Source organism: Cupriavidus pauculus (assembly GCF_002858765.1).
In the GTDB taxonomy this organism is placed as follows: Bacteria; Pseudomonadota; Gammaproteobacteria; order Burkholderiales; family Burkholderiaceae; genus Cupriavidus; species Cupriavidus pauculus_B.
The window spans coordinates 118,762-175,151 of record NZ_PJRP01000017.1 but is presented as its reverse complement, the minus strand read 5'-3'; the positions used below and the strand labels follow the sequence as shown (position 1 = coordinate 175,151).

Here is a 56,390-nt window from a genome sequence, read left to right as displayed (position 1 = left end):
TCAGAATTTTCATGACAATCTCCAGATAGGGCTAAGCTCAGATTCCCAGGCACAACGCGTGCTGCTGCAGAGGCTGGGACTTGGTCTGCCCGACGCGTTGCCTCAGTGGTGATCCAGGGTTCTTGTGAAACAACGTGCCGTGCACCAGTAAAACGCTGGCGACGCGTGGTTTATTCCCTCTCGACTTGGGAAGCCCGGAACGCTTGCACAAAGGCGTGCAGGTGCGCAGGCTCCGCATCGGTGATGGCCCAGAAGTCCATACCGTCCTGGCGCCAACGCGCAATCGCGTAGCCGTCGGTGGCGTGGCTTTCCGGCGCCGATGCACCGTTTGTCGCCGGCAGGATATAGAGATCGATTGGATGTTTCTGGTAGCGGTAGATCAGTACGCCAACGATGCGGCGGTCGATATAGTCCACCCGCCCCCCAGCCAACGGATAGCCCTTCGCTTCGAGATCAGTGACCGGCGGCGCATAGTTGAGCCGCCCATTGAACCAAGGCTTGACTGTGTGCTGGTCGGTGGAAACGACATCGATCGAGTGCTGCGACAGCAGCGCGCGGACGTGGCTCGATACGATGGCCTGCTCCAGTGCATCGCCTTGCGGCGGCCGCACCAGGGTGAATGCGCCGAAGACCATGGCCGAGAACACGATCCCCGCGAGACCGCCGCCTGCCCACGCGAGCGCGCCGCCCGAGGACAACGCGAGCCATGTATAGCGAGCCATGCGAGGCTGCGGCTCACGCGGCAGTCCGGTCCGCACGCGCGCCAGCAAATGCGGCGGCGCTCGGTGATAGAGCGACCCGTCGCGCAGCATGTCATGCAACGACTTTTCCATTGCTCCGTCATTCATGATTCGCTCCCATCGAAAGATCCTGCACCGGCGCATAGCGAGGCGCATTGTCGGCGGCACTGTCGCGCATCCTGGCCTGCTCGGCGCGTACCGCTGCACAGAGCAGATGACGTGCGCGCGCCAGACGCGACATTACGGTACCGATCGGAATGTCGACAACGATGCCAATATCGCGATAGCTCATATCCTCAAGCTCGCGTAGGACAAGCACTTCGCGATAGAAGGATGGCAGCCGCTCGAGCGCACGGTGAACCAGATGCACATCGTCATTGCGCATGGCGAGCACTTCCGGGTTGCAGCCAACATCGTCGATCCATCCCGGCAGTCGCTCATCGCCATGCAGCGTGTCGTCGTAGGATGTGCTATCGGCGGCCTCGCGCCGTCTGCGCCATTCGGTGAACCACGTGTTCCTGACAATAGCCAGGAGCCACGCGCGCGCGCTATCGCCGTGGAAACTGTCAAAGAAACGAAATGCCCGCAGGTAGGCGTCCTGCACGATGTCGTCCGCATCGCTTGCGCTGCCGCTCAGCCAGCGCGCCAGATTGTAGGCAGCATCGATATGCGGCAACGCCACCTCCTCGAAGCGGCTGGACTTATCGGTTGCGATCACGGTGCTCTCCTGTTCCTGGCCTGTGTAGAACCGGCTGACACCGAGATTTATTCCCGGGATTGCGAATCTCATCCGAGTTCGCGATCCCGGGAATAGAACGCGACACCAAACGGTATACGCCACTCACCTCGATGTTCACCACACCAACAAGAGGCGCATACCGCGTATAGGCGCTGCCTACGCGTCCATCAGGAAGTCGGGAATGACCTGAGTGAGGCGCAGGACGCCGGCAGGATCAAAGTAGAAGTGCATGGTCGCAAACGCCATGCTGTCCTGCGCAAACCGGTAGCTCCAGACCTCACGGTGCATGAGCGGAAAGTGACTCGTCTCGTCAGGCGTCCCAAAGCGAGTCAGGACATCGCGCGTGGTCCATTCGCCAATCCTGGCCCGACCGAACTCCTCCGCGCTCAGCATCTGCCGGACGCTGACGACCAGCCCGCTGTGATCGATGTCGGCGGCCCACCTGGTCTGCCCAGGCGCCGGATAGAACCAGCGCCGGGAGCCATCGGGAAGTAGGTAGATCTCACGCGGCGCGCCGAGCGTGGCCCGAAGCTCGGCCGCGTTCTCGCCTGGCACCACGGATCGCCAATTCGGGCTCGCGCAGCCGGTCAATGCCACTGCAGCCAGTATGAAAAGCGGGCTGGCAAGGTACAGGCGCGGTAGGCGCTTTTCCGATCTCGGGAAGCTGGAAATCATGATGGGGACTCCGTCAGGGGTTCATGCAGCAAGCCGCCAGCCGCTGGCAGGAGGCCACGAGGGCAGCACCGGAACGCGGAGTGCGTCCGCCATTGCGTGCTCGCACCTGTACAACCGCAGCCCGAGGGAAGTTATTCGCGCAAACTCAGCTTGCATCGCAGGCTGGTGCGGGATGACCAACCATTGATGCTCTCGAAGGACGATTGGGACGCTATCTCTTGGGACTCGTGAAAAAGGACCCGCAAACTCGTACGAAATCGAGAGTCCGAAGTTGGACACTATTCCGCCGTTCACCTTGGGGAATCGATGTTCCGCTTGGGATCGGAAGTCGCCTTCGGCGCCTGCAAACCACCGCCCAGTTGGACCGAGGGCCGAGGCCGGCTGGGGATTGAACCGGTCAACGCAACTTTAGGCTAACGGTTAAAGCTGGCACGGACATTGCTCCCTGATCCGCCACTGCATATTGATTACAGACTCATTGGCGTCTGATCTTTCGGGGAGCGTTTGATGAAGAAAAAGATTGCGCGTTTGGCAGCCTTGGCGCTGTCGGTTGGCGTACTGGCATTTGGCACTGGCTGCGCACTGGCGCAGACATATCCATCCAAGACGATCAGGCTGGTGGTACCTTTTCCGCCGGCCGGTGCCACTGATGTGCTGGGCAGGGCAATTGCGCAGAAGCTGTCCGAAGGACTTGGGCAGCCGGTGGTGGTCGAGAACCGGCCTGGTGCAGGCAGCACCATTGGATCGGACATCGTTGCGAAGGCGGCGCCGGATGGCTACACGCTATTGTTGGCGTCAGGCTCGCTTGCCATCGCATCCAACCTATACACCAAACTCGGCTTCGATACTTTGAAGAGCTTCACGCCGATCTCGCTTGTGGGCCATGTGCCCCATATGCTGGTCGTGAGCCCTTCGATTCCAGCGAATTCGGTTAAGGAACTGGTCGCTCTGGCCAAGTCCAAGCCCGGACAGCTCAGCGCCGCTTCACAGGGAAACGGCACTCTGTCTCACCTGGAACTGGAAATGTTCAAGTTGTCCACTGGCGCCGACATGCTGCATGTCCCTTATAAGGGCAGCAATAACGTCATGCCCGATCTCCTTGCCGGCAATGTCTCGGTGTTCTTTGATAGCGTGCCGTCTTCCATGCCGCTGGTGAAGAGCGGCAAGCTCAAAGCGCTTGGTGTCGTGGGGGCCAAGCGCCTGCCCATGAGCCCGGACATTCCGACACTGGCCGAAGCCGGACTTCCCGGGTTCGACATGAAGAACTGGTTCGCGTTACTGGCCCCCGCAGGCACACCGGCCGAGATTGTCGGGTTGCTCAACACACAGGTGCAAAAGGCCGTTGCCTCCCCGGATCTTGCCGCGCGGCTGGCCGACCAGGGTGTCATCCTGGAAGCCAGCACGCCGAAGCAATTGGCCACGTTGATGCAATCGGACGTCGCAAAGTGGGGCAAGATCATCAGAAGTGCAAACGTGCGCCTGAATTGAGCGCAGCGGCGAGGCTCTCAGTCGGCAGGTCGAGTTTTCCTATGTCTATCGGTGCGCGGCCCATGTACGGACATCAACTCGACAATCCAATCGATAAACACGCGTAACGGCTTGCCGATGTAACGGTTGGGCGGGTAGGCCAAGTGGAGCGGGATCGCATCCATTTGCCAGTCCTCGAATAGGGGTGTCAGTGCTCCGCCGGCGATATGCGGCTTGGCCATGTACTCGGGTAACCACAGCACGCCCATGCCGGCCAAGCCGGCAGTGAGGTACGCGTTTCCGTCATCGATCGCGAGTATATGACGACCGCCCAGGTTCACCACTTCGCTTCCCCTACGCATGGCGTAGGACAGGTTGCTGTCCCAGCCATATCTGACGATGTGGTGCCCGGGTTCGCGCAACTGATCAGGATGCATGGGAATGCCTGCGCGGCTCAGGTAGGCTGGCGCTGCATAGACACCCAGCTTCAGGTCACCCACATGGCGGGCTACGAGCCAGCCGTCCTGCATCTCGCCGCCACGCACGACGCAATCGACATTTTCGTCAATCAGGTTGACCTTGCGGTCGCTGGCTCCCATCTCGATTTGAATGTCCGGAAAGCGTTCATGGAACGCGGGCAGCGCCGGGACCAGTATGACGTTGGCCAGGGGACTCGGCACATCCACGCGCAAGCGGCCCCGGGGGGCCGTGGACCTGCTTGGGAGACTGCCCTCGATGTCGTCAAGGTCCGTCAGCAGCCGCACCAGCCGTTCATAGTATGCGGCGCCATCGGTCGTGACATTCACCCGGCGAGTCGTGCGATTCAGGAGCTTGGTCTGCAAACGTGCTTCCAGCTGCTGGATCAACTGCGTTACGGTAGCCCTGCTCATTCCCAGGATGTCGGCCGCTTTCGTGAAGCTTCCTGTTTCTGCTACCCGTATGAACGCTTGCATTCCATCGAGTCTGTCCACTGGTACGTTCCTGAAATTGTTCGGAATCTGCAAATAGTGATGCACGGGACGGCAGCTTTATCCGGCAACCGTCGACAGCTACAGTGAGGGCTCCAACCCACCCACGGAGCCTCGAATGAGCCCCCGCAACGCAGTGTTTCCCGCCGGTCGTCAGGACCTGTATGCCACCCACAAGTACTCCGCCGCCATCCAGTCAGACCAGCTTCTGTTCGTGTCAGGCCAGGTGGGCAGTCGCAGCGACGGCTCGCCGGAGCCGGAGTTCGAGGCCCAGGTGCGCTTGGCTTTCGCTAATCTCGAAGCGACCCTCAAGGCTGGCGGCTGCGGATTCGAGGATATTGTAGATGTCACCACTTTTCATACCGATCCGAAAGTTCAGTTCGATACCGTGCTGGCTGTCAAGGATGAAGTCTTCCCCGATGCGCCTTACCCCAATTGGACCGCGGTCGGCGTCAACTGGCTTGCGGGCTTCGACTTTGAAATCAAGGTCATCGCCCGCATCCCGCATTGAACTAAGCACATTGCCGAAACGCTAACTTGCTACTGTCCGCTCCTGGCCGGGAAGAACCCGATCGCCCGGGACGGACCGGCGAATTCTCGGCGGCGAGCTGTCGCCGATCTGCCGAAAGCGGCCCCATAGCGGGCCGTGCCGGCTAGAGCCGCTTGATGGACCGGGTCAATACCTCGGCGGGAAACGCTGACAGATGGCCCCCCCCCGAGCTTTTCATCGGGACCGAGCAAGGTGCCAAGCACAGTTGTCCCATCTCAAAGTTAATGGGAAGCCCAACCTAGACAGACCACGGAGTTGCTGAGCACCGTCGCAAACTACCTGGGTCGAAATCTCACAGTTAGCGAGTAAAAAACGCGCCCCGTCTCACAGTATGTGGGTACAAAGGGATGGCTCGCGGACGGCAGGCCGGCGATCAGCGCCAGCCGCGGAAGTGGTTCGGGCTTATCGTCGAAGCCAAACGCCAGGTTCCCATTGGGCAAGCTCCGGAGCGGGGCGGCGTGGTGAATCGAAGGGCCCTTCCCGGCAGCCACAAGCGGTCGCTCAACCTCGCTATCCAATTCGAATAGCGGAGATCTCGTCCGTCGTCTCTCAACGACCGATTTCAGGCGAGCGAATTGTCGGTGGCGCTGCCTCAACCCGGCCAGTTTGAGTCGTTTGCGAGTGGCCGCTTTCAGTGTCCCCGTCGAAGGTGGCTACCCAGCTCACGCCTGCTAAACTGACTTGCATCCGTTCGAGTACTCAAACCATGAATCCTCTCGAAGTAAACCGTCCACTGTTGGCTTCCGAGATGTCGCTCGCTCGCTGGATGCTGGAACACGGCGAAACTGACGCGCGAAAGTTTCTCGAACAACTCGCGGTGGCGGAAGTCACTCCGTGGCGCTGCCCCTGCGGTTGTGCAAGCATCAATTTTCAGATCAAGGGCAACCAGCCTGCACCGCCGGGGGTGCATGTTCTCGGGGACTTCCTCTTTGGCCCGGACGATGCGCCAGCAGGAATCTTCATTTATGAGAGCGCTGGTTTGCTAAGTGGCATCGAAGTCTACGGACTCGCCGGTGATGCGCCCTCAGAACTGCCCCGAGAGGATACGCTTCGGTCTTTCACCGCGAGCGGTGGTGACGCGTAGTCGACCGCTCGCACGTGGGGAAGTTGACCCGTGTGGCGTACAAGCTGGGATGGCCGCTTTACGTCGGCGGATTTCGAATCGGCTACTTCCGCTTAGGGTCGGGAGTACGCACTGCTGACTGGCCGCTTCTGGGCGACTGAAGTCCACTGGCCGCTTTCCGGCGATGGGATTGATGAGCGGACTGACGCAGTCCGACCCATAGCGGTCTGTCGGCTCGCCCAAAAGCAGACATCCGACGTGATATCTTAACTCCTCATTGTTCGAGTTTTCGCATCATGGCTAGATCCGATCTTATTGAGGTAGCAAACGCGTTCCGGGATTGGGATAAGCCATGGACGTTCTATTCGGTTGTATTGAATCAGTTATCCCATAATTCCGAGGACCTAAACACTCTCTCGCAGATTTGGGTCGAGGCATGCCAAGCCGACCACTGGCAGCAGGCGGACATATCGAAGGGCTGCAATGCATCGTGCGAATGGAGATGAAGCGCTTCGAGAAACATCCGCGCTGGTTTTAGCGAAGCGCTGGGTTGTGGCGCTGTGATGACACCCCTCTTCGGCATGCGTCACCGACCAAGTAGTCAATGCTAGGGTAGCGTAATGAACAGTACTTCTCGTGACGGTCAGTCCTCTCCGGTGTATGTGCGTGCCTGGCTCAGGTTGCTTATGTGCGGATTATGCCTGCTTGTGATCACGCTGATGATTTGGGCCGTGCAGGGGCAAGTCAGCCAGCAAAATGGCAATGTGCCGGTTGCGGTAATCAGTTGCGGCACGATCATCGCTGTCTTTGCGTGGCTGCTCGCGCGACTATATTCGCTCTGCTCCATTGTGGTGAGTGACGATGGGGTGCGGCAATCATTCGTCCTGTCCAACGGTAAGCTTTGTGAGCATTCTTATCTTGGCTGGGATCAAATACACCGCGTGTCGTTCCGGGGCAGTTCGTACCATTTTCTTGGCATGGACGGCGCAAAACTCGAACTCAATACAACGTTGTTCGGGGACGCCGAGGCAACGATCGATGCGGTGCGCGAGCGTCTTCCTGGGAGGCTCCTTTCGCAACTCGAATGAGACAGGTCTAACTTACCGGCTGCTGGTTGCATGCGAATCAGAATCCAGATTCGGGGGCGTGGATTCAATGCGATGATGCAGTCGGTCGACCCATGATCAAATTCTTTTAGACGGGGTACGAAAAAGTCGTGACTTGGATAAAAGGCCGGACTTGCAATCGGAATTCATAGGGCGGCGCATCTGCATGGTCGTAACGCCCGTCGAACGGTTTTGCTGCAGAAAATTCGATATATTGCTCATTTGGTCGTCTCGAACGATGCGAGCCCCCGTACAGTCCAACAAGCTGAGCCGCACTCGAGGCTCTGTTATCCCTTCGCTCTTGAGCAATAGCTCCACGTCGCAGTTAAGTGGCCATATTGTTATGGCTCAGGAATAGTGTCTCTCTCGAAACGAGATACTGATACGAAATACCATTCTCTTCCTCGATTGGAACGATATCAAGAGCGTCAAGAAAATCTAGTGGTTCCCACAAAAAATTTGGCATAGATCTTCATGCTGTGTCGTTGTTCGTTCGGGAGCGCACAAGTGTGCGTGTGCACCTGAGGGCACTGGAACGCTCATTTTCAACGCTTTAGCTCGTCGCGTCGAACGGCTGCTCTTGGCCGATGGGGTGAGGACGCCAACGGCCGCTTATCGGCACTCCAATTCGCAAAACCCGGATTTGACTGACCGACCGGTTCGGAGAAGTTTATCTGACCGGAGTGGGTCGTTCTGCGACCGCCGATAACAAGCGAGCCTTCGCACGCGGCTCTCATCAAGCGTTGGAACTGTACCGCCTCTCATCAAAAAAGTACTTCACCCTCGCGCCAGCCGCTCCGCATCGCGCTGCGGCGCCCAATTGGGCAACGACAAGTGTTTGGCAAAATAGTCCACCAGAACGGTGATCTTTGCCGGTCGGGCTCGCGCCGAGGGTGTCACAAAATACAAGCCACCTCGCGTGAGATGCCAGCCCTTCAGGATCGGCTCCAGCCTCCCATCGGCCAGATACTCGCCGGCCATGAAATCCGGCAGTTCGGCGATGGCCTGCCCCGCCAGCAGCATGGGCAGCAGCGCCTCCGAGTTGGTCACGCGCAGCGGACCGACCGGCGTCACCGGGTGCTCCTCTCCCGCGTCATTGACGAATCGCCATACATCGCTGCGCGCCCGGTAGGCATAGGAAAGGCACGGTCTGCCGACAAGATCGCGCGGGTGGTCCGGGCGTCCGCAGCGCTCGAGGTAGGCGGGTGACGCTACAACGATCTGGGAGACCGGGCAAAGTTGCCTGGCGATCAGCGACGAGTCCGGCAACGCGGCAATCCGCAACGCCGCGTCGAACCCCTGGGCGACGATGTCCACGGTGGCATCGGACAGGTGCAGGTCAATCGAAACCTCGGGATAGGCCTGGAAGAACCCCGGTAGCAGTGGCGCAACCCAGCGAAGTCCGAAGGACATCGGCACTGCAAGCCGCACGAGACCCCGAGGCTTGACCGACATCTCCCTGGCCACATTCTCGGCCTCTTCCGCCTGGCGATAGATCTCGCCCGCTTTCTCGGCAATCGTCGCGCCGAATTCCGTCAACGCCAGTTGTCGCGAGGTACGGTTGAAAAGCCGCGCGCCAAGCCGCTCCTCCAGCCTGGCAACGCCACGCGACACCGTCGGCACGGACACACCCATGGCGCGCGCCGCCGCGGCAAATGACCCTTCCTCCGCCACCTTGGCAAACATGGCCAACCCTTCGAAATCCGGAAACTTGATCATTTCATTTTTGCAACGATGGTTTTCGATCAATTCTATTTCGAAAAGAAGCGACCGTCGATATGCTTCCTCCATCGCCTCTCGCGACTCGCAATCAACCGAAACCAGGCAAGGAGAATCACCATGACCCGCAGACTCGACAACAAGATCGCCCTCGTTACCGGTGGCACGAGCGGCATCGGACTGGCCACGGCCAAACGCTTCGCCGCGGAAGGCGCCCATGTATATGTCACTGGCCGCCGTCAGGCCGAGCTCGACGCCGCTGTCGCAACCATTGGCAACGCCACCGGTGTGCGCGTGGACTCGTCGAAGCCCGAAGAGCTGGATCAGCTCTACAAGCAGATCCGCGCCGAAAAGGGCCGGCTCGATGTGCTGTTCGCCAATGCAGGCGGCGGCACGATGCTGCCGCTTGGCGATATCACCGAGGCGCACTACCACGACACCTTCGACCGCAACGTCAAGGGCACGCTATTCACCGTGCAGAAAGCGCTGCCGCTGCTTGCAAAGGGTGCCTCGGTGATTCTCGCCGGTTCCACCACGACTATTGAAGGGACCGCGGCCTTCAGCGTCTATTCCGCCTCGAAGGCCGCCATCCGGGCTTTCGCGCGTAGCTGGATTCTTGACCTGAAGGACCGCGGCATTCGTGTCAACACCCTCAGCCCGGGCGCGACTCGTACTCCCGGCCTCGTGGAACTGGCCGGACCGGACGCCACGCAACAGCAGGGCCTGCTGGACTATCTCGCTTCACGCATCCCGATGGGACGCGTTGGAGAGCCCGACGAAATTGCCGGTGCCGCCCTCTTCCTGGCCTCGGATGATTCGAGCTTCGTGAACGGCGCCGAACTGTTCGCGGACGGTGGCCAAGCGCAAATCTGACGGAAGGCGGCAAGCGACCGATGCCACTGCCGCCGGTCGCTCGCCGTTCGGGACGGATCTCGGACACATCCGTCGGATGTATGGAAATACGGTACGTAGCCTTTCCGTTTCGCTCACATTTACGTTGCCATTAGCCACTCTCGTCAGCGAGTTGGCTTTGTGGGCTGGCAGCGCTCCTGATCCAAAATTTGATTGGGCGGTTGGGAATATTCCAACGGGCTGACGCGTCTACCTCCCCATCCGCCAGGTGGTGCAGACGGATAGCGCGCCGGGCGCTAAGCGCTTCCTGGTGATTGCCCCGTCCGTAGAGGGCAAAGCCGCCGCCCCCGTTCAGGTACAGCGTAAGTGAGACCATACGGCCGCACCTTAGGGGCGGCCGTATCTGAGAAGCAGGCCACTCCGGATTCGCCGTGAACGAGATGCTCCAACAAGTCGAGCCAATGATTCCTGCATTGCGCCGATACGCCCGAGCGCTGATGAAGGAGCGCGGCGCCGCTGCCGACCTCGTACAAGACTGCCTCGAACGAGTGATCACCCACTGGGACGACCGACGCTTATCGGCAGACACCAGGAGCTGGGTATTCGCAATACTCCACAACCTGGTCATGAGTGCCTTTCGAAAAAACACCAGCGCCGGCAACAGGCAGGTCGCCATCGAAGACGTCGCGGAGTCTCTCTCGACGTGCGCAACGCAAGAGGATGGTCTGATCTATCAGGATCTGATCGATGCCGTGGACACCATTTCTCCCGAGCAGCGCAGCGTGCTCCTGCTTATCTCGTTGGAGGACATGTCGTACGCCGAGGTGGCGAAGACTCTCGACATTCCAATTGGCACGGTGATGTCTCGGCTGTCCCGCGCACGGGACCGGTTGATTCGGCTGGTCAGAGGCACCCGTCAGGATGCCGGGCCAATTGCGGCGTTGCGGCATTGCGGAGGGTGAAATGAACGAGAGTCGTCCGATCCAGGAGGAAGAGCGTCTCGCGTATGTGGACAACACGCTCGATGGCGAGCGATGCAAGGACATCGACGCATATCTCGTCGCCCATCCTCCGGTGGCAGCGCGGGTGGACATGTATCTCGCACACCGGAAGACATTGCGAGATGCGTACGCACCCGTGTTGAGGGAACCCATCCCGCTTTCGCAGACAAGTCCGTGCTGGGCATGGCCCGTTCCTTTAGGCGTCATCAGAGGCAAATCCCTGGAATAAATCGACAGGAATCAGCGTCTACGTGTTAGGCACGTCAAGTCCGATGTGCTGCGATCCCAATCCATAACTGGAGTCAATCATGAAGACGAATAACACCTTGCGCAACGTTTTCGCCACCCTTGGCCTCCTCGCCGCCAGCCTTTCAATCTGTCAGGCTCATACAGCGAACAGCAATCAGGTATCGACCCGGGAACAGGTGCGGCGCGAACTGTCTGCGCTCGAGACGCTGGGCTACGATCCGCATCGTGAAGGCAACTACCCCGCAGACCTGCAAGCTGCCGAAGCGCGCCTCGCAGAGCAGCAGGCGAAGAACGTTGCGACTACACAGTGACTGGGGCAGTCACAAATAAGCACCCCTTCTTTTTAAGGCTCGCCGGGAGCAAGGCTGAACGCCTTTCCCGGCGTCATCTCCTAGCTGCATTGATTTACTGCCGGGGCCACTGCCATAACGGATCGGACAGATTTTCTGCAAAAAAGTCAGATACCGCACGAATCTTGGCCGGCTTGCTCCGCGCAGATGGCGTGACAAAATAGAGTCCGCCCCGCGTCATGTTCCAGTCTGGGAGAATCCGTTCAAGGCGCCCGTTCGCCAGGTACTCCCCTGCGATGAATTCGGGCAACTCTGCGATGGCGATGCCCTCCAGCAAAATGGGAATCATCGCATCGGAGTTTGTGACGCGAAGGGGCCCGGAAGGCACCACTTCCTCTTGATATCCACTGTCGTGCGTGAACTGCCAGATTTGGGGGCGTGCCCGAAACGCATAACTGAGGCACTTTCGGCCTGCCAACTCACGGGGATGGGCTGGGCGTCCATGCGCCTCAAGATAGGCTGGAGACGCCACGAGATATTGTGTCACCGAGCAAATTTTGCGGGCAACCAGGGAAGAATCAGGCAGCGAAGCAATCCGCAACGCAGCGTCAAACCCCTCGGCCACAATATCCACCGTTGCGTCGGAAAGATGTAGATCCAGCGACAGCTCTGGATACCTGTCCATCAGCTTGGGAAGCAATGGAGCCACCCATCGAAGACCGAAGGACATCGGGATGGCAATCCGAACCCGTCCGCGGGGATTCTCGGAAAGTTCCAGGGCTTCATGCTCTGCCTCTTCAGCCTGCCGATAGATTTCCGCGGCTTTGCTGGCGATCTGATGTCCGAACTCGGTAAGCGATAGCTGCCGTGAGGTCCTATTCAGCAGCCTGCCCCCAAGTCGGCCCTCCAGTCTGCTTATCGCTCGGGACACCGTTGGTACAGAGACGTCCATGACTCTTGCCGCTGCGGCAAACGAGCCCTCCTCTGCCACTTTGGCAAACATCGCCAATCCTTCGAAATCAGGTAGCTTCCTCATTGCCCTTGCGCACCGTGGATATCATCACGCCCTACCACCAGGCAGAACCCGCGCAGGGCGCTACTCAACGCTCGATGCTGTTGCTTTACCTGCGAGGCGGAAGGTATCCGCCTGTGCTGTCCAGAATATCGCTCCCTTCGTTCGCCATCGCTTCCGCGAGCTTCATGGTCGCAACCATGATAGAAGATTGCAGCATCGCCATCTGGGTTTCCATAGCAGCCATCATTGCTGCCTTCTCGCGCTCATTTCGCTGCTCCGACTGCACGGACTGCAGATGTTCCCGCAGTTCGGCGAGCTGCTTTTGCATCTGCTCGATCTGATCCTTGATTGATTTGGCAGACTCCGATAGGTGCGACTTCTTTTCGCTGCTGGTTCCGGCCTCATGTCCCTTGGTGTCAGACGGCGAGGCGGTGCCTTCTATGCCATGTTCTTGTCCATCGGCATTAGCTTCTGCGCTCTGCGGAGTCACCTGCTCAGACTGCGGAGGAATGGAGGTGTAGCTCGGCGTTGAATGGTTCTGCGTGATGCTGCTGATCTGGCTCATGGCTTGAGGAATCATTCATCGTTGTTTGCGCCGAAAGAGTAACGTCAACATTTCTTTTTAGAAACGCAAGAATCAGAAAGTCAACGTTTCAGAAATGAAACGAAGGCGGTGTGCGTTCTTGTAGCGGTCGCAAAGAGCGAAGGAATCGCACACAACAACGATGAGTTTTCATCGCCCGAAATCGATTCGGCCGACCTCCCCTTTCATCAAGGCCGGTCGCTCATGCGCTCAGTCGTCATGGATGACGAGACGCCATCGTGCCTGGTCGGCCCGTAGAGTCTTCTCTCAGGAACGCCGGCAGCCTTTTTCATCTGCCGCTCCGCGCGGGGCGGCCGGGTCGGCTCAGGCGTAGGCGCCATCCAGATACGGATCGGCCGAACGGGCCGGCGGGGCCGAGACGCCCGTGCGGTCCAGACCCGCCACCGTGCGGGCGCCATCGGTGTACGGGCTGCGTGGCTCCTGCACCGAGCGGGCACCGTCGAGGAACGGGTCAGCCGAACGGGCGCCTTCGGTGTACGGGTCGCGGGCTTCCGTGGCCGTGCGGGCACCATCGGTGTACGCGTCGCGGGCGCTCAGGACAGAGGCTTGTGCGCCGGCAGCGGCGGCAACCAGGGCAACGGCGAGAACCAGGCGGGCGGTAAGAGTCTTGGACATGATCGGTTTCCTTTGGATACGTGAGCGGTTTGCAGTCTTGTGATGCCGTGTCAGCGTTCGCGCCGTCGTTTCCGGTCTTGCGTCGCGCTGCCATGGAACGTATTTAAGTCGGCCCACGTATCGCGCCCGTAGCGACTTGCCGCCGGTTCTGTCTGGACGCGTATCACCGGCCTGCCCGGATACACAGGCGTACAAAAACGCGGTGGGACAGGAGGTAAAAGCCGGGAAGTGGTGGCGTAGAGGCAAAAAAAAGCGCCTCGCAAGGCGCTTTCAGGGACTTCCAGGTGGTTCAGGTCGCCGTTTTGGCAACATCCAACGCGGCAGGGCGCGCGATGGCCGTACAGAAGGGACGGCGAGCAGGCAGGCGCCCGGCCGGTTGAACCGGCTGGCGACGCGCTCAGGCGAGCGCGTGGTCGGTCGAGGGTTGCCGGTCGCCCGTGCTACCCACTTCTGTGATCAGTTCGCGCAGGCGCTCGGCCGCGATGGGCTTGTACAGCACGCGCAAGCCGCAGGCGTGCAGAGCACGCAGGCTTCGCCCTTACGCGAATTGGCCTGCGGTCTTGAAGTACATCACCTCGTCCTTCATACCGACTGCCTGCTCGCGCAGAGCCTGTGCTGCTGCGGAGGACTCCTCGACCAGCGCTGCATTTTGCTGAGTGGCTTGGTCAATCTGGGCAATGGCAAGACTCACCTGTTCAAGGTTCTTGCTCTGCTCGTCAGATGCCGCAGAAATCTCGCCGATAATGTCCGAGACGCGCTCGATTGCCGTACTAATCCGTTCCATCGCGGCACTCACACCCTCGGCCTGCTGAGCGCCAACTTGCACCTTCACAGTTGACGTCTCGATCAGCTCCTTGATTTCCTTAGCGGCGCCAGACGCCCTTTGCGCCAGCGATCGTACCTCGCCAGCGACAACCGCGAAGCCTCGTCCTTGCTCACCAGCACGTGCCGCCTCAACTGCAGCATTGAGCGCCAGGATGTTCGTCTGAAATGCGATTCCTTCAATCATGCCGGTGATCTCTGCGATCTTCTTCGACTCGGCGTTCACCTCACCAACCGTCTGCACCATCGCGGCCACATCGGAGCGCCCGGACTCCGTCATCTCTCTGGCACTTCCCGCGAGGGAAGTCGCCTGACGCGCATGGTCGGCATTCTGATTCACCGTTTCCGTCAGCTCGACCATACTGGCCGCAGTCTGCTCAATCGAAGCAGCCTGCTCCTCGGTGCGAGAAGACAGATCCAAATTGCCGGATGCAATTTGCCCGGCGGCGCTGGCGACCGCCACACTGGCCGATCGGATATTTCCGACCGTGCCTCCGAGCTTGTCATTCATGTCTTTCAGCGCTTGCAACAGCTCACCAGTCTCGTCACTGGATGTCACCACTATCTCGCTGGACAAGTCACCATCGGCCACGCGACGCGACACGCTGACAGCCTGTGCCAGCGGACGGCTGATGCTGCGAGTCAGGAAGTACGCACAGATGATCCCAAGAATCAGAATGAGTCCTTCGAGCAGGAGCAGTAGAGCGCGGCTTTTAGCCGCAACGCCATCAATGTCCTTGGCGGTATCGTCAATGGTGCGTCGCTGCACTTCAACCAGCTCGCGCATGGTGCCCTGATAGGCGTTCGCTGCCGGGGTGAACACCTTGTCCAGAATACGTGTGGCTTCATCGACATTACCGGCCGCCTTAGCCTTGTTAATCTCATCGCGAGAACTCAAGTAGGCCTTCCGCGACTCGCCGATCTTGCCGAACAGCGCCCTTTCTTCTTCCGTGGAAATCAGGGCCTCCACTCTTTTCTGAAGTTCGCCTGAACTCTTGGACGACGCCGCTGCTTCTTCGGCGAAATAAGGGCCCAGCGCAGGATCACTACTCTTCGCGATTGCGCTAGTGCGTCGGATGCCCGATGCCAGATTGGCATACCAGTCGCCAATCAGTCTCTCTTTGAGAAGCGGCACCTTCATCATCTCGCGCGTCGCGGCTGCGACGTTGTCCAGCCGCCAGATGGCGATTGCGGTAATTGCAATGGAAAATGCCAGAATCAGGGAGAAGCCAAGAGCCAGCCGCTTGCCAATCTTCATGTTGCCGATGAACGCCATTCGTATCCCCATTTTCCCTACGGCCTCGGCAATAGGTTTTGCTTGGTTTTTGTCTGCCCCTGCCGCGTAGTTGACGAGCAAGATTAGGCACTGTCGCTTGCAGAACGGCTGTTCCCATGACATCCTCAACCCAACTTTAGTGGGGTATAGGTCGCGACCGGAAACCGGGCCTTCCAAGGCCGGCCTGTTCCATCAGCCGACCATCCTTCAGATCTCAACGACCAGATGACGGTGGCCAAAACTGAAAGCTTCGGTCCCCGACGCCTCTCGGAACAGCGAATCCATGCCTTAAAGCTGGCGACGCCGACAGCCCGATCGCAACGCTGGTCGAACGCCAAAGCCGGTTCGTGGCCAAGCGCATCAACTCCTCGAGTTTGGCTCCTCCTGGCGCTCGCGGGTGAAAACGGTACTTCGAATCACCGCGCGCAACGCGATTCTCATGCGACGCGCCCGTGCGAAATTCGCACGCGCGAATCGATGGGCTCTCGTACGGACGTAGACATCAATTGCGGTGGCGACAAGGGGCGCTACGATCAATAGCAAGCCGGAGCCCTTGGCCAGGAGACTGGCGTGCCGCAGCCACTGCGCTTCGGGTGTGTTCCAGCCGAGATAGCGAGATCCCATGAACAGGCTGCGCGCCACGGCGCGCGGCTTCCCGGCCAGCACCTCAAGAAGGCCCGCGAATGGCGACATGGCGAGGTTTATGAAGCTGGCAAATCTTCCGCTGCGTTCCGGCTGCGCAGTGCTCTGGCGCATCTCTTCCATGCAAGCCATCTCGATGGTTCTGATAGTGTTCTCCACGTCTTCCTCTGATGGTTGACACCAAGCAGTGCCTGGCGCCTTCAGCCTCCCGCGAATACTCGTCGCGCCACCTGCCCCCAGGAGATTGCATGCGTCGCTGGCACTGCGCGGCGCCGTCGTGCCGTCCCACCCCAAAGCAACTTCCGCAAGCAGGACGGACGCCAGATCGTCTTTCCACAAACACGCCCGATGCTCACAATGCGAGGAGGGTGCGTCTTCATTAATAGTGGTGAGTGGCATACAGCGTTCAAAGTGATAGGACCAGGACTGGAATCGTGCGTGGACCGATGCCAGTGTGCGACGACAATGATTGATAAGGCGTTCACGCGCCTCCGTGAGGGCACGAGAACGTGACGTAGCCCGCCGGCTAAGGGTGCGGCAAAGCCATCTGTCCGCAATCCAGGCCGCGCCCATCGAGAACACGGTAGCAATCGCGGTCCGCGTCAGCGTATCGGGCATCCATGCTGCCACGCCCATGCCAGCAATGATCGCCGCCAGAGTTGTGGTGACGCTACAAAGCACGATGTCCGAATAGCCTCGCCAGGTGAGAAGCCGGCCCTTCTGCCACGTCTCGATGCCAGCACGCGGTGGCGCAGGGAGTGCTGGTGCCCTCGGAACTTTTGTCCCCGAGGGCATCATGGATGCCATCCATCGGTCAGCATTCGCGATCCCATGGTCGTCGAGCATGTTGTTCCAGGCCGTCTCGAATGTGCTGGGATCAGGACTGGCGAGCCAGTCATCGACCAGGAAGACAAGCAATGCTTCCGCTCTGCCAATGCGCGTAGCCAAGATGCCTAGCGCGAGGCACCTGGCCTCTTGCAGCGACAAATCGGTCGACGGGAAGGAAATGGGCGGCATGGCTTCGATGTATTGCTTCCGGGATGCATTCAATCTAGCAACGCCCATCTGGCGCGCCAATGCCAGCCACATCCTAATACCGGCCAAATTCGGCGCGGTTAAGGCCAAACGTCGCCCCGAGACGTCAAGGTTGTCTGCCGACGCGATGGGATTGGTGGCCGGTGTGGCAAGTCCGGCGCAAGCAATCTCACTGTCTTGGGTAGATTGCCAAAACATCCTTTCGTGAGAACGTTATGTCCTGGACGCCGGACCAGATGGCCCAGCAAGTTGCAATGGCGCTGCGTGATGGCGAATTCGTGGATGTCGGCGGAGGCGTTGCGGACGATGTGCTCAGACACGTGTCGGCCGGCACCGAACGCCGGGTCCATCTCGGTGAAGCCCGATCCGGCATGACACAGTATCCGACCGACGACTACATGGACGCGGGCTTCATCGTGACCGGGCAGGATGCCTCACAGGCGCAGCGGACCATCATGTTCCATTCGTCGGAATCGTTCGCAGCGATGTCGATCACGACGGCGGATGTCGCCATCCGCGAGGCAGCAGACGTGACCCAGGTACCGACTGTCGTTTCCACCGCGCTGCAATCCGTCCGCGCACAGCGCGTGGTGTTTCTGATAAAGGGCCACAGGGTCGGGAGTGAGATGTGGCAAGGGCCTGGTCCAGGCGTACACGTCAGAATCGTCACGCAAAAGGCAGGCTACGACGTGGCGCCAGATGGCCTGCAGAAGACCTCCGCGTGACCTGCGACCGGGATGGACGAGCGTCTTATGAAGAAGGGCTCCATGCCTGCCCGGCATGGAGCCCTATTCACTTCAACAGTGCGGTGAGATCGACAGCGTCGATTCAGCCATGCAGCCTGCGCCCGGATACGTATGAACCGAATACGCCAGCGTGTACATCCCGACTGAAGTGCTCCAACCAGTCGGACTCATCGCCGATGAGGTATTCGCGTTGCAGGTTGTTGGACAGTCGACGGATGCTCAGCCAACCTTGCAGCGCAAAGATTTCATCCGTCTTGGGGTCGGTGGTGTCCACTTCCGACAGAATGAAGTCATTAGTGGGAAGACCGTGTCGCTCCAGCATAGAGAGGAAGCGAGAGTGTTCGTCGGTATCGATCAGTTCCATGATGGCTATCCTTCGGTATTGTCATGACCCGCGGCGGGCTTGCTAAAAATCTAGCATCCGGAGCCACGGCGTAGAAGGAGAATGGCAGGACAGTTTGCGCCAAGGAGAACGCATTCTCGGCCCAACGGCATGCCAACTCACCGCTCAGAATGTGTAGCGAACGCCCGAGAGCGCCATCACCGACATGCGACGCTCGACGATCGGACTGCGTGCGGCCTTCCCGACCAGCGACGACACGCTCAGTGTGTTCATCACCATCCAGTGACGATCAAAGCGGTGCTGCCAGGCAATCGCGGCTTCGGTGGCGAACGGGCCGCCATCGAGCGAATAGGGCGCAAAACCGGAGCGAGACGATTGAGCATCACTCACACCGAAGTACGTCCGGTTGTATTGCCCGCTGCCAATGATCAGGCCCGCCTGAATCGCCACATCATCCTGCGCCGCGGCGAGCAGCAGGTACTGCGCCGATGCCCGACCAAACATCCCGCGCCCGTGGGCCAGCGGAACATCCACCGTACCGCTCAGGGAAAGGCGCGGCGTCAGCGCGTAACCCAGCGTCAAGCGGGTTCGTGCCGAGCCATCGATGTTTCCCATTCCTCGTAGGTGATCCGAGCCCGGCAATCCGGCGCGATTGTGCTCGGTTCGGCCGAAGTCGTAGCCCAACGCAACGGAACCGGAGACGCCCGACGCAGAGGAAAAGCGATAGCCGACGCCGTCCCACAACGAAGCGAAGTAGCCCGCGGCGCTCGCAACGGCGAAGTCGGGTGCGACCACATGGCGATAGCTATCGCTGCCGAAGTATCGAGGGGCAATGCCTCCGCCAATGCCAATCGTGACGGTAGTGGTATCGCCCGCTGGGACGGATGGCGCAAGCGACCGGAGATCTTGGGCGGATGCGGCGCACGTCATGGCGAATGCCGCGAATGAGGTGAAGAATGGGGTGAAAATGGACTTCATAAAGCAAGTTTGAGTTGAAAGACGCGCAACTGCATGTGAGAAGAGCCCGGCCCGACGCAGAAACGTCTGGAGAGCTGATTGGGGGGAACACGGAAGCGAGACCATGCGCATCAAGCAGTCCGCGTCAGGCGAACTATTGCGCGTCGGCTTGGCGAGCCATCAGGCTCGCGACATGCCTTCCCTGAAACTCGCCGAGAGCAAGCTCCTGCTCGCTTGGTGTGCGCTCGCCGCGAAGACCTGCAATGGTGGCTGCGCCATAAGGCGATCCGCCTCGTGCATCGCCCACTTCACGCAATTCTGGTGCGGTATAGGGCAATCCCACTATCACCATGCCGTGATGGGCAAGGTTGTGCCAGAACGACGTGATGGTCGTTTCCTGACCGCCGCCGGTTCCCGTCGAAGTAAAGACGCTCGCAAACTTTCCGACCAGGGCGTGCTGCATCCAAAGCGTTCCAGTCATGTCGAGAAAATGCCGCATCTGTGCCGCCATGTTTCCAAAACGGGTTGGCGTGCCGAAAATAATGGCGTCGTAGTTAGCGAGTTCGTCCGGCACCGCGACGGGAGCAGGCTGATCCAGCTTGAAGCCTTTGCGTATGGCGATGTCTCGCGAAACCGTCTCCGGAACGCGTTTGATGGTCACTTCGATGCCGGGCACCGACGATGCACCACGGGCCACGGCGGAGGCCATGGCTTCGACATGGCCGTACGTGGAGTAGTAGAGAACAAGGATCTTCTTCATGCGTTCTTGACAGGGAGGAATCGGCGTGCGGCACATCCGTCGCGCCGCTGCTGAGATAAGGCACACGCAGTCTAGGTCGGCACCGGGTACGATGTTGCGCCAACCTTCTCGCAAATTCGGACAGCCGGCCGGCTGTTGGCCGAGACTTTCACGGTCCTGTCTGATGCGCGGTGATGGTGCTGCCTATCATCCAACCTGTTAGAACCCGATGGAGAGCAGTGCCATGGCATCGAACCAGCTTGAAGACATCGTCGCGCAGATACGGCAACACAGCGCGCGACTTGACGAGAACAGTAGCGTCCTGGAGATGCGCCAGCATTTTGATTCGCTGTACGATGCGCTCGCGGTTCCGGATGGGGTACGTTTTGTTGAAGGTGACGAAGTTCCAGGTTTGTGGACCACCTTCCCCGGTGCACGTCGGAACCAAGCCGTCCTGTACCTGCATGGAGGCGGATACGTCATGCACAGTCCGGCACAGTACCGAACCCTCACTGCCGCACTGGCATTGGAAACACAGCGCGAAGTGTTCGCCGTGGACTACCGCCGTGCGCCGGAGCATCCCTTCCCGCACGGCCTCCACGACGCATTGAATGCCTACAAATGGCTGCTCACGCGTCTTGGAGAGGACCCGTCCATCGTGATCGCCGGTGACTCCGCAGGCGGAGGCATGGCCATCGCGCTGATGATGATGTGCGTGCACCACGGATTGCCACTGCCGCGGGGTGCTTTCCTGATCTCGCCTTGGACCGATCTGAGTCTCAGCGGGGATTCGATCCGCTCGCGCGCCGCATCCGATCCGGTCATCACCTTGGCTGGCCTGCAGAACTTTGCCCATGCCTATCTGCAGGAACACCAGGATCCGCGGCATCCGCTCGCGTCCCCGTTGTTCGGCGACCTGTCTGGTCTGCCGCCTCTGCTAATTCACGTTGGCGGTAACGAGGTGTTGTTGGACGATGCCACGCGGATCGCCGCGAACGCAGCCAACGTTGGCGTCGAAACAACGCTGAAGGTGTGGCCGTCCATGTTCCATGCGTGGCATATGTGGCATACGCAATTGCCGCAGGCCGCTGACGCGATTCGTCAGGCTGCGGTGTTCATCCGTGAGTGTTTCTCTTCCTGACCTATCGTGGCACGCATCATCATATCGATCGCCCCGCGCGTCGGTGAACATCGCCGTATCCATTGCAACGTGACCGGTGCATGGCGCGGCGGTGCCGAGCCAATCGTCGCCCTGCTGGCGTTGACGATGGTCGCAGACAACATGTTCGCCGTCGCACCTGTGCCGACGTCGGACACTCCCGATACATGCCTTGCCTCATTTGACGTACTGACTGATATCGCCTTGCCTTGCGCCACGGCTATGGAATCGACACTGTGTTTTCTTGGGCTGGATGCTCGGTTCACGCCACCTGGAGGCCTAGATGACCATCGTTGACGTCCGTCGCATTGACGATGGCCTGGCTGGCACCGCCATCCTCGAGATTGCGTGCGGCTTCAATGTTCCCGATGACGTCTTCACGCGTTTTATCCGCGCGAAAGTAAGCCTGGAGACGTTGCTGCCATCCACGTCGATTCTCGAACCGCCGTCCGTTGCAGGCTGCGGGGCGTCGTCATTGCGCTGGCGGCTCAAGGCTGCCGATTGCGCCAGGCATCTCGGCCTGGTCCGGGCAACCCTGGAACTGATGGGTCTCCGGTATCGCGACGCGCAAGCCAGCGACGCAGGATTGTTCGATTCTCCCTGTCAGCACGGAGCGAACAGGGAAAACGGGGAGAAGACGTGAGTACAGAAGGCACGCCGCGTCAGTCGGTTTTGCTGGCACTGAAGGACCCTCGCACACTGGAAGGCGCCTGGAATGGCATGCTCCAGATCTGGAACGATCTGCACAATCCTTATTCATTGCGCTATGACCAGCTGATCGCAGACGGGCACGCGGCGCTGGCCTCGGGATGCCTGGCCGCGATGGCGCTGGAACTGCAGATTGATGAAGTCGGGGCATGTGGAGAGCGGGCACGAATCAGGATCGATGGGCACATGTACGGAGCAGCACCGCGCGCGAGTTGCGTGCATGAGGTCATCCACGAAATCCTGCTTCCGGAACTGGCGAAGAACTTCGACTTCGAAGTCGTGGGATAGCAACTGATACGCGTCAGGGAGTACAAAACATGCTTATCAACGGTATCGAGCTGAATCTGGAGGAGCACGGTGCCGGAACGCCGCTCGTGCTCGTGCACGGACTCGGCGCCAACCTTCGCGTGTGGGACGCCGAAGTCGCGCATTTCTCTCCTGGATTTCGAGTCATCACTTACGATGCTCGCGGTCATGGGAAATCGACGCGCCCGGCGAGCTTCGCGCTCGACGATCATGTTGCGGATCTGCGCGCGCTGGTGGAAATACTCGGCGACAAGCCTGTCGCCTTGCTGGGCGCGTCCATGGGTAGCTACATCGTCCAGGGCCTGGCGTCTCACTTTCCGTCGCTCGTAGCGAAACTGGTGCTGGTTGTTCCGAAGTGCCACGGGACCACATCTTCATCGGCGCGCCTGTTGGCGGCACATGCCGACGACATCTCCCACCTTTCACACCGGGACAGGCAGATATTCCTGCTCAACAAGGCGTTCGCGCCGCAGACACCCGCAAGCGTACGCGAGCAGGTGATTGCCACAGAACTGTCATGCTTTCTCGATGAAAGAGCCATGCATGCTGCCTCCAATGCGCTGGCTGGCTTCGATTTTCGCGATGACCTGCCGCGCGTCACCGCGCAAAGCCTGGTGATTTGCGGCAGTCACGACGCGCTGAATCCTCCCGAGGAAGGACGCGCCTGCGCGCAGCGCATCCCCCATTGTGAGTACGTGGAGCTGCCGCAAGCTGGCCACTTCCCTGGTGCAGAAGCTTCCCAGGCGTACTTCGCCGCGCTCGATGCTTTCCTCGGTCGCGCTGCACGGCCGTAGCTGACGGAAGATTGGCAGAGTCCGACGCTCCGCCGACGTACTGCGCGCAAGTATCGACTCCGATAATCGATTTCCGATGTTGACCCCTTCGATCCCGAGGGGGACATCGATTCGATTCACTGGAGTGCATCATGAGTAAAGTAGTCACGCTGTATCACGACGGCTGCAACATCTGCCTGTCTGTCGTCGACGCAGTGACCCGCCTGATCGACGCCGATCGGCACGATTTACGCGTCATCGACTTGAGCAGGGAACGAGAACGTGCAACCCAGGCGCAAGCAGCCGGGGTCAAGCGACTGCCAAGCCTGGTTCTGGATGACAAGGTCTTTGAGATCGATCCGCACGCGCCGATCGCCGAGTTTCTCTCGGAGCCGACGCAGCCATGACACAGCATCGACTCCCCATCTACATCTTCGTGGCAATGGTCGCCGGCATTGTGGTGGGTGCAATCGCTCATTACGCATACGGTCCCGAAGCTGCCGCAAGCCTCGGCGGCTACCTCGCTATTCTCAGCGATGTGTTCCTCCGGCTTATCAAGATGATCATCGCACCGCTGGTCTTTGCCACGCTGGTCGGTGGCATCGCTGGCATGGGTGACGGAAACGCCGTGGGACGCGTGGGGTTAAAGGCGATGGGCTGGTTTGTCGCCGCCTCGATCGTCTCGCTGCTGCTCGGTCTGGCCATGGCCAACCTCACGTTGCCTGGCAAGGGAATGCATCTGCCGCTACCCGCTGCGGATGCCGTCACCAGCCTCAAGACCAGTTCGCTTAACTTGCGCGACTTCATTGCCCACGTATTTCCCAAGAGCATCGTCGAAGCCATGGCGGCCAACGAGATCCTGCAGATCGTCGTGTTCTCGCTGTTCTTTGGTATTGCGCTGGGGCGCCTCAAGGAGGGTGCCGGGCAACCGCTGCTGCAATCCGTGGAAGGGCTTGGCCAGGTCATGTTGAAACTGACCGGCGCGGTCATGATGTTTGCGCCGGCTGGCGTATTCGGAGCGGTATCGGCCGTCATTGCCACGCAAGGGTTGGGCGTGCTGCTGGTCTACGGCAAGCTGCTCGGCAGCGTCTACCTTTCGCTGGCAATCCTGTGGGCCCTGATGATCGGTGCGGGCTATGCCTTCCTGGGACGCAGGGTGTTTGCACTGCTACGCGAAATCCGGGAGCCGTTGCTACTCGGATTTGCGACGGCCAGCAGCGAGTCTGCCTATCCAAAGGTCATGGCCCAGCTCACACGATTCGGTATCCGCGAGCGCATCGTCAGCTTCGTCCTGCCGCTTGGCTACTCGTTTAACCTGGACGGATCGATCATGTACACATCGTTCGCGGCGCTGTTCGTGGGGCAGGTCTACGGCATTGAGCTGTCGCTGATGCAGCAGGTGACGATGCTGCTGGTGTTGCTGGTGACAAGCAAGGGTATCGCCGGTGTCCCGCGCGCGTCGCTGGTGGTTGTGGCAGCCGTGTTGCCGATGTTTGGCCTGCCGGAAGCTGGCATTCTTCTGGTGCTCGGTATCGACCACGTGCTGGACATGGGGCGCACCGCCACCAATGTCCTGGGTAACGCGCTGGCAACCGCTGTCGTTGCACACAGTGAAGGCGGCTTCGATGCGCGCAGTGACCCGTCAGACGTACCAACGGCCGGGAACGTTGGCTATCACTGATGCGTCGCGCAAGCGGCCGCACCGGATGCAGCCGCTTGCTTCCATCAGTTGGCCGGTTTGGCTCAGTGCACAGCCGGCGATGCGAGCTTCAGCCCGATGACGCCACAAAGGATCAGGCCAATGCACGCGATCCGGGCGATTGACGTAGATTCTCCGAGAAAGAGCATACCGACCATCGCAGTGCCCGCGGCACCGATTCCGGTCCAGACTGCATAGGCGGTACCCACCGGCAAGACACGCAACGACAGCGTCAGCAGAAAGATGCTGGAGATGCCTGTGACAATCGCGTAGAGGCTAGGGCCTGGGCGGCTGAAACCGACAGACCACTTCATCCCGAACGCGAATGCAATCTCAAGCAATCCGGCAATGCCGAGCAACATCCATGACAAGTTCAATTCAATCTCCAGACTTTCAAACAAAAGTAAAGGCCCCCGAAGGGGCCTGACGTGGACGGCAAGGGGATCAGCCAACCAGCAGACGGTGCGTAACGAGGCGGTGAAGCGTGCGAACCAGAAGCACCAGGATCGCGACGCTAAGCAGGAACAGCAGGAGGGCCGCCAGGAGGTTCAGCACCCAGGTGTTGGCATACATGGCGTACTTCAGGGCAGCATTCACAAGCGCAGCCATCGGGAAGCTGATCGCCCACCAGGAAGCGGCAAACGGAATCGAGCGGCGGAACACCTTGAACGACAGCGAGATGAACAGGAACAGGCCAAAGTAGAACAACAGGCCGGCGAACATGTCCACGTGCTGCGTGACATTGACATAGGCCAGGAAGCCCACCTCGAACGGTGCGATCATGATGATCAGCGACGGCACCATGCCGTTGGGCAGCGGTTCGTGGTGCACGACACGCGAGAAGATCATCGTGAAGAAGACCAGCGCCATCATGGTGCCCACCGCGATCGAGAACATGGTGACTTCGTGGGCCCACGCCATCGGCATCGTGCCACCGGCCACAGCAATATCCAGCGTCGCGACACCGGGAATCAGCCAGGCAGGCGCGGCGTGTGCGGGGTCTTCCTTGCCGCGGAACAACCGGCCGGCAATCACGAAGGTCAGGGCGATGGTCAGAACGGTGCCAATCGTCCAGACGATCTGGCCAAACGATTCGCTGTACTCGCCCACAATTGACGACAGCAGCAGGATGGCGATGGTGATCGTTCCAAAGAAGTTGCCTGCAATCGGATGCATGAACTCGGCCTTGACCGCTTCCGGATAGCGCAACCACTTGGCCAGGTATCCGGCCGCCAACGCCACGAACGTGACGACGGCGATGACTCCGACACCGTGTGCAATGACCGGGTCAACGCCGAACAGGTCGTGCGCGCCGCGCCACGCAAGCGAGAGGCCGGACAGGCCCATCACGGCGCCGAAGAGATTGACGGGAAGATGCTTGATCGAACTGCGCGGAACCGAAGAATGGGTCGCGGCGGTAGAGACAGTGCTCATGATGTCCTCAATGTGCTTGACTTCGTTCGGCACCCGAATGTGTCTGGTGTGCCGATAGGCGTTGCGAAGATCGCTGCCTGGTGAACCGATTATGGAAGCCCAACAGGCGGACCGAAAGATCGCCAAGGTGTCAATTTCAGCCAATCGCCTTGAGGTGAAGGACAGCGGGAAGGGAGGCGCGCTGCGCGGCATTTTCGTTGGCAATGCTTGCCACATCCACGCAGAAAAAAATGGGCAATCCGTCGCCGGACTGCCCAGAGGAAGCAAGGGTCGGAGCACGCCAGCCGAGCCCCGCAAAGTGCATGGCGGGCCGTCACTGCTTCCGATGGGAACGAAAGCAGCCACACCTGACGGAGCATCAGGTTGCCCGCTGCGCTGGCGTGGTCGACTCACGCCAGGATTGACGCGAATCGACCGGGGCATGATAACGATGCGCAACATCGCGTATCTGCCAACCTGCTTCCATTTCCGGACAGATCCGGCGCTTGCCGCTTCGGCGCCCAATAGTTAGGGCGACTTGTCGCTCGTCAGCACGTAGGGCACGCCACTGCTGGCCTGGCATCGGCCCAGTACGGTCAGGCCCTGGTACGCGAAGTCGCAATGCAGGTTGGAACCGTCGGTGGCAAAGAGCAGGGCCCGCCCCGAAGAGCCTGATGATGTCCACGCGGCCGGCTGGTGCAATCTGTCCCTCGCGTCCGCAAACACGGGGTGCCATGTCGACTGGTTCAAGACATAGCTGCCGGCATAACGCTTGCCGTCTATCGCGCCGGATACGGTGCGCACCGCGGGATTGAGCTGGAAGTAGCTGGATTTTCCGGAAGGGTCGACAAGCGTGACTTGCGTCATGCAGCCGGCCACCAGCCATGTCAGTGCAAGGATGCTGTATTTCATGCCGCCAGCTTAAGACGGCGCCGCCTGGAATTTTCGCGCGGTGGCCGCGCTTGCTGCGATGTTGGCCGCAACCGCCGTATGAATTACGGCGCCTCGCATCAGGTGAGCAAAAGTCCACATCAATGTGCGGAAGATTTCGGCCAACGTGACGGCATCCCCTGCCATTCCAACTGGCAGAAGCCTAAACTCTGCATAGAATCCGGCCATCGACAATAGCCGGATCGGCGTGCCTGCCCACCCCGCCCATGAGCTTTACCCATGAAAATTGCTGTACTGGCCTTTCCCAAGGTGCAAATGCTGGATCTCGTCGGACCGATCGACGTTTTCGCTGAGGCCGCACGCCAACTAGGCGATCGGGCCGCCTATACGTTCGAGATCGTTTCCGCGGTGGAGGGCCCCCTCGTGGCATCCAACGGCATGCGAATCACCCCGGACGCCACGCTGCGAACGAGCAGCGCCGACATCGACACGCTGCTCATTGCCGGCAGTTCTTCGGTGAAGCTGATCGAGGAAGACCCGGCCATCCGGGAGTGGCTGCATCGGTATTCCGGGACAGTGCGCCGGCTCGCCTCGGTGTGCTCCGGGGCCATGCTGCTGGCGAATGCAGGCCTGCTCGATGGCAAGCGCGTGACCACCCACTGGAACGAGACGTCTCGCCTGTCTGAGCGCTTCCCTTCCGTTCACGTGGAACCCGATCAGATTTATGTGAAGGACGGCAATCTTTATACCTCCGCCGGCGTCACTGCCGGCCTTGATCTGGCTCTGGCGATGGTCGAAGAGGACTTCGGCCGCCCTCTTGCACTGAAGGTAGCGCGCGAGTTCGTCATGTTTCTCAAACGTCCCGGAGGGCAGTCCCAGTTCAGCACGCACCTGGCCGCACAGGTCGCGCAGAAAGGCGGAATCCGGGACGTGCAGGACTGGATTCTGGAAAACCTTAGCCAACCACTTTCGGTAGAGGAGCTCGCGGCACGGGCGGGAATGAGCACCCGCAATTTCGCGCGCATTTTCAAGCGCGAATCGAAGGTCACGCCTGCCGAGTTTGTGGAGCGTGCCCGGGTGGAGGCCGCACGGCGCTTGCTGGAAGATTCCCGCAGCCCGCTAAAAAGGGTGGCTGCCGTAACGGGCTTCAACGATCCCAACGGTTTGCGGCGCGCATTTATGCGGCAAATGCGCGTGTCCCCTGCTGAGTACCGCGAACGCTTTCAAAGCGATTAAGAGTCGAACGGCGGTCGGTGCGCGTGAGAGTGTCTGTCGGGCATTGGTGCCTTCGCGCCGTGCCGGCCACCGGCTGCGCACGAAACCGTTTCGTTCTGCGACGCCGGCGATCTTAACAGACAATGCCATTAGTGCCTTGCTTCCCGATACACGGCAACCCGTTGCGTCAATTGGCGCTCTTTTTGGAAACGGTGTTGCTCAGGCAGTCGTCTTGTGACAGATGCCACGGCTTAATACACTCGCTACCTGACTGCTTTATCGCGACGACACTTCCCAGCGGTTTAGCCGCACGTCTTGGCGATGCCACGGTAAAAACTTTTGGGAGCCCAACAATGACAGCCTTGCCTCTGCTGAAGCGCATCACCCGGTGCATCCCGGGCGTGCAACATACGGCGAGCCTGGGCGACGTGTTGGGTATCCTTTCGAGACACCCATCCACTCAGGCTATTGTTGTACTAAACGGCGACACACCCCTCGGCATCATTTGCCGCGACCTCGTCGCAGACGTTGTGGGACTGCCGTGCTACAGCGCGTGGATTGATCGACAGTCCTGCCTGCAGTTCATTTCGCATCGAGCCCGCGTACTAGGTGTCGATGCGGACGTGACAGAGGTGGCGCGGTTGCTGTCATCGGCAGCGAACCACCACCCTGCGGATCCGGTGGTCATGACGGCGGATGGGGCTTATCTAGGCATTGTCGAACGACAAGTGCTGATGGAAGCGTTGGCCACACAGTAGGACCAACGCCGCGATTTTCCTACCTAATGCTAAACCACGCCAGGCGATGCGTCATCGCTACGCCATCGCCCGCGATGCATCGCGTCGCCCCGTGAGGTCAAGCTCGCGGATCGCCTCTGTCATGAAGTCGATGAACGCGCGACTGCGGACGGGCAGGTGCTGGCGGGATGGATAGCAGATGTGGTGGCCGCCATCCTGCGGTGCGTACGGCGCCAATGCGGCACGGAGCTCGCCGCGCGCGACATGGCGCCAGACCTGGTGGATCGGCATCTGCGCAATGCCCCGGCCATCGAGCACGGCGTGCAGCACGAGGTCCGCATCGTTGAAGGTCAGCCGTGACGCCGGCAATTGCGAGATCGTTCGCCCCATCATGTGGAATTCCCACGGTTGCAAACGCCCGTTGGAAAGCCGCAGATTGATGCAGTCATGCTGCGTCAGCGCTTCGGGGCTGGCGGGCAAGCCGCGGCCTTGCACATAGGCTGGAGAGGCACAGACCATGCGTACCATCGGCACCAATTGTTTGGCGATGATGCTGGAGTCTTCGAGGTAACCATCACGGAATGCCACATCGAAGTTCCCTGCGCCGAAGTCTGCAGGCTTGTCGTCCAGCACAAGTTCGACGGCAATGTCGGGGTAGGCATCGGAGAACTTCAGCAGCAACGGTGCCACTACGTTACGGCCGAATCCTGCGCTCGACGCCACACGTAACTGGCCGCGCGGTGGGCCATCGCGCAGTTCCAGCATGTCGTTGACCGCGCCCACGATATGGCTCACGCCGATGCTGCAAAGCTGGAAGAAGCGTTCACCTTCGGTTGTCAGGCTCGTATTGCGAGTGGTTCGTCGGAAGAGTCGTGTGCTAAGCGAATCCTCCAGGCGCTGAATGCTACGGGAAACCGCGGAGCGCCCAATGCCGAGCCGCTCTCCAGCGCGAATAAAACTACCTTCCGTGGCTACCGCAATGAACGCCAGGATGCCCGCGTAGTTTGCCGCCAGACAACTTGCTAAGGAATCCATGCAGTTCGGCACTCCGGCACGAAACGCACGTTGAGGAACATCCAGTTGTGTCATCGATGACTCCGGGCCGGTAATGGCCAATGCCGGGGAGCGCTGCCTGGCCGCCCTCTGCGACCCCTCAACTCCGCGTACGCTTACTATGACCGGCGCGGCGCCAATCCACCATACTTCGCGAAGCTGGCAGCAGCTGCGACTTTGGCACTGGAACGTAATACCTGCGTATACGGGGATAGCGCTGATGCAGTCGCCGGCAGCAACAAGCGAGGCGTCGTCGGACTGCGCGAGCCAATACGGTACGGTCCTCGATTTTCTCGAAACGCGAATGATTGGCTTCCTGCGGGGCGCGACTATGTGTGGCAAAAGGAGACCGGCATCCGGATGCCGCGTGGCCTACGCCGGAGAACGCAAAGACAGGTTCAGCGATTCCGCCTTCCTTACCAGTTCCGCCACCGACCGCGCACCCATCTTGCGCATGACCTGGCCGCGATGACATTTGACGGTGACGAGGCTGATGCCAAGATCTGCGGCGATCTGCTTGTTCATCTGACCGACGGCGACCCGATTCATGACATCGCGCTCCCGGGGCGTAAGCGATGCGTATGCAATCCGCACGCTTGCGTTCGATTGCTCGGCGGCCAGGCGATCGATGTCGCGCGCCAGCGCAGTCGCCACGGCATCCAACATGTCCTGGTCGCGGAACGGCTTGGCCAGAAAGTCGACCGCACCGGCCTTCATGGCCCTGGCGGTCATGGCGATGTCGCCATAGCCGGTGATGAACACGATAGGCATGTGTCCACCGCTTCTGGCGATGTGTTCCTGGAACGCAAGCCCGCTTTCGCCACGCAACCGGACGTCGAGGATCAGGCAACTGGGGGCGTCGTACTTCGGGAAGGAAGAAAATTCCTGCGTCGACTCGAACGTCTCCACATGCAGGCCTTCCGATCGCAGCAGGCGCGCGAGCGCCTGGCGCATGGACTCATCATCGTCGACGACATACACGGCCCGCGTCCGGGCGTTGGGTGGATGCGAGGCGCATTCAGGTGGTTTCATCGCTACATTTGACATACTATTTGGTATCCGAATACCATTCTGTATCTCATTTACTGGTTTGTCCAGTTGATTGTTTGTCATCCTTTCTGCAGTCGTGGTCGTTTGCTTCACGATGGTTTGCGCCTGGCCAGCAACGGCGTCCGCCGCTATGGCGCTGCGCGGCCGTGTAGAAGGTGTCGCGACCGCCTATGGCATCGCATGCAATCGCAAGTCCAGGAGTTCAGTATCGATGGCACGTTTGACGAGACAGGAAAGTCGCGCATTGACGCGTGAGAAGCTGCTGGCTGCGGCCGGCAAAGTATTCGCTCGGGAAGGACTGGGCGGTGCCTCGATTGACAGAATCGTAGAAGAGGCGGGGTACACCAAGGGAGCGTTCTACTCGAATTTCACGTCGAAGGAAGACATCTTTCTTCAGTACGTGGAGGACGCCAGCTTCCACGACGTTGCGGAGTTGGAGCGCGCAGTGCTCGGCATTGAAGATCCTGAGAAGCTGATTGCAGCCATTTGCCGATGGGCGACGGAGACATCGCGCGAACCGGGTCCGCGCTCATTGATTCTTGACCTGATCCGGCACGCCAAGCAGGATGCGGCGCTCACCAGGCGTCATACTGAAATGTTCACCCACCAATGGACGCAGGTCGGGATGGTAGTCACGAAGATCTTTCCAGCCGGGCGCGCACCGGCGACCCCATTGGAACTCGGTGCCCTCGTCATGGAGTTGACGTTCGGCATCGCGCTGCAATTCCACGCCGGCCCTTCGGCTGGCGATCTGATCGGCTTGTCGTTGCGGGCGATGGTGACCACAGCGCAGTCCTGAAGCCGCTGCGCAGTGGCCGTTTCTGGCATCATTGGCTGCCAAAAGAATCGGCAGTGCTCCCGGCCCTGCCACATCGCCGTGAGAGCCGCGCATGCATCTGGGGAAATCGTACTCAATATCCGAGCTTACGTTCTGGTCGAGGCGGCAGATTTACGCCTCGCTGGCATGTGCCACGCTGCCCGTCCTGCTCTATCAGTGTCTCGGGCTGAAGTGGCTGACGATACCGATCCCGGTAGTGGTGCTGCTGGGTACGGCCACGTCATTCATCGTGGGCTTCAGGAATGTGCAAACCTATAGCCGCGCGCTGGAGGCACAGCAAATCTGGACCGAGATACTCAACGGCAGCCGGTGCCTTGGGGTGATGAGCCGCGACTTCCTGACCGGGCATCCGGCAGGCCGCGAGCTGATTCTGCGGCATTGCGCGTGGCTGACGGCGCTACGCTATCAGCTGCGTACACCGCGGATATGGGAGAACGCGGGCAAGCAATCAAACGTCGAATTCCGCAAGTATTACCAGATCCCCGAATGGGAGACGCCTTTGCCGCAGGTGCTGGCGCGCTATCTGACGCCAGCCGAGATCGATGCCGTCATGCAGTCCCCGTGCAAGGCCACCCGACTGCTTGGCATTCAGTCTGCAACGATCAAGCGGGTGCTCGAAGCCGGCGAGATCGCCAACGGATTCTATATGGAGCTGGGCGGAACGATCCGGGGCTTCTTCAACCAGCAGGGCCGGGCGGAGCGCATCAAGGACTATCCGTATCCCCGGCAATATGCGGTCATCAACAAGCTGTTCGTCCGCACATTCTGCCTGCTGCTGCCGTTTGGCATTCTCATGGAGTTCGAGAAGCTCAATGCCAGTGTGTCCGGCATGATGCATGGCCACATGATCTGGCTGGTGATTCCTTTCAGCACGATGATCTCGTGGATGTACCTGGCGCTGGAGCAAGTAGGCGAAAGCACGGAGAATCCGTTCGATGGCAATGCCAATGATGTGCCGATGGCGTACATCAGCCGCAAGATCGAACGCGAACTGATGGACCTGATGGGCGAGCCGTGCGACATTCCCGATGCCCCGGTCGCGCAAGACGTGGTGCTGTAACTGGCGCGAATCCGTCCGACGCCATCACCCCTGCCCGGTCGTCCACCAGCGCCGGTCCCCTCAAATTGTTGCCGGGCCGACAACACTGTGAGCAACCGATCAGCCCTGTTCGCGCGCAATGTCCTTACCTAAGATCAGCTTCGCCATGGGCTCCGGATGTTGGCGGCCCAAGCACGGATCTATGGGTATCCACGGCATACTGACCTTCTCAAAGGAACACATCATGCGATCGGACAATCTTCCGCGAAACAGAATTGTGGCCACGGCACTTCTTGCCCTCGTGCCCGCTGTCGCCTTCTCCCAGTCGTTCACGGTCAAGGTAGAAAATCTCGATCGGAACGGCAATTTTGCGAACGCGCAGGTTTACAACGATTTTGGCTGCCATGGCGACAATGTGTCGCCCCGTATTTCATGGTCACACGTTCCGCCTGGAACGAAGAGCATCGTGTTGACCGTCCACGACCCCGATGCGCCCACTGGGGGCCTGGGATGGACGCACTGGAGCGTCGTCAACATCGCGCCGTCGGTCACATCGATCGAAAAAGGGGCGTCAGGAAATGCCACGCTAATGCCAGCCGGCGCCATCGAGACGCTGACAGACTTTGGAAACTCGACGTACGGCGGGCCTTGCCCGCCTGCAGGGGAATCTCATCGCTACGTCTTCACCGTTTCCGCGCTTTCCGTCGCCAGCATAGGCGTCAAACCGGCTTCGAGTCCCGCGCTTGTCGCCTATCAGATGCACGGCAATATCATTGCGCAGGCGAAATATGTTGCGAGGTATCACCGCACATCACAGTGAGGCACGGCATCTGCCAGAAATCCCGGCATTTCGGCCGCCAGACCGCCAACACGCGCTTTCCCCCAAATGACAGCCACGGCAACCGCCGTGGTTTTTTTTCGCCCCTAGGTTGGTCTTTGCTGTCCCCTACGCTCTCGCGCATGCAACGAAAATGGGCGGCAAGCCGTCGATGATCCACTCGCTCGCCATCGGATCATACGTAAGGATTCCCGTCCCGATACCCACGTGTTATAGGCGGACCCCGCCTGGCCTTCCAGAATGATTCCAGTCCGCGCTGACCCGCTGTCATGGGGACAACGGCATCGCGACACAGCATCAATCCAGGAGCTCGCCGCATGGATGTCCAGACAATCCGGGCGCGCGCGTACGCCACGCCGCTGACCAGCCCCGCCTACCCGATGGGACCGTACCGGTTCCTGCATCGGGAGTACTTCGTCATCTCCTATCGCACCGACCCCGAACTGCTGCGCGCCGTGGTGCCGGAGCCGCTGGAAATTGCGGACCCGGTGGTGCATTACGAATTCATCCGCATGCCAGACTCCACGGGTTTCGGCGATTACACGGAGTCCGGCCAGGTCATTCCGGTGACATATCAGGGGCGGCCGGGCAACTACACACATTCGATGTTTCTGGACGACCATCCGCCGTTGGCGGGCGGTCGCGAGATCTGGGGGTTTCCGAAGAAGCTGGCGACGCCGCACCTGTCCGTCGAGAAGGACACGTTGCTGGGCACGCTCGACTACGGCCCCGTACGCGTGGCCACGGGCACCATGGGCTACAAGCACCAGTGCATCCCCCATGCCCAGGTACGCGATGCGCTGGCCGGCACCCCCAATTACCTGCTCAAGATCCTGCCGCATGTCGATGGCACCGCGCGCGTGTGCGAGTTGGTCTGCTACTTCCTCAAGGATGTTGAGGTCAAGGGCGCGTGGAGCGGCCCTGCCGCGCTCTCGCTGTTTCCGCATGCCCTGGCACCGGTGGCCTCGCTGCCCGTGCTGGACGTCCTAGGCGCCAAGCACTATGTGGCCGACCTGACGCTTGGCCTTGGCGAAGTTGTCTTCGACTACCTGCAGCCGTAACCCTTATCCCATTTCCGGAGAATCATCATGAAACTTCAAGGCAAATCGGCCATCGTCACCGGCGCCGCCAGCGGCATTGGCAAGGCTATCGCGCAACTGCTCGCACGGGAAGGTGCGGCCGTGGCCGTGGCCGATCTCAACGAAGAGGCCGCCGTCATGGTGGCGCGTGCGATTGAGGCTGAAGGCGGCATCGCCATGGGCGTGGCCATGGACGTCACAGACGAGGACGCGGTAGATCGCGCCACCGATGCCGTGGCGGAGCGTTTCGGCGGCGTCGACATTCTGATCTCCAACGCCGGCATCCAGATCGTCGCGCCGGTGCACGAGTACAAGTTTGCCGACTGGAAGCGCATGCAGTCCATCCATCTGGATGGCGCGTTCCTGACCACACGCGCGGCACTTCGCCACATGTACCGCGCCAAGACGGGCGGCACGGTGATCTACATGGGTTCCGTGCATTCGCACGAAGCGTCGCCGCTCAAGTGTGCCTATGTGGCCGCCAAGCACGGCCTGCTAGGCCTGGCGCGCGTGGTGGCCAAGGAAGGCGGCGAGCACAACGTACGCTCGCACGTGATCTGCCCCGGCTTCGTGCGTACGCCGCTGGTGGACAAGCAGATTCCCGAGCAGGCCCGCGAACTCGGTATCAGCGAGGAAGAAGTGGTACGCCGCGTGATGCTGGGCGGCACCGTCGATGGCGTGTTTACCACCGTCGACGACGTGGCGCAAACCGCTCTGTTCCTGTGCGCGTTCCCATCCACCGCGCTCACGGGCCAGTCGTTCGTAGTGAGCCACGGCTGGTTCATGCAATAACCGCGTGCCCCATGCCGCCCCCGGCGCATTGCCGGCGGGCGCCACGTGAAATCCGACCAGGCAGGAGCAGACATGTATCAGGAAACACCGGACTTGCAGGGCACCTCAGGTGCCGCGACGGCGCGCCCCGCCATCGATAGCGGCTACGCCGTCAAGGCACTGGTGCTGCAGGGCGGCGGCGCACTGGGTGCCTATCAGGCCGGCGTCTACGAAGGCCTGGCGGAAGCCGGGATCGAGCCGAACTGGGTGGCAGGCATCTCGATTGGCGCACTCAATGCCGCGATCATTGCCGGCAACGCCCCCGAACACCGCGTGGAGCGCCTACGCGCATTCTGGCAGCACATCTGCCGCCAGCCATGGCTGCCCAGCCTGTTCCCGTATGAGGTGCTTGCCGACAGTGCACGACATTGGCCCGATGCGATGCGCATCTGGTTCGACGGTATCGAGGCCGCTCGCGCACTGGTGGAAGGACAGAACGGCTTCTTCTCGCCGCGCCTGTGGCCGGGCGGCTTCGTGCAGCCCGAGGGCGCACATAGCGCAAGCTATTACGACACGCGGCCGCTGAAGGCCACGCTGGAGCGATTTGCCGATTTCGACCGCATCAACCGCCACGAGACGATGCGCGTATCAGTAGGCGCGGTGAATGTGCGCACCGGCAACTTCGTCTACTTCGACAACACCCGCACCACGCTGCGCGCCGAACACTTCATGGCTTCCGGCGCCTTGCCGCCTGGCTTTCCCGCCGTGGAGATCGATGGCGAATACTACTGGGATGGCGGCCTGGTATCGAACACGCCGCTATCTAAGCTGCTGCGTGAACAACCCCGCCGCAACGCCCTAATCTTCCAGGTGGACCTGTGGAGCGCGCAGGGTGCCCTGCCGGAAACGCTTCAGGCCGTGGCCACGCGCCAGAAAGACATCCAGTATTCCAGCCGCACGCGCTTCATCACCGATTACATGAACGAGCAGCAGAATTTCCGCCGCCTGCTCAGCGATGTATTGGCCCTCGTCCCGGCGGCACAGCAAAAGACCGAGGCCTACCAGCGCGCAGCCGAAAATGCCTGCGATGCCCGGCGCAACGTCATCCAGCTGATTTATCGCGACAAGTCATTCGAAGGCAGCGCCAAGGACTTCCAGTTCGGCCCGCTGACCATGCGCGAACACTGGCGTAGTGGCCTGGACGACATCCGAGGCACATTGGCGCACCCCGAGTGGCTGGCCATGCCGACGCACACCGCGCCGTTCGTCACGCATGACATCCATCGGTGTCAGGCCGGTCAACCATAGGCAACCCTCCGCTGCGGCGCCTCGCTCATCATCAGGCGCGCCGTCAGCAATTCCACGCCGCTGGGAGGTCCACCGGCACACTCCCGGCAGTTTGGGAGGTTATTCGCCCTTATAGCAGGTCCATCTTCGGGCTCCATTTTTGATGTCAGGTTTCGACCTTTGAAGGCCCTGCGCCTTGGATCACGTCAGCTTCCTACGCATGGCTAGGAAACTTCTATTTTCCGCCAAATTGCCGCGCCATCTGAGCCATAGTGCCTTCTTGCAAGGCCTGACATATCGCACAGAACTGCGCGCCTATCCCCAAACCAGCGGAACTCCGTCCTTCCTGGCCAGCACCGCCGCCCACTCTCAACAGAACGGTTCTCGCGCAAACGGACACGTCTGGGCCGACATTGACAATGGGTTGAGGGCGAACACTCAACATGTGTGACTGCGCGCCCTCCACTCTTCCTATCGCCGATGGCTGGTCCAGTAGCTCTCGGCGAACGAGTAGCCAGCCCTCAGAAATTCCTCCAAGCCTTCAGTCCCAGGCTTTCCGTCTTTTCCGTAAAACAAGGCATTTGTCATTTGGTTAAATACCGTTTCACCGCGCGCGTTTGCTTTCTTGATTCCCTCGACGAACTGATCCACGTTGATGCCTTGCTTTTCTGTCCCGCCAAAGTCCTTAAACAGGGCCAACGCCTTATCCTTCTCAATGCTAGCTTGGCCGAGAAGGCTAACAAATTCGTCTTGGCTCAGTTGCAGGTTGCCGTCTAGATCACCCTTCACAAGAAATTGTGGTGCCCACACTTCCGACAGTGGGATCGCCGATTTCAAGTGGCCCTCCCGAATGTCGCTGCTCATCGTCTTTGTCGGCTGCTGTGCCGATTCGGATGTAACAGGCGCAGATGATGTGCTACTAACGGTCGTCATATTTTCTCCTAAGTGGGATAGAGATCGATATAACGGATTTCAAGGCAGAGGCACTGGAGTGACATTTCAGGGGGTATGCCTGCTCATTAATCGACATCGCTTCGGCCTTACCGCCTACATTGCCCAGGTAATTGCTGTCACTCGTCAGTCGCGATGATTCCCAGTGTCATGCGGGCATCGCCTAGACCAATCCAACTTATCGGCGCGTACCGCGTGCCTCCGAATCTGTGACCGAAGGCCTGCACGCACTTCTTCCCTTTCGGCGTTGGTTAGCATTACACCAGCAGAACTGCCCCGAGCCACCCGGCGGGACGCCACTTATGGGACGAGCAACAGCTTGCCCGACGTCTTCCGGCTCCACATATCGGCATGGGCCGTTGCCGCATCGGCCAGCGCGTACACACCACCATTGAACACCTTCAGCTTTCCTTGACGTACCCAGTCGAACAGCTTCGCCGTTCGCTTACGCAACAGTTCAGCTGTGCGAACGTGGTCGGAATACACGGCAAAACCGATCTTGATACTCTTCGGGAGACTGAATAGTTCGACCGCCCTGGACTCCTCTAGCACCGGGCCAAACCAGCAAAAGGTTCCAGCGTGCCGCAGAGAATTCAGAGATGCCTGGAACGAAGCCGGCCCCGACCCATCATAGACGACGTGCACACCTTCGCCGTTGGTCAGTCGCATGACGGCGCCAGCGAACCCTCCGTCCCTGTCGACCAGCAGGTCATCCACGCCGGCCTCTGTCGCCACGCTTCGCTTGGACTCCGATGAAACGCGGCCAATTACCCGCCCCCCGCGCAGCTTGATGATTTGCGTCAATAGTGAGCCAACGCCACCGGCCGCCGCATGCACCAGTGCGATGTCCCCCTGCTGCACCGGATAGAACTCCGTCGCGAAGTGGCTTGCAGTCAGCCCATTCATCATCAACGACGCCGCAGTGCGAAAGTCGATATCGTGGGGCAGCGGAACGAGGGACTCGGCCGGCATCGTAATCATCTCGGCGTAGCTGCCCGGTGCGTAGACCCAGGCCACGCGATTCCCGACAACAAAGTCTCGCACGCCGTCCCCGACTGCCAGTACAAGCCCCGCCCCTTCGACGCCGAGAATCTTCGGATTGGACACCCCCGTCCAAGCCATACCTTGCCGAACGCCGATATCCATGAAGTTCACGCCCGCAGCCTCAACACCGACGAGCACCTCGCCTGGCCCGGGATTCGGATCCCGGCGATCAACGTACTCAAGTACATCGACATCGCCAACATCCTTCATGACAACCGCTTTCATTGCTCTTCTCTGTTTCTATAATGTTCGAAAAATAACGCAAGAATATGCAGAGGGCCTGCAATACGACCTGGCCAATTGGCCGAATTCCACGCTCGGTGCGACATGGGCGTCAACCCTCTCCTGTCGCATTTCTGCCGTTCGTCCTCGCCAGATTGAGCCCTCGATTAGGAGGGATAACTACCGTCGCCCCTGGCCCCCGTCACTGGCATTGCTCATACACAATCAGTAACGTCCTGCGATGTATGTAGCGTTGGGAGCCAGGTTCTTAAGGATTGTTCTGCGTGACTCCCATACAGAGAGGTCGCCCGAGAACGTTATCGCTGCGCCCGCGGATCCGATTTCTTGAGCCGAGCATTGAACAACCCCATTTAGGAAAGCACCTCCCGCCGCTTCGATATGAGCCTTCAAGGCTCGCAGCTCATGCGGCATCGAAGTCGTGAGGTTGACGAACTGTTTTCGTCGAACATCAACGCTAATTCCACCGATCTGCAAGTCTAGATCCATGACATTGGAGGTCACGATTAATACAACGTCAGAAGCGTTCACTGCTTCTTGGACGGTCCGTGCTACTCTGACACCGCGCGCTCGAAATGGACGAGTCTTCGCCTGCGTGCGGTTCCAAACGACGAGGCGTGGCCCCATGCTTACGAGAGACACGGCAATTGCCGAACCCATCGTCCCGAGACCCAGTATCGCGACGGTTGTGGCCATCAATCATCCTGAGATGCGAGCATGTTGCTATCCACGAGTTCGTCGCAGCAAAAGTTCGCTCGAAGCGCTTCGCGCTGGCACAATGGGACAGGGCAATACATAGTTAAGACGAACATTCGCCGACCGGCTCTCGTCACCCAAACTTGCGGCAAGAAAACGCGGCACCGGCCGCCCGGTGAATGACATCCACCCATTTTAGGGAGACAGTTCTAGCCGTCTCCCCTCTCAGGTCAATGACGGTCACGCTTACAGCGTAAATCCACCGTCAATCGTGATGCTCGCGCCTGTTATATAGCGTGCATCATCACCTACGAGGTAGGCGATCAGGCCTGCTATCTCAGACGGGTGCCCAACGCGCTTAAGCGGGTTCATTCCTGCGAGGACTTCCGTCGATCCCGCAGTCATGTCAGTTTCGGTAGGGCCTGGCTGGATATTGTTGACTGTGATGCCTCGCGATGCGAGATCGAGCGCCACGCCCTTGACCATGCCTGCAACTGCGGTTTTCGTCAGTTGATAGACACTAAATCCGGGCGTGCGAGTATGAAGCGCAACGTTGCTACCGATCGTGACAATACGAGCGCCGTCATTCAGATGAGGCACTGTCGCCTGGATGGAGAGGAAGACTCCACGGACGTTCACATTCAGCATCTGGTCAAGGTCTTCGAGGCTCACCGCATCAACAGTACCTGCCCGCAAGATTCCTGCGTTAACCACCACGGCATCGAGGTTCCCAAAACGGGCCGTGGCGTCCTTTACCGCCTGGCGGATCGCAACCGGATCAGCACTGTCCGCTTTGATGGCGAGAGACCCTACACCTTGTGACGCAATGCGTTCCGCCAGTGCATTTGCCTTGTCCGTGCTTGCTGCAAAGGTAAACGCGACGTTGAAACCTTCTTGTGCGAGGCGATCGACTGCGGCAGCGCCGATACCTCGCGAGCCACCAAACACCAAAGCAGTCTTGGGAGAAAAGTTTTCTTTTTGCATGCTCTTTCCTTTATTGATCGTTCAGTCCATAACTCGTCAAAAAAAGACCCCGTACGAGGTCTTCGGAAAATGACACGTACGGGAGCGTCTATGCCGCCTTCAGGCGACCAACTACGAAATCTGCTTGCCTGTGCAAGTCCACCATCGTCGCACCTGCGCGGGCAGCCAATTGGAGGCCGGTCATCGTGGTGAGGACGAAAGCTGCCGCTGTCGCCGGCTGAACGTCGGAATCGATGACTCCTGCCGCCTGGCCCTCGACAATCCGCTCGGCAATTCGCTTGCCCACCGCTTGCGATACTGCATGAGCGAGGCGCAGCAACTCCGGGTCGGAGGTACCAAACTCGCCTACCGCGCCGACACCAAGACACCCCAGCGCACGCTGCTCATCATCGGACGGCGCGAGTCCTCGCAGCAAAGCGCGGATTCCCTCTAGTGGAGACGCTTCGCCATTGAGCCGCTTCAGATGCACACTGACCATTTTCTGATGGTAGGTCTGCAGCACCTCCATATAGAGTGACCGCTTATCGCCAAACGCGTTGTACATGCTCTGGCGGCCGATATTCATGGCCGCCAGCAAATCTTCTGTTGACGTCGAAGCAAAGCCCTTAGCCCAGAAGATGCCGGTTGCTCTTTCCAGAGCCGCATCGCGATCGAATTCTCGTGGTCTCACCATGGACACCAGATTAGCTTATTATGGACCGATCTGTCAATAACCAATTGATGGGTTTCCAGTCCGCATCCCGGTCAGCGAGGACATCGGAGGGCGGTCAATGTTCGCACTCAGAACATTGGGCAGATGCTCGCGCCCGATACCGCCATCTACCGCTGACTCAATACTGTGACTCGAGGACCGTTACTCGAAAGAATGTATGGCAAAGTACTACGATCCGAACGACTCTTCGCAGCAGCCGATTCGGCACGACACACGCGCCGAGGTCGGCAGGCATTTGCGCCGTCAAGTGGACGATCGAGGGCAGCCTGCTTGGAACGCCAGGCAATCCACCGTTGGAGAGGATTCTGAAAAACTATATCGATGAAAAGGACAGCTTGGCTGGCGCGAGGCTCACGCTGCTTCGCAAGGGTCCAGTCGAGCTCTATCGTGCACAGTTTCTGCAGTCGACGCTCATCGCCGCCATCCCGCTCGCGCCCGTTTCGGATGCGATTCGGGAGCAGTTGCGCTACGAGTACAGCATCAGAGATAAGCTTGTTGGTGGTTTTGCCCTCCGTCCTTTGCGGTATGCCGTTCACAATCAGAACCCCGCCCTCTTGCTAGATGATCCTGGCGGCAGACTGTTGTCTGAATTGGTCTCCGAGGCAATGACACCGGACGAGTTCCTTCGGCATGCACTTCAAGTGGCGATGTCCTTGTCGTCTGCGCATAAGGTCGGCTTGGTTCATGGCGGACTCACGCCGTCAAACATCTTGGTCCAACCTGCAGACCATCGCACAAACCTGACAGGCTTCCGTGCGCAAGGCCGCATTCTGGCTCTCGCAACAGCCGACGGCGCCGAATACGAGATTGATCGAGAGTACTTGCACTATGTAGCACCGGAATCGACGGGTCGGGTCAATCGGATTCCGGACGAACGTTCAGATCTATATTCATTGGGCTGCATCTATTTTCACATGCTGACCGGCGAGGTCGTGTTTCCCGGACTCGCGCCTTGGGAGCTTGTTCATGCTCATGTCGCCCGTCGCCCCGACGACGACGCGCTGCAAAATCTTAGGCACCAAGTCGGTGGGCCGATCGTCGACCTGGTTTGCCGACTACTCGCGAAGGAGCCAAATGAACGCTACCAGACCGCCGCCGACGTTGTAGCTGAACTCGTTACACTGAGGTCGCTATATCAAGCAAAATCTAGCCCATCAATCTCGAGACGACGTCCTCTCGGACTATTTCAGTCGGAAGCCCTCCTAGTTGGCCGCCGGCTTGAAATAGACCTCCTACGACGTGCCATCCACGATAGCGGCAGCGAGAAAAAGCGGAGCTTGTGGTTGGTAGAAGGTCCAGCTGGCATCGGCAAGACCACTCTCATCAACCATCTCCGAAAAGACTCCGATGGGAAGAGCTTCGAGTTCGCTCACGGCAAATGCGAACTCGAAGACGGTTTCACCCCCTATGCCAGCCTCTTCCGAGCGTTGAATACGCTGTCAAGAGCGGCGCTCGCCTACCCCCCGTCCCAATACGAGCAACTCCAGCGGCGCCTCCGGGATTCGTTAGCGGAGGAATCGTCGATCATCACGACCATCTTTCCCGGACTAACGGGCCTCCTTGGGGAACAGGCACACAAGCCAGCGATATCGCCGCAAGCAGAACGGTCGCGATTCCTAGAGGCGATCGCGAGGCTGCTCAGTGCATTCGGCACGCCCGACCGCCCGCTCCTTTTGTTTTTCGATGATTTGCAATGGATCGACGAAGCCACACTGGAGGTTGTTGCATACGTTATGCGTAGTGTCCTTTGCCGCCACGTTGTCGTGGTCGCAGCGATGCGCGACAGACAAATTGAGCACCAAGGTCCCCACGTACAACCGTTTCTTTCAACCAACGCAGTCGAAAGGGTGCCGCTCGGCCCCCTTTCTGAGCGGGAAGTGGGCAGCCTTCTAAGCGCCGTCCTAGCTGATAGCACTGACAGTTCCGACACCCTGGTGAGCGCGCTTCTCCGTACCGCTGGCGGGAACCCACTTCACACCATCCAGCTAGTACGCTCTCTCATCGCAGATGACGTAATGGTCTATGACGAGAGTGCGGGCAAATGGAACGCATCCCTAACAGATGTCGAGGCAAGGTCGAATAAGTCCAACGTCGTCGAGCTTCTGTCTGCGCGAGTGGCGACGTTGCCTGAAAATTCGTTGGTGGCAATACAGTATTTGGCCATCCTCGCCGAGCCTTCATCGGTTGATACTGTGGCTGCGGCGATGTCTGTGCCTGAGAACTTGGTTGCACTGGCGCTGCAAGACGCATTGGACGAACAACTCATTGAACTGAGGGACGGACAATATGCTTTTGCACACGATCGAGTTCGGGACTCCGTCTATCTGACCCTGAGTGAACTACAGCGAGACCAGAAACATGTCGAAGTAGGTGTCAATCTTCGGAATCACGTCGTTAAGAACGAACTGAAAACCAGCGCCTTCGTCATCGCGAAACATCTTGCCCGGGCAACCCTCCCGGCTGCTGATCCTCGCCGACGGCAGTTCGCGTCCATCATTTTTGAGGCAGCATTGAAAGCCAAGGAGGCCACCGCATATGAATCGGCGATCTCCTATCTTATCGATGCCCGCAGGTTTCTCGAGGACAGGGTCAACCTTGATGGAGACTTGCTATCGCTCATTGAACTAAGGCTTGGGGAATGCGAATTCGCATGTATGCGTGTCGCGCCGGCTTCAGAGCGATTGGCTGCCATCCGCACACAACTTCTTGAATCTGAGCACCGCGCCGAACTTGTTCGGCTACGCCTGGCTATGTATGTGGCTCTGGGCCAAACGGAGCAGGCACTTGACATCGGCTATCGCTATCTAGCCGAAGAGACGGGCATCGCACTGTCCAGGGAAATCGAACCGGGCAGCCTCGAGCTTGAGTATCGTCGTTTTTTGGAACTATACGCAGGCCGCACCGCAGACGAGCTCTTGGCGTTACCATTTATGAACGACGATCGCGTACGGAACGCGATGGACGTCATGACGGATCTCATTCCAGCGGTACAGTTCACAAGCAAGGAATTGGTCGAAGTTCTCATACTTCGAATGATCAATCTGAGTCTTGAGTACGGGCTTTGCGATGCATCCAGTTACGCCTATATTTGCCTAAGTTTCGTAGCAGGAGCCAAATTCGGCGACTATACGACTACCGCAATATTTGGCAGGGTAGCCATGCGCCTGCCCAAGGAGCGCGGCCTTAACCTCTACGAAGGACGCGTCCAGATGTGCTTCGGGTCGCTGAGTCTTCCCTGGACGGGCCCTGCGGCAGAGGCAAAGCAGCATCTCGAGGAGGCGGCCGAGCTTACCGGCCGCCAGGGCGACTTGACGTTCGCAGTTTATTCTCGACGGCACATTGTCACCAACCTTCTTTTCAGCGGAGGATCGCTATCGGAAGCGCAGAAGGTGGCAGAGGATGGTCTTAAGCTCGCACGAGAGGCCAGATTCGCGCTCGTCATTGACGCATTCATGGCACAGGCTTGGTTCATACGTAAGCTCAGAGGTATGCCCGTGGACATTAGCCTGCCCGACTCGAGCGTCGACTATGCCGAACTCCTTGCTGACTGCATTAGCGGTGAGTATCAAAGGCATATTGCAGCGTTCGCGTTCTGGACATACCGCCTACAGGCATCCTTTCTTTGGGGAGGGAGATCTAGCTGATGCAGTGTCTGCTGAGGGGCACGCTCTAGACGCGGCTTGGGCATCGCCTGCATTCCTCGAGAATGCGGACTTTGTCTTCTACAGCGGACTGCTACGTATTGCGATGGCAAGAGCTTCTGCGCCGGGAGAACGCGGAACACATATCCAAGAAGCAATGGATCGCATCCAGACAATGCAGTGTTGGGCGAAATCCTGTCCGGACAATTTCCTTTCCCGCGAAAGACTACTGGTAGCAGAGCTTTCTGTCCTAATGAGCGAGGGGGGTAACAGTCTGGCCCTCTACGAGGAAGCTATAGCCTTGGCGGACCAGTCGCATGACATGCACCTCCAGAGTGTAGCCAGAGAGCTAGCCTCACGAACCGCGGGGCGTTGCGGCCTCCGTTCTGCACAGCAGGGATATTTGGAGCAAGCCAGAACCGCCTACGCAACCTGGGGAGCCGACGCAAAGGTAAAACAGCTCGAATCGGAATTCCCCTCGCTGCGGACTGGCCGAAGCTCCGATTTCCACGAGCTCGGAAGTGCGCACACGTGGAGCGAAGATCGATTCGAAGCGGAGGTCGTGCTCAGATCGGTGCGCGCCTTGTCTGGCGAAATATCCCTGCCGCAAGTCATCAAGGTTATTCTCGAGAGTGCACTTCAATATGCAGGCGCTGAACGCGCGGTCCTCTGTTTCCTTGAAGACAGTGCTTTGCATATTGCTGCGCAGGCAAAGGTAGTTCGTGGCCATCTCGAGATGGACCTCTCGCGTCAGCCGCTGTCTTCTGATTTAATTGCTGCGCCGATCGCCTATCTGACGCTGCGTAGCAAGGGGTCGGTTGTCATTGAAGATGCGCGACAAGACCCGGAGTATGGGTATGACGGATATGTGAGGGCGCATAGCTCACGGTCCATCCTGTGTGTACCCCTTGTTAAGCAAGGCGTACTGACCGGATTGCTATACCTTGAGAATGCTCTTATCGCTGGCGCCTTCAACGGAACTCGTGTCCGGACGCTCGAAGTCCTCGCATCCCAAGCGACTGTGTCTGTGGAGAACGCGAAGCTCTACGCAAGTGTCGAAGCGGAACATAGGCGGCGAGCTGAAGCTGAGCGTCGTGTCCGTGAAACGCAGACCAAGCTAGCCCAGGCCGCGAGGTTGACAGAACTTGGCGAACTCGCCGCTTTTATCGTGCACGAACTCAGCCAGCCGATTACTGCCTTGGGCACATACGCTCGCACGGCTATTCGGTGGCTGAATCGTGAGCTTCCTCAATTAGAGGAAGCAGTAGAGGCGCTCGAAAAGATCTCCGAGAGTAGTGAGCGTGCGCGGAGCATCATCCACAGCATAAGGTCGATGGTCAAAGATTCCCGTCCGAATATCGCGCCGGTTGACATCCAGGCGGCGATACTGGAGGTATTCAGCGTTTTACAAGAAAAAATTGATGCTGAAGAAGTCTCAATTTCCACAAGCTTTGAGCCTGGCTCCCAGTTGGTTCTTGCCGATCGCATTCTTCTGCAGCAGGTCATCGTGAATCTCGTGACCAACGCACTGGAGGCGATGAGTGAGGTTCGAGGACGCGAGAAGTGCATTGAAATCCAAACGCACATCGGTGAGGGCAACATGGTTTGGGTATCGGTGAGCGACACCGGCGGGGGAATAGCGGAGAAGATCTACGGACAGATCTTTGATTCGCTTGCCACCACAAAAGGTTATGGAATGGGTATGGGCTTGTCGATTTGCCGGTCCGTTATAGAGGCGCACGGAGGCGAAATTGATGTCTCCCGTTCGAACGAAAACGGTACGACCTTCTGCTTTTCTATCCCAGGAGCGCCATCATAAAAGCCGAGGAAATTAGCTACCCTTCAGCGCGATGACAGCCAACCTCGTCAGTTGATTTCAAAATTTGAAGAGCCCTGCGAACTCGCTCGCAGGGCCTTCTTTCCACACCTTGAAATAGCCTCAGGTCGGAGCACTTCTTTGTTACTACGCTTAGTGTCAGTCGCGAACCACGTCCATCATCCGCAGAAGCTCAGCCACTGACCGTACCTTCATTTTGCGCATGGCACTTCCACGGTACAACTTGGTCGTGAGCTCAGCTACGCCCATCATTTCGGCAACCTCCCTATTGGACCGACCGTCTGCAACGTGCACTAACACCTCTCTCTCCCGGTTGGTCAACAAGCGCCAGGCTTCACGAAATCCCAAACGGGTCCTCTCTACTGCTAGGCGCTGTCGATCCAGCTCGAGACCAGAGAGCACTGCGTCGACGAGATCTTGGTCCCGAAAAGGCTTTGCCAAGAAGTCGATTGCCCCAGCCTTCATCGCCTTCACGGTCATAGGAACATCGCCGTAGCCGCTGATAAAGACGATGGGCATGTGCGATTGCCTCGTGTCTGCCAGCGATTTTTGAAACAAGATACCGTTCCCTCCGCGTACACGGACGTCTAGTACCAGGCAAGCTGGACAATCGGGCTTCGGTACCCGCGCGTAATCGTCGATAGTGTCGAACGCCCTGACCTCCAAATCTACCGACTTGAACAAATCAGCGAGTGATCCGCGCACCAGTTCGTCATCATCCACCACATAGACAATCCCTTCCACTGGCTTGCGCAGCAAAAACTCAGCCTCGTTGGTGGGAGTTTCGTGGATGAACATGGTTCAGAATATACAAAGGTATATGAATCTAATCGTTAGTTAGTGATTGGCTGCCTAACGAAGCCCCCTTCGTCTCGGGGAGCAGCAGCACCATCAAGAGCACTATTCCGTAGGCAGCGCCGGAAAAAATGGAGATAGCCGTAGCAAGAGATGTGGTGTGACTGAGCATCCCTACCAAACTCGGGAACAGAGCGCCGATACCTCGCCCGAAATTGTATGTGAAGCTCTGCCCGTTAGCGCGACACTCTGACGGGTACAGCTCCGTCAGGTATGCACCTACGCCGCTGAAGATTCCGCAGGAAGAGAAGCCGAGTGGAAATCCCAACCAGAGCATCTGCTGATCCGAGAAGGGTACGGTCAAGTATAGGCATACCGATGTCATCGATAGTAGCGAGAACAGTATGAAGTTTCGCCGACGCCCCCAATAGTCGGCGAGGTAAGCGCCCGCGACATAGCCGCAGAATGACCCAGCGATAATCACGAACAGATAGGCGCCAGTATTAAATACCGACAGGTGGCGTTCGATCCGCAGATACGCTGGCAGCCATGTCGACATCGCGTAGAAGCCTCCTTGTATGCCCGTGCATAGGAGCGCCGCCAGCACTGTTCTGCGCAACATCAGCGGGGAAAAAATCACCCAAATAGTGGGCCTTTCAATACTCCGCTTGGAAGTATCAGCCAGAAATACTTGTGGTTCTGATACGTGCTTCCGCACGTACAGGACCAGGAGCGCTGGCAGTATGCCCACCCAAAACAGACTGCGCCAAGCTACCGATTCAGGTAGCACCGAAAAAGCGATGCTATAGAGGATAGCTGCTGCGCCCCAACCGATCGCCCAACCGCTCTGCACCAGTCCCACCGCTTTCCCGCGATGTTGTGGCGCAACGATTTCGCCAACAAGAACCGCTCCTACAGCCCATTCGCCACCAAATCCAAGCCCCTGGAGGGCCCGCAGCACGAATATCTGTTCGAAATCTTGCGCGAACCCGATTGCTAACGTGCTGAAGGAGAACCAGAGGATTGTCCACTGAAGCACCCTCACCCGTCCGTAGCGGTCCGCCAGCGTCCCGGCGATCCAGCCACCGATTGACGAGAATATCAACGTCACGGTGCTGAGAAGTCCCGCCTTGCTGCGATCAAGCCCCCAGAGTTCGATCAGCGAAGCCATCACGAAGCTGAAAACCATGAAATCGAACGCGTCGGTAGCCCAACCTGCGAACGACGCATTGAATGCACGCTTGCCATCGCGGCTCAATTCCGTATACCAGCCTGGGAGCATTCCCCCCATACGCATGGCGCGATTGATTTTATTTGTTGTTGTCATCGTCAAATATCTGGGGGTAGGCAGAGAACTCTTCGGGTCTACGGCATGGTCCGCGCCTCCCAACGTCGCGTAAGCAAATCGCGGTCACCGTAGGCGCGGATTCATACAGGGAGTGCTACACGAGATCGCAAGGCATACCTTGGTACAGGGAGTGCTACACGACGCGACGGATGATACAACGCGACTATTCGGGCATCAATCCTATACCTAAGTCGTTAATATTCAATAACCTATATGGTCTCTGCCCCAAACTCTAGCACCGTAAATTTGTTCTCACCTGCGCTCATGATGTGCTAAATTCATTCATGGAGTGCACACTAAATAAAACGCGCACCAAAGGGTCAGAAACAGGGCTGCTGTATTGGCTTGAGAACTAAGAGATGAACAACAAACTCGGCGCTATCCGCGAAACTACGTTGGTGCGGGACACCGATCCGTCAGTCGGCGTTTATGGCGCAGCGCCTCCGCACACAACGTTCGGCCGAGAGACGCAGATGCCTTCGCTAGACATGCATGCGTTGCGGCAGATGTCCCAAACCATGGCCGCCGAGGTCACACCTAACACGCGCGTGCGAACTCTGCTGCATGCAGCTATGGAAAGGACGGAAGCAACTTGGGGCCTTTTGGCAGTGAGACACAACGGACACTGGGAGGCTGCAGCTAGCGCGCGACCATCGGGTTCGCCTCAAACTTGCGGTAAGCCTTGGGACAATGACGATCCGCCGGCACCGGATATGCTTCCCACATCAATCCTGTGCCATGCCGAAAACCAGCGCAACGGTCTCGTTCTGCACGATGCCTGGAGTGCCCCCAAATGGCAAATCGACGATTATGTGCGTTGTTGTCAGCCACGCTCAGTGCTTTGCGTGCCCATGCGCTGTAATGGCAAATTGGTCGGCGCAATGTATTTGGAACACCAGAGCATTGCCGGCCTGTTTACTCCATCAAGAACGGCCGTGGTCGAGATTATTGCACTGCAGGCTGGGCTCGCCCTAGAACATGCTCGTTTGCACGACGCGCTATCTGCGCAGTTAGAACAGCTAAGTTGCACAGAGGAAAAGATGCGACAGACGCTCTCGGAACTCGAACGTGCCACGCGACTTAAAGGCCTCGGCGAATTGGTGGCTTCTATCGTCCACGAGGTGGCACAGCCAGTCACCGCACTAGACTCATCTGCGCGAGCCGGCTTGCGGTGGTTGGACAGCAACACACCAAATGTAGACGCGGCACGCGAGATGTTTGCACACATTTCCGCATGCGCTAGTCGCGCAAGGACAATCATCAGCGGGCTGCGTGCAAACGCGCGACAGGCAGAGCCAGTCTTCACTACATTTGATCTCGACGAAGTCTTGACTGAAGTCGCGACCATCTTGACTAGCACGCTTGATGCGATGAAAGTCAGTTTTCAGCTGATTCAACTCTCCGGACCGACACCAGTGCATGGTGAACGCATGCAGTTGCAGCAAGCGTTGATCAACCTAATTATCAACGGCGCTGAATCGATGGCGGATCAACCGGAAAACACGAGGCTGGTCGTACTTAGCGGAGAAGCAATCGATGATTTGTTGCATATCCACATCGACGACAATGGCGAGGGTTTCGACCCCGCGCTAGAACACTGCCTATTCGAGCCGCTATTCACTACCAAGCAAAACGGGATGGGGATGGGCCTTGCGATATGCAAATCTATCGTTGAGACGCACCAAGGCCGACTCGAACTGGTTCACCGCTCCGAAGGGGGCACCCGGGCGACACTTACGCTACCCGTGGTAGCTACGATGGTCTCCATACCTCGACCTGCGCCGTAAGGCTTCTACAAGCGCCTCTTGCCACTACCATTACTGCAGGAGCAAGTGTTCCTTTTTGGCAGTGACGATGGACCATGGCAAGACAGGCCTGGATGCAGACTCGGCATCCAAACCGATCGAAAACGACCGAACTCAACCCTCGATCGCCAACGCCTGCAGCATACGGACAATTTCTACTACGCTGCGCGCGTTCATTTTCCTCATTGCCTGGCCACGATAGATCTTCGCCGTAATTTCGGCCACGCCCATCGCGCCCGCGATCTGTTTGTTCATTAAACCGCGAACAAGAAGTCGCAACACCTCGCGCTCGCGCTCGGTCAGCGTCTCCCAATTTGCCCGCAATTCGCGAAGAGACTGCTCGGTCTCAATCCGCGTAGCATCGCGCTCGAGTGCAGCAACTACAGCATCGATCATGTCTTGGTCTCGGAACGGCTTGGCAAGAAAATCTACCGCTCCAGCCTTCATCGCCTTTACCGTCATCGCTATGTCAGCGTGTCCACTGATAAAGACAATAGGAATGTGCGGCACTCCCTTCTCTACCAGCGACCGTTGAAATGCCAGTCCACTTAAGCCACGAAGTCTGACATCCAACACCAGGCAAGACGGCCCATCAACCTGTGGTGCGCGCAAATACTCCTCGACCGAAGGGAAAGGCCTGACTGCCAACGCAATCGATTCGAATAAGCAGCCAAGAGAGCTGCGCACCAAATCGTCATCATCGACAATGTGGACAGTGCCTTGCACTAAGGCGTGCGAATCTGGTAATGGGGCTAGACTAACAACAGACATGATATTGAGCGGGAAGTACACGCAGCCAGATCAGACGCTGATGCAACAGTATAGTAATACCGGCGACTGTGAGGATAGGCGGAACGCCGAAAAACGCTGGACTACGCAGCAGCGCTCGAACTCGGGAGATCGACGCGGACAGTACGCAACACGCTGTCGATGACAAACGATTCCCAATGCTCAACTGCATCCGGAGCGTCGAGGTCCTCGCCCAGGAAGGCCGACAACGTGTACCGGTTTGAAGAATAAAAATACGCCGGCGATGCGATCAACAAGAAAACGTCGCACGCTGTCAGGGTCGGACGAAACAGTCCGCGTTCAATCCCGCTGGTCACGATTCCTTCGACGATGCGCACCGCGCGATAAGAAAACTCGCCGCGAGGTACAGAACCGGAGACATGCTTCCCCTTGTGGAGATTCTCCGTATTGAGCAGATTGACGAAGTCGGGATTGCGCCGGTAGTAGTCCAGTTTGAACCGGATGAGGACCTTTAATGCCTCCACTGGATCCGAAGGATCTGGTGAGACCTTCGCCTCTGCCTCGTCCATACGCCGGTAAATGGATCCGAGCACGGCTACAAACAGACCCTCCTTGCTCCCGAAGTAGTAATAGATCATCCGGTCATAGGAATTTGCCAGCCTGGAAATCTTCTGCACACTGCCGCCGTCATAGCCATAGCGTGCAAAGACCTTCGTAGCCGCGCGAAGAATCTTGTCTCGCGTTGCTTGTGCCGCAGCCTCGCGGACCCCGGTGCCACGCACGGCTCTTGTCACTACTCTGGACATATCAATCCTATGACACCAGGACAGAATCTCCTTCGTTCCTGTGTCCGTAATTTCATACAGGGAACACTACATGAGTTAAATGATCATACTAGGAGTTGGCAGTGAACGCAATCGACTGATTATATTACTTATTATTCAATGACTTAACTGATTGTAGAACCCACCAGAATGAGGCTATTCTCTCGATTGATGGAGCGTTCACAACATAGAATCTCACGGAAAAAACAGCCAGGAAGGCCTTAGAAAGTGAGTAGGTGAACCAAGGACGCTGCCACTGATGCGGAAACGTGCGGCAGCACTGTCAGACTGCGGCATGCGCATTTCCAGCGTATGAACCGACCACGAATGAATGCCGGGGCCAGGGCGGCGGATGGCCCCGGCATTCATTCGTGGCTTGCGTGTCAGTTCGCGCCTGCTCTAGTGGCCTGATAGGCTTCCAGACGTCGCTGAAATTCTCGATTGGAGAAATCCGGTCCACCGTCTCCGCGGAAATACTCAGCTAAGCCAGCACGCTGCCAAGCTTCGAGGTCCGCGCGCACTTCCGCACGGGTCAATCCCCGCTGGGGCTCCGCTGCCTGAACTGCAGCTGGAAATGCCACGGAGAGACCCCAAACGATTCCAGAGACGATGACGGAAGCAGCTACGGAAGAAATTTGAATGCGAGTCATGATTGTAGATCCCAGTGTTAAGTTGTCATGTCCGAGCACCTGTTGTCAGCCCGGCCCATGGGTCCTATTAAATCTCCCGAACGTATCCCTCGCGTAGCAACGTCGGTCCTGACTTGTGGCGCTACGTATCGAAACGCCATCCATGTACGCCCGCTTACAAACATCCCCGAACACCGTCGAAAAAGCGGTTTGATAGTGCGGCACTACGGTGTCTTTGCGAAGTGCTAGGCAGTGCGTTTCCGACATCTCTCCCAACGAACGGAAACGAGCCTTGCAGGTAGCGGGTAGCCTTCCCAAGAGAAACCGAGATTGTCCAAACTCGGCGCTCATACACTGCAGGCTCGATGCCTCGAAGCTTCGATCGGGCGAAGCCGAGTCAAATAAGTCAGTTTGGCTTTCAAGGGAAGGATCAATATGGATCGGTCGAATATCTACGCTCGCCTTGAAGAACTTGGGGTGGTACTGCCAAATGCTGCCTCGCCCGCAGCGGCCTACACAATGTGCGCGCAGTGCGGCCAGCTTGCATATTTATCCGGCCATCTAGCCAAACAGGATGGAAAAATATGGACGGGTCGGCTCGGCGAATCGCTCTCGACCCAAGAAGGTCACGCCGCTGCGCGGGCCGTTGCGATTGATCTTCTGGCGACCCTTCATACCCATATCAAGGATCTGAACACGATCAAGCGCATAGTCAAGCTGACGAGCTTGGTCAACTCTGCGAGCGATTTCACGGAACAGCACCTCGTTACCAACGGCGCATCCGAATTCTTCGTTGATGTGTTTGGAACGAGCGGAAAACACGCACGTAGCGCCTTCGGTGTCACTCAGCTCCCGTTAAATGCCTGCCTAGAAATCGAGTTGATAGTAGAGCTGACTTGATGCGCTAGACGTGGTATCGCCACGGCGGTCCATATTGTCGAACGGTGCTAGGGGCCGATCCCTCGGGATTCCAGAGCGATCGCTCTCGGTTATTGCATGCCTTGGCCGCATAACATGCGAGGCCGACCGCTAACTAGCAGATACCGTTACATTTTCGCGGCAATGGAGAATCTGCTGAGCGGTACTGCGCAACACAACGCAGTCATGCCGTTGACTAGTATTTTCTTGCCCATGAGCGCCCCGCTGCGTCGGTCCGGAGGTGCTTCATATCGCAATCGGACGGCAGCATAGGGGCACCTTGCAGCCATTCGGCCGCACCGAAGTTTTTTTACCAAACCGACACATATCCGTCGCGGCGTACTCTCGCTGCTCCGTAAGCCGACCTACCACTCTAAGTTGACGCCGCAACATGGTTCGGACCGCAGGCAACCGGGCAGACGCCAAGAAATTGGTGTCAACCCTAGCTCGCGTTTGCGTCATATTCGTATGGAATCTCGTCGTGGATATTTCCCCGGCTTTCCCAATATCCTTTCCATCCGAGAACGACGTGTCGTCCACCCCCGCCGCCTCCACAACGCCATCCCAGGTCTATACGCGGGGCAGTGCGGCGATCGCCCTGTTCGACGCCGGTAACGGCAGTGGGCTGCTGGCCTTCGGCGGCGCGCCGGGCATGCCGGCAGGCTATATCGATATCGAGTCGGATGGGCAAGGCATCGAGTACCGGCCGTTCGACGGCACCACGCACCGCGTCGCGGTATCGGCAGCCTCTGGATCTCCCTTCGTGCCTGCTTGATATTCGCTCGATCCGGATATCAATGTGCACCTATCTCCTCATGGCATCAAATGCAAATTGAGGGACGGCTGAGGCAAAACCACAGCCCCGCGATCCGCCTACCTTCGTATAGAGCTCGCTGGATGTTGTCGGTACGTGGATGCTCAACCGACCCAACCCGCGTGGCGACCAATTCACAGCCACGCCGAGAGAAGGCGGCAAGAATTCAACCTTGGTAACGAAGCACCCATCATGAACAAAATCATCACGGCTCTCCTAGCAGCCGGCGTTCTTTCGGCCCCTCTCGTCGTACACGCCGAATGGGTGCCGGTCAGCAATGACCAATCCGTTTTGATAAATAACGAACAATTCGTTGTCAATGGCGATAAGCGCGTGGCTTTTGTCAAGTTCAAAGGCGAAAAAGGAGATAAGTACGGAAGCGTCATTGTTCGAACAACGTTCGACTGCACCAACCTGACAACACTCGACACTTACAGGGCTCTCTACAATTGGAAAGGTAAGGTTGTCGACTCCGGAAGTCTGTATAGGGAACCGAACCCGACGATACCCGGAACGCTTGGCGCCCATATGCTGAAGGCTGTCTGCAGTAAGAGCGGTGGCGGCGTAGGCAACGCAACCGACTCGGGCGCGAGCGCGGGCTCGGGTGGTAACGACTCGCCGAGGTACCCGAATCGCACGCAGACGAACTTGTCGACAAGCATCCCTAACCTAAGCGGCTACGACAACGAAACGCGACGAACCATGGAGCTCGCCTGCATCTCGGAGAGGTCAAACGGTCCTGTTGCGTACGGTGCGTGCCTGAACCGCCAGATCGCTTCGCTGCAAGCCTCGCCAGGTATTCCAAATCTAAGTGGCTACGACAACGAGACGCGACGAACTATGGAGCTTGCTTGCATTTCGAGTAGGTCTAACGGACCTGTCGCCTACGGCGCGTGCCTGAACCGCCAGATCACTTCCCTTCAAGGCTCGCCTGGAATCCCAAATCTGAGACATCCACCGCAAAACCGCCTGTGAAGACGTCGTTGCGCGTGGGACTGACGTCGAACCGGTTGTTCAGATAACCCAACATCTTCCCCATCATTCAAAGCTGAGATCGAACCGGCGATCAGCCGCCGGTCCCTTTGCTTTCAGTAGCTCCGGATGATTCAGCCTTCCCGCTTTCGCACAAAAAGCGCCGTGAGAATGCCAATCAAGCAGATAGCCACCACATAGTGCGCCGGGGCCAGCTTGTCAGTCTTCAGCATGAGCGAGACGATGACCGGCGTCAGGCCGCCGAAAATCGCGTACGACACGTTGTACGAGAAGGACAGGCCCGAGAAACGCACCTGCGCCGGGAAGGCATGCACCAGCACATACGGCACGGCGCCGATCG

58 protein-coding genes and 1 pseudogene (1 of these 59 running past the window's edge) are annotated in these 56,390 nt (G+C 58.7%); 29 read left to right on the top strand and 30 right to left on the bottom strand.

The window, feature by feature from the left end; genetic code table 11:
• From CYJ10_RS27325 to CYJ10_RS27310, 4 genes are all read right to left on the bottom strand, one after another.
• Positions 1-13, bottom strand: partial view of a hypothetical protein gene (locus CYJ10_RS27325; RefSeq protein ID WP_101684565.1) — the start only. It extends 218 nt beyond the left edge of the window; only the first 13 of its 231 coding nucleotides appear in the window; the start codon lies at positions 11-13; its stop codon lies beyond the left edge, outside the window.
• Positions 14-170: 157 nt separating this feature from the next.
• Positions 171-848, bottom strand: coding sequence for an anti-sigma factor (locus tag CYJ10_RS27320; protein WP_101684564.1), 678 nt, complete (start codon positions 846-848; stop codon positions 171-173).
• Complete coding sequence (locus CYJ10_RS27315) at positions 841-1,530, bottom strand: RNA polymerase sigma factor (RefSeq protein ID WP_101684563.1); 690 nt, start codon at positions 1,528-1,530, stop codon at positions 841-843. Before CYJ10_RS27315 ends, CYJ10_RS27320 begins: the two co-directional genes overlap by 8 nt.
• Before the next feature lie 105 nt (positions 1,531-1,635).
• The gene (locus CYJ10_RS27310; RefSeq protein WP_101684562.1) at positions 1,636-2,154 is read right to left on the bottom strand and encodes a dethiobiotin synthetase; all 519 of its coding nucleotides are present in this window, start codon (positions 2,152-2,154) and stop codon (positions 1,636-1,638) included.
• A 507-nt stretch (positions 2,155-2,661) separates the two neighbouring features.
• Between CYJ10_RS27310 and CYJ10_RS27305 the strand changes: the two genes are divergently transcribed.
• Entirely contained in the window at positions 2,662-3,642 is a 981-nt protein-coding gene (locus CYJ10_RS27305) for a Bug family tripartite tricarboxylate transporter substrate binding protein (protein WP_101684561.1), read from the top strand.
• Positions 3,643-3,659: 17 nt separating this feature from the next.
• Here the strand turns inward: CYJ10_RS27305 and CYJ10_RS27300 are convergent, their stop codons facing one another.
• The gene (locus tag CYJ10_RS27300; protein ID WP_101684560.1) at positions 3,660-4,592 is read right to left on the bottom strand and encodes a LysR family transcriptional regulator; all 933 of its coding nucleotides are present in this window, start codon (positions 4,590-4,592) and stop codon (positions 3,660-3,662) included.
• Positions 4,593-4,707: 115 nt separating this feature from the next.
• On the opposite strand from CYJ10_RS27300, the gene CYJ10_RS27295 reads away from it, so the two are divergent.
• From CYJ10_RS27295 to CYJ10_RS27285, 3 genes are all read left to right on the top strand, one after another.
• Positions 4,708-5,100, top strand: a complete 393-nt coding sequence (locus CYJ10_RS27295; RefSeq protein ID WP_101684559.1) for a RidA family protein — start codon at positions 4,708-4,710, stop codon at positions 5,098-5,100.
• Positions 5,101-5,845: 745 nt separating this feature from the next.
• Positions 5,846-6,223: a hypothetical protein gene (locus CYJ10_RS27290; protein ID WP_146002134.1), complete on the top strand. Its 378-nt coding sequence runs from the start codon at positions 5,846-5,848 to the stop codon at positions 6,221-6,223.
• A gap of 599 nt (positions 6,224-6,822) precedes the next feature.
• The gene (locus CYJ10_RS27285; protein WP_146002133.1) at positions 6,823-7,290 is read left to right on the top strand and encodes a hypothetical protein; all 468 of its coding nucleotides are present in this window, start codon (positions 6,823-6,825) and stop codon (positions 7,288-7,290) included.
• A 795-nt stretch (positions 7,291-8,085) separates the two neighbouring features.
• On the opposite strand, the gene CYJ10_RS27280 is transcribed toward CYJ10_RS27285, so the two are convergent.
• Positions 8,086-9,027 (bottom strand): LysR family transcriptional regulator, encoded by a 942-nt coding sequence (locus CYJ10_RS27280; RefSeq protein ID WP_101684556.1) that lies wholly within the window; start codon positions 9,025-9,027, stop codon positions 8,086-8,088.
• Positions 9,028-9,147: 120 nt separating this feature from the next.
• On the opposite strand from CYJ10_RS27280, the gene CYJ10_RS27275 reads away from it, so the two are divergent.
• From CYJ10_RS27275 to CYJ10_RS27260, 3 genes are all read left to right on the top strand, one after another.
• A complete protein-coding gene (locus CYJ10_RS27275; protein WP_101684555.1) occupies positions 9,148-9,900 on the top strand; it encodes an SDR family NAD(P)-dependent oxidoreductase in 753 nt (250 codons plus the stop codon).
• A gap of 419 nt (positions 9,901-10,319) precedes the next feature.
• Positions 10,320-10,841 (top strand): RNA polymerase sigma factor, encoded by a 522-nt coding sequence (locus CYJ10_RS27270; RefSeq protein WP_257993564.1) that lies wholly within the window; start codon positions 10,320-10,322, stop codon positions 10,839-10,841.
• A gap of 347 nt (positions 10,842-11,188) precedes the next feature.
• A complete protein-coding gene (locus CYJ10_RS27260; RefSeq protein ID WP_101684552.1) occupies positions 11,189-11,440 on the top strand; it encodes a DUF4148 domain-containing protein in 252 nt (83 codons plus the stop codon).
• Positions 11,441-11,534: 94 nt separating this feature from the next.
• Here CYJ10_RS27260 and CYJ10_RS27255 read toward each other — a convergent pair whose 3' ends face one another.
• From CYJ10_RS27255 to CYJ10_RS27235, 5 genes are all read right to left on the bottom strand, one after another.
• Positions 11,535-12,455: a LysR family transcriptional regulator gene (locus tag CYJ10_RS27255; RefSeq protein ID WP_101684551.1), complete on the bottom strand. Its 921-nt coding sequence runs from the start codon at positions 12,453-12,455 to the stop codon at positions 11,535-11,537.
• A gap of 85 nt (positions 12,456-12,540) precedes the next feature.
• Entirely contained in the window at positions 12,541-12,999 is a 459-nt protein-coding gene (locus CYJ10_RS27250) for a hypothetical protein (protein WP_101684550.1), read from the bottom strand.
• Between the two features lie 342 nt (positions 13,000-13,341).
• Entirely contained in the window at positions 13,342-13,653 is a 312-nt protein-coding gene (locus tag CYJ10_RS27245; protein ID WP_101684549.1) for a hydroxyquinol 1,2-dioxygenase, read from the bottom strand.
• Between the two features lie 538 nt (positions 13,654-14,191).
• Positions 14,192-15,832 (bottom strand): methyl-accepting chemotaxis protein, encoded by a 1,641-nt coding sequence (locus CYJ10_RS27240; RefSeq protein WP_308303012.1) that lies wholly within the window; start codon positions 15,830-15,832, stop codon positions 14,192-14,194.
• Between the two features lie 279 nt (positions 15,833-16,111).
• Positions 16,112-17,482 carry a hypothetical protein gene (locus CYJ10_RS27235; RefSeq protein WP_146002132.1) on the bottom strand — a complete coding sequence of 457 codons (1,371 nt, stop codon included), beginning with the start codon at positions 17,480-17,482 and terminating at the stop codon, positions 16,112-16,114.
• 161 nt (positions 17,483-17,643) lie between these two features.
• Here CYJ10_RS27235 and CYJ10_RS27230 point away from each other — a divergent pair, with 161 nt between their 5' ends.
• Positions 17,644-18,153: a hypothetical protein gene (locus CYJ10_RS27230; RefSeq protein WP_101684547.1), complete on the top strand. Its 510-nt coding sequence runs from the start codon at positions 17,644-17,646 to the stop codon at positions 18,151-18,153.
• A gap of 103 nt (positions 18,154-18,256) precedes the next feature.
• Here CYJ10_RS27230 and CYJ10_RS27225 read toward each other — a convergent pair whose 3' ends face one another.
• The 3 genes from CYJ10_RS27225 to wrbA all read right to left on the bottom strand — a co-directional run bounded on the left by CYJ10_RS27225 (position 18,257) and on the right by wrbA (position 20,234).
• Complete coding sequence (locus CYJ10_RS27225; RefSeq protein ID WP_101684546.1) at positions 18,257-18,538, bottom strand: transcriptional regulator; 282 nt, start codon at positions 18,536-18,538, stop codon at positions 18,257-18,259.
• 144 nt (positions 18,539-18,682) lie between these two features.
• Positions 18,683-19,495 (bottom strand): MipA/OmpV family protein, encoded by an 813-nt coding sequence (locus CYJ10_RS27220; RefSeq protein ID WP_180863077.1) that lies wholly within the window; start codon positions 19,493-19,495, stop codon positions 18,683-18,685.
• Between the two features lie 133 nt (positions 19,496-19,628).
• Positions 19,629-20,234, bottom strand: a complete 606-nt coding sequence (gene wrbA, locus CYJ10_RS27215) for an NAD(P)H:quinone oxidoreductase (protein ID WP_101684544.1) — start codon at positions 20,232-20,234, stop codon at positions 19,629-19,631.
• 223 nt (positions 20,235-20,457) lie between these two features.
• On the opposite strand from wrbA, the gene CYJ10_RS27210 reads away from it, so the two are divergent.
• From CYJ10_RS27210 to CYJ10_RS27185, 7 genes are all read left to right on the top strand, one after another.
• Positions 20,458-21,354: an alpha/beta hydrolase gene (locus CYJ10_RS27210; RefSeq protein WP_180863076.1), complete on the top strand. Its 897-nt coding sequence runs from the start codon at positions 20,458-20,460 to the stop codon at positions 21,352-21,354.
• A 6-nt stretch (positions 21,355-21,360) separates the two neighbouring features.
• The gene (locus CYJ10_RS33935) at positions 21,361-21,669 is read left to right on the top strand and encodes a hypothetical protein (protein WP_146002131.1); all 309 of its coding nucleotides are present in this window, start codon (positions 21,361-21,363) and stop codon (positions 21,667-21,669) included.
• Entirely contained in the window at positions 21,656-22,015 is a 360-nt protein-coding gene (locus CYJ10_RS27205) for a hypothetical protein (RefSeq protein ID WP_101684542.1), read from the top strand. The genes CYJ10_RS33935 and CYJ10_RS27205 overlap by 14 nt, the downstream gene beginning before the upstream one ends.
• Positions 22,012-22,368, top strand: coding sequence for a hypothetical protein (locus CYJ10_RS27200; protein ID WP_101684541.1), 357 nt, complete (start codon positions 22,012-22,014; stop codon positions 22,366-22,368). Before CYJ10_RS27205 ends, CYJ10_RS27200 begins: the two co-directional genes overlap by 4 nt.
• Before the next feature lie 29 nt (positions 22,369-22,397).
• On the top strand, positions 22,398-23,180 hold the full coding sequence (locus tag CYJ10_RS27195; RefSeq protein ID WP_101684540.1) for an alpha/beta fold hydrolase: 783 nt from the start codon (positions 22,398-22,400) through the stop codon (positions 23,178-23,180).
• Positions 23,181-23,311: 131 nt separating this feature from the next.
• Positions 23,312-23,566, top strand: a complete 255-nt coding sequence (locus CYJ10_RS27190; protein ID WP_101684539.1) for a hypothetical protein — start codon at positions 23,312-23,314, stop codon at positions 23,564-23,566.
• Positions 23,563-24,840 (top strand): dicarboxylate/amino acid:cation symporter, encoded by a 1,278-nt coding sequence (locus CYJ10_RS27185; protein WP_101684538.1) that lies wholly within the window; start codon positions 23,563-23,565, stop codon positions 24,838-24,840. The genes CYJ10_RS27190 and CYJ10_RS27185 overlap by 4 nt, the downstream gene beginning before the upstream one ends.
• 62 nt (positions 24,841-24,902) lie before the next feature.
• Here the strand turns inward: CYJ10_RS27185 and CYJ10_RS27180 are convergent, their stop codons facing one another.
• The 3 genes from CYJ10_RS27180 to CYJ10_RS27170 form a co-directional block, all read right to left on the bottom strand.
• Positions 24,903-25,229, bottom strand: coding sequence for a DMT family transporter (locus tag CYJ10_RS27180; RefSeq protein WP_101684582.1), 327 nt, complete (start codon positions 25,227-25,229; stop codon positions 24,903-24,905).
• A gap of 73 nt (positions 25,230-25,302) precedes the next feature.
• On the bottom strand, positions 25,303-26,292 hold the full coding sequence (locus tag CYJ10_RS27175) for an SLAC1 anion channel family protein (RefSeq protein WP_101684581.1): 990 nt from the start codon (positions 26,290-26,292) through the stop codon (positions 25,303-25,305).
• Between the two features lie 507 nt (positions 26,293-26,799).
• Entirely contained in the window at positions 26,800-27,183 is a 384-nt protein-coding gene (locus CYJ10_RS27170; RefSeq protein ID WP_101684537.1) for a hypothetical protein, read from the bottom strand.
• Positions 27,184-27,441: 258 nt separating this feature from the next.
• On the opposite strand from CYJ10_RS27170, the gene CYJ10_RS27165 reads away from it, so the two are divergent.
• Both CYJ10_RS27165 and CYJ10_RS27160 read left to right on the top strand, forming a co-directional pair.
• Complete coding sequence (locus tag CYJ10_RS27165) at positions 27,442-28,398, top strand: GlxA family transcriptional regulator (RefSeq protein WP_101684536.1); 957 nt, start codon at positions 27,442-27,444, stop codon at positions 28,396-28,398.
• A 332-nt stretch (positions 28,399-28,730) separates the two neighbouring features.
• Positions 28,731-29,135: a CBS domain-containing protein gene (locus CYJ10_RS27160; RefSeq protein WP_101684535.1), complete on the top strand. Its 405-nt coding sequence runs from the start codon at positions 28,731-28,733 to the stop codon at positions 29,133-29,135.
• Between the two features lie 57 nt (positions 29,136-29,192).
• Here the strand turns inward: CYJ10_RS27160 and CYJ10_RS27155 are convergent, their stop codons facing one another.
• Together CYJ10_RS27155 and CYJ10_RS27150 are read right to left on the bottom strand one after the other, a co-directional pair.
• Entirely contained in the window at positions 29,193-30,203 is a 1,011-nt protein-coding gene (locus CYJ10_RS27155) for a LysR family transcriptional regulator (protein WP_101684534.1), read from the bottom strand.
• Between the two features lie 336 nt (positions 30,204-30,539).
• Positions 30,540-31,199, bottom strand: coding sequence for a response regulator transcription factor (locus tag CYJ10_RS27150; protein ID WP_101684533.1), 660 nt, complete (start codon positions 31,197-31,199; stop codon positions 30,540-30,542).
• Between the two features lie 229 nt (positions 31,200-31,428).
• Between CYJ10_RS27150 and CYJ10_RS27145 the strand changes: the two genes are divergently transcribed.
• The 6 genes from CYJ10_RS27145 (at position 31,429) to CYJ10_RS27120 (ending at position 37,090) form a co-directional block, all read left to right on the top strand.
• Positions 31,429-32,016, top strand: a complete 588-nt coding sequence (locus CYJ10_RS27145) for a TetR/AcrR family transcriptional regulator (RefSeq protein WP_180863075.1) — start codon at positions 31,429-31,431, stop codon at positions 32,014-32,016.
• A gap of 91 nt (positions 32,017-32,107) precedes the next feature.
• Positions 32,108-33,115 (top strand): bestrophin family protein, encoded by a 1,008-nt coding sequence (locus tag CYJ10_RS27140; protein WP_101684531.1) that lies wholly within the window; start codon positions 32,108-32,110, stop codon positions 33,113-33,115.
• Positions 33,116-33,338: 223 nt separating this feature from the next.
• Positions 33,339-33,914 carry a YbhB/YbcL family Raf kinase inhibitor-like protein gene (locus tag CYJ10_RS27135; RefSeq protein WP_101684580.1) on the top strand — a complete coding sequence of 192 codons (576 nt, stop codon included), beginning with the start codon at positions 33,339-33,341 and terminating at the stop codon, positions 33,912-33,914.
• A gap of 335 nt (positions 33,915-34,249) precedes the next feature.
• The gene (locus CYJ10_RS27130; RefSeq protein WP_101684530.1) at positions 34,250-34,993 is read left to right on the top strand and encodes an acetoacetate decarboxylase; all 744 of its coding nucleotides are present in this window, start codon (positions 34,250-34,252) and stop codon (positions 34,991-34,993) included.
• A 24-nt stretch (positions 34,994-35,017) separates the two neighbouring features.
• Positions 35,018-35,803 (top strand): 3-hydroxybutyrate dehydrogenase, encoded by a 786-nt coding sequence (locus CYJ10_RS27125; protein WP_180863081.1) that lies wholly within the window; start codon positions 35,018-35,020, stop codon positions 35,801-35,803.
• 72 nt (positions 35,804-35,875) lie between these two features.
• Complete coding sequence (locus CYJ10_RS27120) at positions 35,876-37,090, top strand: DUF3734 domain-containing protein (protein WP_101684528.1); 1,215 nt, start codon at positions 35,876-35,878, stop codon at positions 37,088-37,090.
• Positions 37,091-37,540: 450 nt separating this feature from the next.
• On the opposite strand, the gene CYJ10_RS27115 is transcribed toward CYJ10_RS27120, so the two are convergent.
• The 5 genes from CYJ10_RS27115 to CYJ10_RS27095 form a co-directional block, all read right to left on the bottom strand.
• Positions 37,541-38,002, bottom strand: a complete 462-nt coding sequence (locus CYJ10_RS27115; RefSeq protein ID WP_146002129.1) for a hypothetical protein — start codon at positions 38,000-38,002, stop codon at positions 37,541-37,543.
• A 318-nt stretch (positions 38,003-38,320) separates the two neighbouring features.
• Positions 38,321-39,289 carry a quinone oxidoreductase family protein gene (locus tag CYJ10_RS27110; RefSeq protein WP_101684526.1) on the bottom strand — a complete coding sequence of 323 codons (969 nt, stop codon included), beginning with the start codon at positions 39,287-39,289 and terminating at the stop codon, positions 38,321-38,323.
• Between the two features lie 222 nt (positions 39,290-39,511).
• Positions 39,512-40,000, bottom strand: a complete 489-nt coding sequence (locus tag CYJ10_RS35295) for an NAD(P)-binding domain-containing protein (protein WP_101684525.1) — start codon at positions 39,998-40,000, stop codon at positions 39,512-39,514.
• 246 nt (positions 40,001-40,246) lie between these two features.
• Positions 40,247-40,984: an SDR family oxidoreductase gene (locus CYJ10_RS27100; protein WP_101684524.1), complete on the bottom strand. Its 738-nt coding sequence runs from the start codon at positions 40,982-40,984 to the stop codon at positions 40,247-40,249.
• A gap of 88 nt (positions 40,985-41,072) precedes the next feature.
• Entirely contained in the window at positions 41,073-41,657 is a 585-nt protein-coding gene (locus CYJ10_RS27095; protein WP_101684523.1) for a TetR/AcrR family transcriptional regulator, read from the bottom strand.
• 332 nt (positions 41,658-41,989) lie between these two features.
• Between CYJ10_RS27095 and CYJ10_RS27090 the strand changes: the two genes are divergently transcribed.
• Entirely contained in the window at positions 41,990-45,340 is a 3,351-nt protein-coding gene (locus CYJ10_RS27090; protein ID WP_180863074.1) for an ATP-binding protein, read from the top strand.
• Between the two features lie 400 nt (positions 45,341-45,740).
• A complete protein-coding gene (locus CYJ10_RS27085) occupies positions 45,741-47,156 on the top strand; it encodes a GAF domain-containing sensor histidine kinase (RefSeq protein WP_180863073.1) in 1,416 nt (471 codons plus the stop codon).
• Positions 47,157-47,312: 156 nt separating this feature from the next.
• Here CYJ10_RS27085 and CYJ10_RS27080 read toward each other — a convergent pair whose 3' ends face one another.
• Positions 47,313-47,972, bottom strand: coding sequence for a response regulator transcription factor (locus tag CYJ10_RS27080; protein WP_101684520.1), 660 nt, complete (start codon positions 47,970-47,972; stop codon positions 47,313-47,315).
• Positions 47,973-48,000: 28 nt separating this feature from the next.
• The gene (locus CYJ10_RS27075) at positions 48,001-49,296 is read right to left on the bottom strand and encodes an MFS transporter (RefSeq protein ID WP_101684519.1); all 1,296 of its coding nucleotides are present in this window, start codon (positions 49,294-49,296) and stop codon (positions 48,001-48,003) included.
• A 380-nt stretch (positions 49,297-49,676) separates the two neighbouring features.
• Between CYJ10_RS27075 and CYJ10_RS27070 the strand changes: the two genes are divergently transcribed.
• Positions 49,677-51,104: a GAF domain-containing sensor histidine kinase gene (locus CYJ10_RS27070; RefSeq protein ID WP_101684518.1), complete on the top strand. Its 1,428-nt coding sequence runs from the start codon at positions 49,677-49,679 to the stop codon at positions 51,102-51,104.
• Between the two features lie 132 nt (positions 51,105-51,236).
• On the opposite strand, the gene CYJ10_RS27065 is transcribed toward CYJ10_RS27070, so the two are convergent.
• From CYJ10_RS27065 to CYJ10_RS35290, 3 genes are all read right to left on the bottom strand, one after another.
• Positions 51,237-51,893 carry a response regulator transcription factor gene (locus CYJ10_RS27065; RefSeq protein ID WP_101684579.1) on the bottom strand — a complete coding sequence of 219 codons (657 nt, stop codon included), beginning with the start codon at positions 51,891-51,893 and terminating at the stop codon, positions 51,237-51,239.
• Between the two features lie 101 nt (positions 51,894-51,994).
• The gene (locus CYJ10_RS27060; protein ID WP_101684517.1) at positions 51,995-52,678 is read right to left on the bottom strand and encodes a TetR/AcrR family transcriptional regulator; all 684 of its coding nucleotides are present in this window, start codon (positions 52,676-52,678) and stop codon (positions 51,995-51,997) included.
• Between the two features lie 401 nt (positions 52,679-53,079).
• Positions 53,080-53,346 (bottom strand): DUF4148 domain-containing protein, encoded by a 267-nt coding sequence (locus CYJ10_RS35290; protein WP_101684516.1) that lies wholly within the window; start codon positions 53,344-53,346, stop codon positions 53,080-53,082.
• Between the two features lie 414 nt (positions 53,347-53,760).
• Between CYJ10_RS35290 and CYJ10_RS27050 the strand changes: the two genes are divergently transcribed.
• From CYJ10_RS27050 to CYJ10_RS34280, 3 genes are all read left to right on the top strand, one after another.
• On the top strand, positions 53,761-54,225 hold the full coding sequence (locus CYJ10_RS27050; protein ID WP_101684515.1) for a RidA family protein: 465 nt from the start codon (positions 53,761-53,763) through the stop codon (positions 54,223-54,225).
• Between the two features lie 547 nt (positions 54,226-54,772).
• The gene (locus CYJ10_RS27045; RefSeq protein ID WP_101684514.1) at positions 54,773-55,018 is read left to right on the top strand and encodes a hypothetical protein; all 246 of its coding nucleotides are present in this window, start codon (positions 54,773-54,775) and stop codon (positions 55,016-55,018) included.
• 231 nt (positions 55,019-55,249) lie between these two features.
• Entirely contained in the window at positions 55,250-56,032 is a 783-nt protein-coding gene (locus CYJ10_RS34280) for a surface-adhesin E family protein (protein ID WP_180863072.1), read from the top strand.
• A 131-nt stretch (positions 56,033-56,163) separates the two neighbouring features.
• On the opposite strand, the pseudogene CYJ10_RS34460 reads toward CYJ10_RS34280, so the two are convergent.
• Positions 56,164-56,390, bottom strand: a pseudogene (locus CYJ10_RS34460) (MFS transporter); the annotation flags it as partial.

Excerpts from the sequence above, each read along its gene's own strand:
- CYJ10_RS27320 (WP_101684564.1), bottom strand. The coding sequence starts at position 848 with ATGAATGACGGAGCAATGGAAAAGTCGTTGCATGACATGCTGCGCGAC.
- CYJ10_RS27315 (WP_101684563.1), bottom strand. The coding sequence starts at position 1,530 with ATGAGATTCGCAATCCCGGGAATAAATCTCGGTGTCAGCCGGTTCTAC.
- CYJ10_RS27310 (WP_101684562.1), bottom strand. The coding sequence starts at position 2,154 with ATGATTTCCAGCTTCCCGAGATCGGAAAAGCGCCTACCGCGCCTGTAC.
- CYJ10_RS27305 (WP_101684561.1), top strand. The coding sequence starts at position 2,662 with ATGAAGAAAAAGATTGCGCGTTTGGCAGCCTTGGCGCTGTCGGTTGGC.
- CYJ10_RS27295 (WP_101684559.1), top strand. The coding sequence starts at position 4,708 with ATGAGCCCCCGCAACGCAGTGTTTCCCGCCGGTCGTCAGGACCTGTAT.
- CYJ10_RS27290 (WP_146002134.1), top strand. The coding sequence starts at position 5,846 with ATGAATCCTCTCGAAGTAAACCGTCCACTGTTGGCTTCCGAGATGTCG.
- CYJ10_RS27285 (WP_146002133.1), top strand. The coding sequence starts at position 6,823 with ATGAACAGTACTTCTCGTGACGGTCAGTCCTCTCCGGTGTATGTGCGT.
- CYJ10_RS27280 (WP_101684556.1), bottom strand. The coding sequence starts at position 9,027 with ATGATCAAGTTTCCGGATTTCGAAGGGTTGGCCATGTTTGCCAAGGTG.
- CYJ10_RS27275 (WP_101684555.1), top strand. The coding sequence starts at position 9,148 with ATGACCCGCAGACTCGACAACAAGATCGCCCTCGTTACCGGTGGCACG.
- CYJ10_RS27270 (WP_257993564.1), top strand. The coding sequence starts at position 10,320 with ATGCTCCAACAAGTCGAGCCAATGATTCCTGCATTGCGCCGATACGCC.
- CYJ10_RS27260 (WP_101684552.1), top strand. The coding sequence starts at position 11,189 with ATGAAGACGAATAACACCTTGCGCAACGTTTTCGCCACCCTTGGCCTC.
- CYJ10_RS27255 (WP_101684551.1), bottom strand. The coding sequence starts at position 12,455 with ATGAGGAAGCTACCTGATTTCGAAGGATTGGCGATGTTTGCCAAAGTG.
- CYJ10_RS27250 (WP_101684550.1), bottom strand. The coding sequence starts at position 12,999 with ATGAGCCAGATCAGCAGCATCACGCAGAACCATTCAACGCCGAGCTAC.
- CYJ10_RS27245 (WP_101684549.1), bottom strand. The coding sequence starts at position 13,653 with ATGTCCAAGACTCTTACCGCCCGCCTGGTTCTCGCCGTTGCCCTGGTT.
- CYJ10_RS27235 (WP_146002132.1), bottom strand. The coding sequence starts at position 17,482 with ATGTGGCTGGCATTGGCGCGCCAGATGGGCGTTGCTAGATTGAATGCA.
- CYJ10_RS27230 (WP_101684547.1), top strand. The coding sequence starts at position 17,644 with ATGTCCTGGACGCCGGACCAGATGGCCCAGCAAGTTGCAATGGCGCTG.
- CYJ10_RS27225 (WP_101684546.1), bottom strand. The coding sequence starts at position 18,538 with ATGGAACTGATCGATACCGACGAACACTCTCGCTTCCTCTCTATGCTG.
- CYJ10_RS27220 (WP_180863077.1), bottom strand. The coding sequence starts at position 19,495 with ATGAAGTCCATTTTCACCCCATTCTTCACCTCATTCGCGGCATTCGCC.
- wrbA (WP_101684544.1), bottom strand. The coding sequence starts at position 20,234 with ATGAAGAAGATCCTTGTTCTCTACTACTCCACGTACGGCCATGTCGAA.
- CYJ10_RS27210 (WP_180863076.1), top strand. The coding sequence starts at position 20,458 with ATGGCATCGAACCAGCTTGAAGACATCGTCGCGCAGATACGGCAACAC.
- CYJ10_RS27205 (WP_101684542.1), top strand. The coding sequence starts at position 21,656 with ATGACCATCGTTGACGTCCGTCGCATTGACGATGGCCTGGCTGGCACC.
- CYJ10_RS27195 (WP_101684540.1), top strand. The coding sequence starts at position 22,398 with ATGCTTATCAACGGTATCGAGCTGAATCTGGAGGAGCACGGTGCCGGA.
- CYJ10_RS27190 (WP_101684539.1), top strand. The coding sequence starts at position 23,312 with ATGAGTAAAGTAGTCACGCTGTATCACGACGGCTGCAACATCTGCCTG.
- CYJ10_RS27185 (WP_101684538.1), top strand. The coding sequence starts at position 23,563 with ATGACACAGCATCGACTCCCCATCTACATCTTCGTGGCAATGGTCGCC.
- CYJ10_RS27175 (WP_101684581.1), bottom strand. The coding sequence starts at position 26,292 with ATGAGCACTGTCTCTACCGCCGCGACCCATTCTTCGGTTCCGCGCAGT.
- CYJ10_RS27170 (WP_101684537.1), bottom strand. The coding sequence starts at position 27,183 with ATGAAATACAGCATCCTTGCACTGACATGGCTGGTGGCCGGCTGCATG.
- CYJ10_RS27165 (WP_101684536.1), top strand. The coding sequence starts at position 27,442 with ATGAAAATTGCTGTACTGGCCTTTCCCAAGGTGCAAATGCTGGATCTC.
- CYJ10_RS27160 (WP_101684535.1), top strand. The coding sequence starts at position 28,731 with ATGACAGCCTTGCCTCTGCTGAAGCGCATCACCCGGTGCATCCCGGGC.
- CYJ10_RS27155 (WP_101684534.1), bottom strand. The coding sequence starts at position 30,203 with ATGACACAACTGGATGTTCCTCAACGTGCGTTTCGTGCCGGAGTGCCG.
- CYJ10_RS27150 (WP_101684533.1), bottom strand. The coding sequence starts at position 31,199 with ATGAAACCACCTGAATGCGCCTCGCATCCACCCAACGCCCGGACGCGG.
- CYJ10_RS27145 (WP_180863075.1), top strand. The coding sequence starts at position 31,429 with ATGGCACGTTTGACGAGACAGGAAAGTCGCGCATTGACGCGTGAGAAG.
- CYJ10_RS27140 (WP_101684531.1), top strand. The coding sequence starts at position 32,108 with ATGCATCTGGGGAAATCGTACTCAATATCCGAGCTTACGTTCTGGTCG.
- CYJ10_RS27135 (WP_101684580.1), top strand. The coding sequence starts at position 33,339 with ATGCGATCGGACAATCTTCCGCGAAACAGAATTGTGGCCACGGCACTT.
- CYJ10_RS27130 (WP_101684530.1), top strand. The coding sequence starts at position 34,250 with ATGGATGTCCAGACAATCCGGGCGCGCGCGTACGCCACGCCGCTGACC.
- CYJ10_RS27120 (WP_101684528.1), top strand. The coding sequence starts at position 35,876 with ATGTATCAGGAAACACCGGACTTGCAGGGCACCTCAGGTGCCGCGACG.
- CYJ10_RS27115 (WP_146002129.1), bottom strand. The coding sequence starts at position 38,002 with ATGACGACCGTTAGTAGCACATCATCTGCGCCTGTTACATCCGAATCG.
- CYJ10_RS27110 (WP_101684526.1), bottom strand. The coding sequence starts at position 39,289 with ATGAAAGCGGTTGTCATGAAGGATGTTGGCGATGTCGATGTACTTGAG.
- CYJ10_RS35295 (WP_101684525.1), bottom strand. The coding sequence starts at position 40,000 with ATGGCCACAACCGTCGCGATACTGGGTCTCGGGACGATGGGTTCGGCA.
- CYJ10_RS27100 (WP_101684524.1), bottom strand. The coding sequence starts at position 40,984 with ATGCAAAAAGAAAACTTTTCTCCCAAGACTGCTTTGGTGTTTGGTGGC.
- CYJ10_RS27095 (WP_101684523.1), bottom strand. The coding sequence starts at position 41,657 with ATGGTGAGACCACGAGAATTCGATCGCGATGCGGCTCTGGAAAGAGCA.
- CYJ10_RS27080 (WP_101684520.1), bottom strand. The coding sequence starts at position 47,972 with ATGTTCATCCACGAAACTCCCACCAACGAGGCTGAGTTTTTGCTGCGC.
- CYJ10_RS27075 (WP_101684519.1), bottom strand. The coding sequence starts at position 49,296 with ATGACAACAACAAATAAAATCAATCGCGCCATGCGTATGGGGGGAATG.
- CYJ10_RS27070 (WP_101684518.1), top strand. The coding sequence starts at position 49,677 with ATGAACAACAAACTCGGCGCTATCCGCGAAACTACGTTGGTGCGGGAC.
- CYJ10_RS27065 (WP_101684579.1), bottom strand. The coding sequence starts at position 51,893 with ATGTCTGTTGTTAGTCTAGCCCCATTACCAGATTCGCACGCCTTAGTG.
- CYJ10_RS27060 (WP_101684517.1), bottom strand. The coding sequence starts at position 52,678 with ATGTCCAGAGTAGTGACAAGAGCCGTGCGTGGCACCGGGGTCCGCGAG.
- CYJ10_RS35290 (WP_101684516.1), bottom strand. The coding sequence starts at position 53,346 with ATGACTCGCATTCAAATTTCTTCCGTAGCTGCTTCCGTCATCGTCTCT.
- CYJ10_RS27050 (WP_101684515.1), top strand. The coding sequence starts at position 53,761 with ATGGATCGGTCGAATATCTACGCTCGCCTTGAAGAACTTGGGGTGGTA.
- CYJ10_RS34280 (WP_180863072.1), top strand. The coding sequence starts at position 55,250 with ATGAACAAAATCATCACGGCTCTCCTAGCAGCCGGCGTTCTTTCGGCC.